General features: G+C 38.2%; 47 protein-coding genes, 1 tRNA gene and 1 other RNA gene (1 of these 49 only partly in view). 35 read left to right on the top strand and 14 right to left on the bottom strand.

The features are described 5' to 3' along the window. Together ACFIK8_RS05095 and ACFIK8_RS05090 are read right to left on the bottom strand one after the other, a co-directional pair. Positions 1-258, bottom strand: partial view of a Na/Pi cotransporter family protein gene (locus ACFIK8_RS05095; protein ID WP_375636142.1) — the 5' portion only. The gene continues 1,434 nt to the left of window position 1, outside the view; the window shows 258 of its 1,692 coding nt (coding positions 1-258); it begins with the start codon at positions 256-258; the stop codon falls past the left edge of the window. A 70-nt stretch (positions 259-328) separates the two neighbouring features. After that, positions 329-1,546, bottom strand: a complete 1,218-nt coding sequence (locus tag ACFIK8_RS05090) for a mechanosensitive ion channel family protein (RefSeq protein WP_375636143.1) — start codon at positions 1,544-1,546, stop codon at positions 329-331. A 135-nt stretch (positions 1,547-1,681) separates the two neighbouring features. Here ACFIK8_RS05090 and dnaG point away from each other — a divergent pair, with 135 nt between their 5' ends. From dnaG to ACFIK8_RS05075, 3 genes are all read left to right on the top strand, one after another. Continuing rightward, the gene (gene dnaG, locus ACFIK8_RS05085) at positions 1,682-3,619 is read left to right on the top strand and encodes a DNA primase (RefSeq protein ID WP_375636144.1); all 1,938 of its coding nucleotides are present in this window, start codon (positions 1,682-1,684) and stop codon (positions 3,617-3,619) included. A gap of 390 nt (positions 3,620-4,009) precedes the next feature. Next, positions 4,010-6,025, top strand: a complete 2,016-nt coding sequence (gene rpoD / locus ACFIK8_RS05080; protein WP_375636232.1) for an RNA polymerase sigma factor RpoD — start codon at positions 4,010-4,012, stop codon at positions 6,023-6,025. A gap of 590 nt (positions 6,026-6,615) precedes the next feature. Continuing rightward, positions 6,616-7,077: a YcgN family cysteine cluster protein gene (locus ACFIK8_RS05075; protein WP_015856661.1), complete on the top strand. Its 462-nt coding sequence runs from the start codon at positions 6,616-6,618 to the stop codon at positions 7,075-7,077. A 28-nt stretch (positions 7,078-7,105) separates the two neighbouring features. On the opposite strand, the gene ACFIK8_RS05070 is transcribed toward ACFIK8_RS05075, so the two are convergent. Next, positions 7,106-7,849: an SIMPL domain-containing protein gene (locus ACFIK8_RS05070; RefSeq protein ID WP_015856660.1), complete on the bottom strand. Its 744-nt coding sequence runs from the start codon at positions 7,847-7,849 to the stop codon at positions 7,106-7,108. Between the two features lie 172 nt (positions 7,850-8,021). On the opposite strand from ACFIK8_RS05070, the gene ACFIK8_RS05065 reads away from it, so the two are divergent. Further along, positions 8,022-8,098, top strand: a tRNA-Ile gene (locus tag ACFIK8_RS05065). A gap of 1,705 nt (positions 8,099-9,803) precedes the next feature. After that, on the top strand, positions 9,804-9,986 hold the full coding sequence (locus ACFIK8_RS05060; protein ID WP_015856659.1) for a hypothetical protein: 183 nt from the start codon (positions 9,804-9,806) through the stop codon (positions 9,984-9,986). Here ACFIK8_RS05060 and ACFIK8_RS05055 read toward each other — a convergent pair. Further along, positions 9,910-10,224 carry a helix-turn-helix domain-containing protein gene (locus tag ACFIK8_RS05055; protein ID WP_007347852.1) on the bottom strand — a complete coding sequence of 105 codons (315 nt, stop codon included), beginning with the start codon at positions 10,222-10,224 and terminating at the stop codon, positions 9,910-9,912. The two genes, ACFIK8_RS05060 and ACFIK8_RS05055, sit on opposite strands and share 77 nt — an antisense overlap. Positions 10,225-10,981: 757 nt before the next feature. On the opposite strand from ACFIK8_RS05055, the gene ACFIK8_RS05050 reads away from it, so the two are divergent. The 3 genes from ACFIK8_RS05050 to ACFIK8_RS05040 all read left to right on the top strand — a co-directional run bounded on the left by ACFIK8_RS05050 (position 10,982) and on the right by ACFIK8_RS05040 (position 12,085). Continuing rightward, positions 10,982-11,230 (top strand): hypothetical protein, encoded by a 249-nt coding sequence (locus ACFIK8_RS05050; protein ID WP_375636145.1) that lies wholly within the window; start codon positions 10,982-10,984, stop codon positions 11,228-11,230. A gap of 307 nt (positions 11,231-11,537) precedes the next feature. Continuing rightward, positions 11,538-11,849, top strand: coding sequence for a hypothetical protein (locus tag ACFIK8_RS05045; RefSeq protein ID WP_375636146.1), 312 nt, complete (start codon positions 11,538-11,540; stop codon positions 11,847-11,849). 53 nt (positions 11,850-11,902) lie between these two features. Next, the gene (locus ACFIK8_RS05040) at positions 11,903-12,085 is read left to right on the top strand and encodes a hypothetical protein (RefSeq protein ID WP_375636147.1); all 183 of its coding nucleotides are present in this window, start codon (positions 11,903-11,905) and stop codon (positions 12,083-12,085) included. A gap of 507 nt (positions 12,086-12,592) precedes the next feature. On the opposite strand, the gene ACFIK8_RS05035 is transcribed toward ACFIK8_RS05040, so the two are convergent. After that, positions 12,593-12,772: a DUF1508 domain-containing protein gene (locus ACFIK8_RS05035; RefSeq protein ID WP_015856658.1), complete on the bottom strand. Its 180-nt coding sequence runs from the start codon at positions 12,770-12,772 to the stop codon at positions 12,593-12,595. 392 nt (positions 12,773-13,164) lie between these two features. Beyond that, on the bottom strand, positions 13,165-13,704 hold the full coding sequence (locus ACFIK8_RS05030; protein ID WP_026500335.1) for a helix-turn-helix domain-containing protein: 540 nt from the start codon (positions 13,702-13,704) through the stop codon (positions 13,165-13,167). 360 nt (positions 13,705-14,064) lie between these two features. Here ACFIK8_RS05030 and ACFIK8_RS05025 point away from each other — a divergent pair, with 360 nt between their 5' ends. Next, entirely contained in the window at positions 14,065-15,117 is a 1,053-nt protein-coding gene (locus ACFIK8_RS05025; RefSeq protein WP_375636148.1) for a DUF475 domain-containing protein, read from the top strand. A 460-nt stretch (positions 15,118-15,577) separates the two neighbouring features. Here the strand turns inward: ACFIK8_RS05025 and pncA are convergent, their stop codons facing one another. Together pncA and ACFIK8_RS05015 are read right to left on the bottom strand one after the other, a co-directional pair. After that, positions 15,578-16,186, bottom strand: a complete 609-nt coding sequence (gene pncA / locus ACFIK8_RS05020; protein ID WP_375636149.1) for a bifunctional nicotinamidase/pyrazinamidase — start codon at positions 16,184-16,186, stop codon at positions 15,578-15,580. 46 nt (positions 16,187-16,232) lie between these two features. Then, the gene (locus tag ACFIK8_RS05015; RefSeq protein WP_375636150.1) at positions 16,233-16,769 is read right to left on the bottom strand and encodes a hypothetical protein; all 537 of its coding nucleotides are present in this window, start codon (positions 16,767-16,769) and stop codon (positions 16,233-16,235) included. A gap of 162 nt (positions 16,770-16,931) precedes the next feature. Between ACFIK8_RS05015 and ettA the strand changes: the two genes are divergently transcribed. From ettA to ACFIK8_RS04995, 4 genes are all read left to right on the top strand, one after another. Further along, on the top strand, positions 16,932-18,581 hold the full coding sequence (ettA, locus tag ACFIK8_RS05010) for an energy-dependent translational throttle protein EttA (RefSeq protein WP_375636151.1): 1,650 nt from the start codon (positions 16,932-16,934) through the stop codon (positions 18,579-18,581). A 676-nt stretch (positions 18,582-19,257) separates the two neighbouring features. Continuing rightward, positions 19,258-20,196 (top strand): ArsR/SmtB family transcription factor, encoded by a 939-nt coding sequence (locus ACFIK8_RS05005; RefSeq protein WP_375636152.1) that lies wholly within the window; start codon positions 19,258-19,260, stop codon positions 20,194-20,196. A gap of 651 nt (positions 20,197-20,847) precedes the next feature. After that, positions 20,848-21,108: a hypothetical protein gene (locus ACFIK8_RS05000; protein WP_375640432.1), complete on the top strand. Its 261-nt coding sequence runs from the start codon at positions 20,848-20,850 to the stop codon at positions 21,106-21,108. A gap of 1,578 nt (positions 21,109-22,686) precedes the next feature. Beyond that, entirely contained in the window at positions 22,687-23,064 is a 378-nt protein-coding gene (locus ACFIK8_RS04995; protein WP_375656173.1) for a hypothetical protein, read from the top strand. Between the two features lie 112 nt (positions 23,065-23,176). On the opposite strand, the gene ACFIK8_RS04990 is transcribed toward ACFIK8_RS04995, so the two are convergent. Beyond that, a complete protein-coding gene (locus ACFIK8_RS04990; RefSeq protein WP_375644791.1) occupies positions 23,177-23,332 on the bottom strand; it encodes a hypothetical protein in 156 nt (51 codons plus the stop codon). A 1,020-nt stretch (positions 23,333-24,352) separates the two neighbouring features. On the opposite strand from ACFIK8_RS04990, the gene ACFIK8_RS04985 reads away from it, so the two are divergent. From ACFIK8_RS04985 to ligA, 21 genes are all read left to right on the top strand, one after another. Further along, the gene (locus tag ACFIK8_RS04985; protein ID WP_375636154.1) at positions 24,353-24,862 is read left to right on the top strand and encodes a lytic transglycosylase domain-containing protein; all 510 of its coding nucleotides are present in this window, start codon (positions 24,353-24,355) and stop codon (positions 24,860-24,862) included. 83 nt (positions 24,863-24,945) lie between these two features. Then, positions 24,946-25,336: RNase P RNA component class A (gene rnpB, locus ACFIK8_RS04980), an RNA gene on the top strand. Positions 25,337-25,598: 262 nt separating this feature from the next. Then, positions 25,599-26,597, top strand: a complete 999-nt coding sequence (gene rsmH / locus ACFIK8_RS04975) for a 16S rRNA (cytosine(1402)-N(4))-methyltransferase RsmH (protein ID WP_375656172.1) — start codon at positions 25,599-25,601, stop codon at positions 26,595-26,597. Beyond that, on the top strand, positions 26,594-26,998 hold the full coding sequence (locus tag ACFIK8_RS04970) for a hypothetical protein (RefSeq protein WP_015856648.1): 405 nt from the start codon (positions 26,594-26,596) through the stop codon (positions 26,996-26,998). Before rsmH ends, ACFIK8_RS04970 begins: the two co-directional genes overlap by 4 nt. Next, positions 26,998-28,740, top strand: coding sequence for a peptidoglycan D,D-transpeptidase FtsI family protein (locus tag ACFIK8_RS04965; protein ID WP_375656171.1), 1,743 nt, complete (start codon positions 26,998-27,000; stop codon positions 28,738-28,740). The genes ACFIK8_RS04970 and ACFIK8_RS04965 overlap by 1 nt, the downstream gene beginning before the upstream one ends. A gap of 22 nt (positions 28,741-28,762) precedes the next feature. Continuing rightward, a complete protein-coding gene (locus ACFIK8_RS04960) occupies positions 28,763-30,214 on the top strand; it encodes a UDP-N-acetylmuramoyl-L-alanyl-D-glutamate--2,6-diaminopimelate ligase (protein ID WP_375656170.1) in 1,452 nt (483 codons plus the stop codon). Continuing rightward, positions 30,211-31,632: a UDP-N-acetylmuramoyl-tripeptide--D-alanyl-D-alanine ligase gene (murF, locus tag ACFIK8_RS04955; protein ID WP_375644787.1), complete on the top strand. Its 1,422-nt coding sequence runs from the start codon at positions 30,211-30,213 to the stop codon at positions 31,630-31,632. Before ACFIK8_RS04960 ends, murF begins: the two co-directional genes overlap by 4 nt. 21 nt (positions 31,633-31,653) lie before the next feature. After that, on the top strand, positions 31,654-32,724 hold the full coding sequence (gene mraY, locus ACFIK8_RS04950; protein WP_375656168.1) for a phospho-N-acetylmuramoyl-pentapeptide-transferase: 1,071 nt from the start codon (positions 31,654-31,656) through the stop codon (positions 32,722-32,724). A gap of 4 nt (positions 32,725-32,728) precedes the next feature. Further along, positions 32,729-34,123 (top strand): UDP-N-acetylmuramoyl-L-alanine--D-glutamate ligase, encoded by a 1,395-nt coding sequence (murD, locus tag ACFIK8_RS04945; protein ID WP_375636159.1) that lies wholly within the window; start codon positions 32,729-32,731, stop codon positions 34,121-34,123. 143 nt (positions 34,124-34,266) lie between these two features. Beyond that, positions 34,267-35,421 carry an FtsW/RodA/SpoVE family cell cycle protein gene (locus tag ACFIK8_RS04940; protein ID WP_375669009.1) on the top strand — a complete coding sequence of 385 codons (1,155 nt, stop codon included), beginning with the start codon at positions 34,267-34,269 and terminating at the stop codon, positions 35,419-35,421. Next, the gene (locus ACFIK8_RS04935; protein ID WP_375636161.1) at positions 35,414-36,550 is read left to right on the top strand and encodes a UDP-N-acetylglucosamine--N-acetylmuramyl-(pentapeptide) pyrophosphoryl-undecaprenol N-acetylglucosamine transferase; all 1,137 of its coding nucleotides are present in this window, start codon (positions 35,414-35,416) and stop codon (positions 36,548-36,550) included. Before ACFIK8_RS04940 ends, ACFIK8_RS04935 begins: the two co-directional genes overlap by 8 nt. Beyond that, positions 36,534-37,961 (top strand): UDP-N-acetylmuramate--L-alanine ligase, encoded by a 1,428-nt coding sequence (gene murC / locus ACFIK8_RS04930; protein WP_375636162.1) that lies wholly within the window; start codon positions 36,534-36,536, stop codon positions 37,959-37,961. The genes ACFIK8_RS04935 and murC overlap by 17 nt, the downstream gene beginning before the upstream one ends. Further along, entirely contained in the window at positions 37,939-38,916 is a 978-nt protein-coding gene (murB, locus tag ACFIK8_RS04925; RefSeq protein WP_375636163.1) for a UDP-N-acetylmuramate dehydrogenase, read from the top strand. The genes murC and murB overlap by 23 nt, the downstream gene beginning before the upstream one ends. Before the next feature lie 238 nt (positions 38,917-39,154). Further along, the gene (locus ACFIK8_RS04920; RefSeq protein WP_375636164.1) at positions 39,155-40,075 is read left to right on the top strand and encodes a D-alanine--D-alanine ligase; all 921 of its coding nucleotides are present in this window, start codon (positions 39,155-39,157) and stop codon (positions 40,073-40,075) included. Beyond that, a complete protein-coding gene (locus ACFIK8_RS04915; RefSeq protein ID WP_375636165.1) occupies positions 40,063-40,974 on the top strand; it encodes a cell division protein FtsQ/DivIB in 912 nt (303 codons plus the stop codon). The genes ACFIK8_RS04920 and ACFIK8_RS04915 overlap by 13 nt, the downstream gene beginning before the upstream one ends. Further along, on the top strand, positions 40,971-42,272 hold the full coding sequence (gene ftsA, locus ACFIK8_RS04910) for a cell division protein FtsA (protein WP_375636166.1): 1,302 nt from the start codon (positions 40,971-40,973) through the stop codon (positions 42,270-42,272). Before ACFIK8_RS04915 ends, ftsA begins: the two co-directional genes overlap by 4 nt. 63 nt (positions 42,273-42,335) lie before the next feature. Next, positions 42,336-44,108: a cell division protein FtsZ gene (gene ftsZ, locus ACFIK8_RS04905; protein ID WP_375636167.1), complete on the top strand. Its 1,773-nt coding sequence runs from the start codon at positions 42,336-42,338 to the stop codon at positions 44,106-44,108. Between the two features lie 211 nt (positions 44,109-44,319). Continuing rightward, positions 44,320-45,204: a UDP-3-O-acyl-N-acetylglucosamine deacetylase gene (lpxC, locus tag ACFIK8_RS04900; protein ID WP_375636168.1), complete on the top strand. Its 885-nt coding sequence runs from the start codon at positions 44,320-44,322 to the stop codon at positions 45,202-45,204. A gap of 158 nt (positions 45,205-45,362) precedes the next feature. Next, positions 45,363-46,256, top strand: coding sequence for an outer membrane protein assembly factor BamD (locus ACFIK8_RS04895; RefSeq protein WP_015856633.1), 894 nt, complete (start codon positions 45,363-45,365; stop codon positions 46,254-46,256). 6 nt (positions 46,257-46,262) lie between these two features. Next, on the top strand, positions 46,263-47,924 hold the full coding sequence (recN, locus tag ACFIK8_RS04890; RefSeq protein WP_375636169.1) for a DNA repair protein RecN: 1,662 nt from the start codon (positions 46,263-46,265) through the stop codon (positions 47,922-47,924). Between the two features lie 113 nt (positions 47,925-48,037). Then, a complete protein-coding gene (gene ligA, locus ACFIK8_RS04885) occupies positions 48,038-50,197 on the top strand; it encodes an NAD-dependent DNA ligase LigA (RefSeq protein ID WP_375636170.1) in 2,160 nt (719 codons plus the stop codon). A 605-nt stretch (positions 50,198-50,802) separates the two neighbouring features. Here the strand turns inward: ligA and ACFIK8_RS04880 are convergent. The 3 genes from ACFIK8_RS04880 to ACFIK8_RS04870 are packed head-to-tail and all read right to left on the bottom strand — an operon-like array spanning position 50,803 to position 54,130. Beyond that, the gene (locus tag ACFIK8_RS04880; protein WP_375669008.1) at positions 50,803-52,629 is read right to left on the bottom strand and encodes an aminopeptidase P family protein; all 1,827 of its coding nucleotides are present in this window, start codon (positions 52,627-52,629) and stop codon (positions 50,803-50,805) included. A gap of 22 nt (positions 52,630-52,651) precedes the next feature. Further along, a complete protein-coding gene (locus tag ACFIK8_RS04875; protein WP_375644776.1) occupies positions 52,652-53,521 on the bottom strand; it encodes a 50S ribosomal protein L11 methyltransferase in 870 nt (289 codons plus the stop codon). Between the two features lie 27 nt (positions 53,522-53,548). Continuing rightward, positions 53,549-54,130, bottom strand: coding sequence for an SCO family protein (locus ACFIK8_RS04870; protein WP_015856628.1), 582 nt, complete (start codon positions 54,128-54,130; stop codon positions 53,549-53,551). A gap of 136 nt (positions 54,131-54,266) precedes the next feature. On the opposite strand from ACFIK8_RS04870, the gene ACFIK8_RS04865 reads away from it, so the two are divergent. Continuing rightward, positions 54,267-54,896, top strand: a complete 630-nt coding sequence (locus ACFIK8_RS04865; RefSeq protein WP_375636173.1) for a DapH/DapD/GlmU-related protein — start codon at positions 54,267-54,269, stop codon at positions 54,894-54,896. 55 nt (positions 54,897-54,951) lie between these two features. Here the strand turns inward: ACFIK8_RS04865 and ACFIK8_RS04860 are convergent, their stop codons facing one another. Together ACFIK8_RS04860 and ACFIK8_RS04855 are read right to left on the bottom strand one after the other, a co-directional pair. Next, positions 54,952-57,291 carry an ATP-dependent helicase gene (locus ACFIK8_RS04860; protein ID WP_375636174.1) on the bottom strand — a complete coding sequence of 780 codons (2,340 nt, stop codon included), beginning with the start codon at positions 57,289-57,291 and terminating at the stop codon, positions 54,952-54,954. Between the two features lie 120 nt (positions 57,292-57,411). Continuing rightward, complete coding sequence (locus tag ACFIK8_RS04855; protein ID WP_273788067.1) at positions 57,412-57,663, bottom strand: ribbon-helix-helix domain-containing protein; 252 nt, start codon at positions 57,661-57,663, stop codon at positions 57,412-57,414. Between the last annotated feature and the right edge of the window lie 8 nt (positions 57,664-57,671).

Raw genomic sequence — 57,671 nt, 5'->3', positions numbered from 1 at the left:
AAGTCCCGCTACTCCAGAGACAAAACCAGATTCAACGAAAGAACCAACAAGGAGCGTTATTGCTGTAGAGCTTTGTAAAATCATTGCTGTAAAAAGCCCAAAACTTACCGCAAACAATGGTTTTGAAATGACGTGGCACATTTTATATTTAAGTCTGTCACCATAGGCGCGTTCAATTCCTGTGCGCACCATGCGTGTGGCCCAGAGAAGTAAAGAAATAGCGCCGGCAAGATGAAGGAGTACCAATGAACCATTCATGATACTTTATTCTTTCTCTGTTGTTATGAGTATGTTTGCCTCAAAATTGATAAATTAAAGTTTATCGTTTTTATTTCGTTTTTGCTTTTAATACTTGATTAAAATCATAACCGCTTGGATTTTGAAAAACCTTTAGACCAAAACAGGGAAGAATGGAATAAAGGTGATCAAAAATATCACCTTGAATTTGTTCGTAGTCTATCCAAACGGTGGTGTTCGTAAAGCAATAAATTTCCAATGGTAAACCATTTTCTGTAGGAGGTAATTGCCGTGCCATAAAGGTCATATTAGGGTTGATGTTTATATGTTGTTGTAGATAAGCAAAAACATAAGCACGAAAAGTTCCAATGTTGGTTAAACGGCGCGTATTGGCTAAGACATCATGATTTTTATCTAATTGAGCATTCCATTGGTCAATTTCTGCTAATTTTTGCGTGAAATAATTTTCTAATAAATTAAATCGGGAAAGATATTTTTGTTCTTCTTCTGTGAGAAAATGGATACTTGATTGATCAATAAAAAGGGAGCGTTTGATGCGTCTTCCACCCGATTCTTGCATTCCACGCCAATTTTTAAAAGGGTCGGTCACAAGTTTACGGATAGGAACTGAGGTGATGGTGTTGTCGAAATTTTGAACTTTAACAGTATGCAGGGCAATTTCAATAACATCACCATCGGCACCGAGATTAGGGATTTCAATCCAATCACCAACGCGAACCATATCAGTGGATGAAATTTGAATACCGGCAACGAGAGAAAGAAGCGTATCTTGAAAAATTAACATGAGAACCGCGGCCATTGCACCAAGACCGGAGAAAAGAATAAGAGGGGAGCGGTCAATCAATGTAGCGACCATTAAAACTGTCGCAACAGCAAAAAGTGCAATTTTAGCAATTTGAATATAACCTTTTATTGGTTTTAACCGTGCTGTTGGTCGTTGTTCGTAGAGGATGTTAATGACATTCAGACAGGCAGAAATTGTCAGAACAACAAAAAAGATAATGAAGGCGTTAGCAACATTACCGATGATAGTACTGAATGCATTGGGCAATGTTGGTATAAAATTAACACCAACCGAAATAATAAAGGCTGAAATGATATCCGCTATGTATTGAATAGCATTATTAATATCGATCGTTGTATTTTTGGGGAGAAAAGAAGAGAGTTTTTTGGCTCCGTGAATAAGTAATTTTCGTCCTAGAAAGTTGACTAAAAGGGCAAATATAGTAAGAATAATAAGCCAAGAAATAGCCTCTAACCACGGATATTGAACAATAAATTCGATCACTTTTCCACTCTCCATTTCTAAAGTTATATGCAGTTAAGAGTTTAAAATTTTACAACTACTTAAGAGGAAGTATTGGAATTATGCTCTAAAGTCGTTAAATATGCAAAAAAGAATTTTCAAACTCTGTGAGAGATAATGCGTTTCCCGCCCGATTTCCTTAATGAACTGCGTACTAGACTCCCAATTTCAACAGTGATTGGTCAACGGGTGGATTTTGATCCTCGAAAAAGTAAGCCTTCACGGGGAGACTTTTGGTGTTGTTGTCCATTTCATGGTGAAAAAACGCCAAGTTTTCATTGTGATGATCATAAAGGGCGCTATTATTGTTTTGGTTGTGGTGTAAGTGGAGATATTTTTACCTTTTTGTGTGAGCTTGATGGATTGCACTTTTCAGAAAGTGTAGAGCGTTTGGCTGATTTTGCGGGAATGAAACTCCCTATTTTGGATTCACAAAGTCATAAACGTCAACTGGAAAAAGCTGAGCTTTATGATGTAATGAAAATTGCTACAGATTTTTTTCAATATAATTTACGCGATAAAGGAGGTGTGCAAGCACGTCGTTATTTGGATGCACGTGGTGTGACACCAGAGCTCGTAGAGCGTTTCCGCATTGGTTTTGCACCGGTAAGGCGTACAGCTTTGAAAGAAGCTTTGAGTGCACGGGGCATTTCAATAAAGCAAATGGAAGAATGTGGACTTCTCACAGTGCGTGAGGGGAGTGCGGATTCTTATGACCGATTTAGAAATCGCATTATGTTTCCTATCGAAGATTTGCGCGGACGTGTGGTGGCTTTCGGAGGGCGTGCATTAGAGAAAGAGACACGAGCAAAATATCTCAATAGCCCTGAAACAGTGCTGTTTCATAAAGGAAATATACTTTATAACGCGGTAGCAGCTCGCAAAAACAGTCGCTTTGTTGGCGATGAAAAAAATCATTCACTCCTTGTTGTTGAGGGGTATATGGATGTCATTGCATTGACTAAAGCTGGTTTTGAAGGAGTTGTAGCGCCCTTGGGGACAGCATTAACGGAAGCGCAAATTGAGCTTTTATGGCAGATGGGGAAGGAGCCCATTTTGTGTTTTGATGGTGATGATGCTGGTTTAAACGCTGCTTTTCGTGTTGCTGATCGTGTGTTGCCTCTTTTAAAGGCTGGGGTTTGTGTACGCTTTGTTTTGTTGCCACAAGGAAAAGATCCTGATGAAATTGTTTGTGCTGGTGGAGCACAACTTTTTTCTTCTTTTTTGCAAAAAGCAATTCCTTTGAGTGAGCTTTTATGGTGGCGAGCTACCTATGGAAAGCATTTTGAAACTCCAGAGACACGAGCAGCGCTAGAAAAACAACTAAAACAACAAATTTTTACGATTAAGGATGAAGATGTCCGTCGTTATTATTTGCAAGATGTAAAAAAACGCCTTTTTGATTTTTTTCGTCCCTCTTTTTCGAAAAAAAAGGGAGAAGGGCGATATGATCAATCTTCATCAAATAGGATCTTTAAAGATCAATCCTTTTCTCTGTTAGCAAATTCTGAAATAGTACGAAATTCTTCGCAATCTATTCCTTTGCGAGAAGCAGTGATTTTACTCACTTTAGCTTACTATCCTGAGTTGTGGTATGAAAATTTTGAAATTCTTTCTGAGTTAGAATTAAAAAATACTCAATTGATGTGCTTTCATCAAGCTATGTTGGAAATTCTTGGGAATCAACAGCTTCATGATGAGGAGACGATGGTTGCGCTCTTAGAAAAAAGAGGGCAAAAGGCTCTGTTAGAGCGTATGAAACATCTTGTGCAAAATATTGGTATGCGTATTATCTTTGGTAGAGCTTCTATAGAGGATGCACGTGCGATATTAAAACAAGCTGTCTACTTGCATCTTCAAGAACACCACCTACATAAGAGATTACAGGATATTAAAGAGCAACTTGTAGAAAATCCTAGGAGTGAGGTTTTTGATCTGCTTCGTGAGGTAAAAAATGAGCTGGAGCAGATGCAGGCAACAGAAGCGTTAATTGAAGGGTTTGGAAGTTGGTTGGATGAAAAAATAGACGGGAATACACAAGATACGATAAAATGATTCGCTTTTTTAATGCGAATCAGTCACTTAAATTTTAGACGAGGAAGTTTATGGGAGTGACATTTTCATAAAGATGGCAATTAAATTTTAGGAAAAGCGGGTAAATTTTAGGAAAAGCGGGAAATTGGTTCTTACGATAGGGTACAGAGATTATCTCAGAAGGGCTGAGAGGTGTCGGGGAAACTTCTGGAGTTTTCCCGCGTTTTTGTCTGGATGTCAAGTTTGTCTGGATGTTAAGGCGTATACAAAATGTATTCTTTCCAATAGTAATCTCTTAAAAGGAAGTATATATGAGAAATTATTGGTAGATTTTAGTGAGAGCAAAAAAAACTGGTCACATGGAAACTATGGTTACATGGAAACTGTGAAGTGGTCGAGTGGAGTTATGGTATGGCAACAAAGGTTAAACAGAAAGATAATGCAGAAGTAACAAGCCAAGCGAGTTTGGATGGTCCTCTTCTTGATTTTTCTGATGATGCCATCAAGAAAATGATTAAACTTGCCAAAAAAAATGGTTATGTAACAATGGATGAACTCAATGCTGTTCTTCCTTCTGACGAGGTTACATCCGAACAAATTGAAGATATCTTGGCGATGTTCTCTGAGATGGGGGTTAATGTTGTGGATGATGAGGATGAAGTTGAGTCTGAAAATTATGAAGAAGAAGTTACAGTAGAGGGTGGTGATTTAGTAGAAGCCTCTAGCCACGCAATTGCAACGACAACGAATAAACGCGAAGTAACAGATCGTACGGATGATCCGGTGCGTATGTATTTGCGTGAAATGGGAGCTGTTGAGCTTCTTTCACGGGAAGGTGAAATTGCCATTGCTAAGCGTATTGAAGCAGGGCGTGAGACAATGATTGCGGGACTTTGTGAGAGTCCTTTAACTTTTCAGGCTCTTATTATATGGCGTGACGAGTTAAAAGAACAGCGTATTCTTCTTCGTGAAATTATTGATCTTGAAACGACTTATGCTGGTCCAGAAGCAAAGCAGGCTCCTGTTATTGAGCGAAGTGAAGTGAATAAGACAGAAGAAGAAAAAATGTCTTCTGGTATACGTAATATGGAGGAGAGCGCAGGAGAGAGAAACATTGAAGACGACGATGAAGAAGACGATGACGATGTTAACTTATCGCTTGCTGCAATGGAAAATGAACTTTGTCCTCAAGTTATGGAAACATTGGATTTTATTGCTCAAACCTATGTGAAATTACGAAAATTACAAGATCAGCATGTTGAAAGCAGTTTGGCAGAGCGTAAAGAGGGGGCCCTTACATCTTCTCAGAAGAAAAAATATATTCAATTAAAGGGTGAGTTGATTCAAGCAGTAAAATCTCTTTCTTTAAACCAAAATCGTATCGAAGCTTTGGTTGAACAGCTTTATGACATCAATAAGAGATTGATTCATAATGAAGGTAAGCTGAAACGGATTGCCAACAGCTATGGCATTGGCCACGAGGATTTTTTAAAAGAATACCAAGGGCGTGAATTGGACGCAGATTGGATGAATTATATTGCTGCTTTGCCTACACCTGGTTGGAAAGAATTTTCGATGCGTGAAGCAAAAGAAATCCAAAAACTGCGAAGTGAGATACAAAATCTTGCGCAAGAAACGGCTATTTCGATTGGTGAATTTCGTCGGATTGTTATGCAGGTGCAGAAAGGTGAACGCGAATCAACAATTGCGAAAAAAGAGATGGTAGAATCTAATTTGCGTCTTGTCATTTCAATTGCAAAAAAATACACTAATCGTGGTTTGCAGTTTCTTGATCTTATTCAAGAGGGTAATATCGGTTTGATGAAGGCTGTGGATAAGTTTGAATATCGGCGCGGCTACAAGTTTTCAACTTATGCAACATGGTGGATTCGTCAGGCTATTACACGTTCAATTGCTGATCAGGCGCGTACTATTCGTATCCCTGTTCATATGATTGAAACAATTAATAAAATCGTTCGTACATCGCGTCAGATTCTCCATGAAATTGGACGAGAACCAACACCAGAAGAATTGTCTAGCAAGCTTTCTATGCCGTTGGAAAAAGTACGAAAAGTTCTTAAAATTGCAAAAGAACCCATTTCACTCGAAACGCCTGTTGGTGATGAAGATGATTCCCATTTAGGTGATTTTATTGAGGATAGGAATGCGTTATTACCAATTGATGCAGCTATCCAAGCTAATCTGCGAGATACGACAACACGCGTTCTTGCTTCATTAACACCGCGGGAAGAACGTGTTTTGCGGATGCGTTTTGGAATAGGGATGAATACAGATCACACGTTGGAAGAAGTAGGACAACAATTTTCAGTTACAAGAGAGCGTATTCGTCAGATTGAAGCAAAGGCACTTCGTAAATTAAAACATCCTAGCCGTTCACGAAAATTGCGTAGTTTTCTCGATTCTTAAATAAAGAAATTCGTGTGTATTTTAATAAATCCCTCTTTCTTCTTAATGAAGGGGAGGTGTGTCACATTGTACTTTGATGCTTTTTTGAGAAAATATGGGAAGAATTTGAATAATCCAGAAAGTTTACGATGTTTAATGTTTTTCTTAGCTTTTGAATTTTGTATTTCTCTTTCTGAAAATAACAGATGTAGGGTAAATACTGGTGTGGTAGTCATTTGAAAAAATGAACGAAAAACATTATCTTGCGTGTAGCGGCTCGTTTCTTAAGAAATAGGATCTATTAAGAATAAACTTATATTGCAACATACGGACTTTTTGATGAGAAATGTGTATTCGTTGCGGAATTTTTATCATTTTAGGTGACGCATTTTATTCTTCGTCAGTTTATAAAGGAATGTTTCAATAGATTATGTTCATTTATATGCGCTATTTTTTGAATATTCTCTTTTTATTCAGATAGATTTTAAGAAAACGGTTTAAAGCATACATTGAGTTGAATCTTTTTAAGAGACAGAAATAGATGAAATTATAGAAATTAAACGTTTCATTTTTTATAGATCGTCTTAATTAAAAAAGGTGTGTCTGAGTTTATGAGTGGAGAGCTTCCCTTTTGGAAAGTAAAAAAATTAGAAGAGATTTCCATTTCTGAGTGGGAGAGCCTTTGTGATGGCTGTGGTCGTTGTTGTCTCCATAAAGTTGAGGACGATGATACGGGTGACCTTTATGCAACCAGTATTGCTTGTCGTCTTTTAGATGGGGAAACTTGTAGGTGTCGAGATTATGCTCATCGCAAATCAATTGTACCAGATTGTATATCGCTAGACATTACGACAGTTAAAACAGCGCGTTGGCTTCCAGAAAGTTGTGCTTATAGATTAATTTATGAGGGAAAAGATCTTCATTGGTGGCATCCATTGGTATCAGGAGATTGCCAGACGGTACATACAGCGCATATTTCTGCACGCGGACAGATAGAGGTTTACGAAGACGAATTATTATCTGAGGAAGATTATCTTCATCACATTACTGGTCTTCTATGTAAAGGCCAGTAATATGATTTTTTATACAACAGTTGGCGACTTAATCGATCGCAAAGACGACAGTGACGCTCACATTATAAGTTAATTCACCACCTGCAAAATTTGTATTTTCGTAGCTTGCATCTGCTGCTCTACTCATGAGACGTGGTGTTGGGTGGTAGTAATCATCCCTTTCATTGATTTCAATAATTTTTCCTAATTTTAAATCGGCTGCTTGCGCTATCGTTTGCGCTTTTTCAATGGCTTCAGTAATGGCTTTTTTACGTGCTTCTTGATAAAACGGCTTTGTATCTGCGTTGGTAAAAGTAATGCCGTTGACTGAATTAACACCTAGAGTCATCGCTTGATCAAAGATTTTACCAGCATTATTAAGATCACGAATGCGCACGGTTAAAGAATTTGAAACATGATAGAGTTTTTCATTATTCTTTTTTTCGTGGTGTTTATCAGAAGTCGACTGATAAATGGATAAACCTGATGTTTGCAAATCATTTGCTTGGATGCCATCGTTTTTAAAAGCTTTTATAATATCATTGATGGATTGATTATTGGAAGCTAATGCCTTTTGGGCAGTTTTGTCATAGGTAACAACGGCTAGATTAATAATTGCCATATCCGGTGCAGCTTGACTTTCTCCGATTGCAGTCACTGTAATAGTTGCATTTTTCATTTTATTTTCTTCAGCATAAGCACGTACAGTCAACGATGTGGCTAAGAGTGTAAATGCTAATATAACTGCTTTAACCAGAGAACCCTTCAGTGGTTGAATTTTCTTTTCTATCATATCTATACCTTTATATTTGTCAGTTAACTATTCTCTCATTTTTAAGAGTTCTTGTAAAGAAATTAGGGCACTGAAAAAAAAACCAATAGAAAAGAGAAAAAGATGGGTTATAATCTTCGTCAGCTCTTGTATCATAGGGCATTTTAGTTTAGAGAGAAACAACCTATATATGGGGCCTGTAGCTCAATTGGTTAGAGCCAGCGGCTCATAACCGCTTGGTTGGGGGTTCGAGTCCCTCCGGGCCCACCAATAGGGAAATGGCCAATAGAAAAATGGGTAGCTTATATAAAAATTTTGGGATTCTACCTTTTTCGTTTTTTATTTATTTTTCTGTTTGTTCTAAAATCCTTTGTCATTGTTTGTTGCTGTTTTTTTCTATCAGTCGCTTTAATATAAAGTGATAGTATGTTTTTTAGTCTCATTAAAGAAGTGCTCTCATTTGAAACATTGTAGCATTTGGATTAACTGATATGTGGCGCTATTTACTTTCTTAATTCATATACTGTTTTGTACTTTTTCTGTATGATGTTCTTCATAAAATAGAAGACTAAAAGCTTCATTGGATAAGTTTATTTATGCTTGTTCTATAAATAAACAGATCCCAATAAAACCAATTTTAAAGATTGTATCTGTTTAGAACAAATGGCTCAAAAAACATTTAGTGTAAATTTGCTTTTTTCTGAGTGATGTTAATGTCTTTTAGACGTTCGAATAGCATTATCGTGATGAAAGGTTGTATATAAGAGGATGTAATCCATAGGTGCTCATATGTATCATGGGGTCAACGATAATAACATTTGTTGATATTTTCTTTTTCCCAAGAGAGGAGTTCTATTTGATTTTTGAGAAATATTGTTCATAGTGACGTTGGCGTGTTCTCTGAAAAGAATCTCATCAATTGTTCTTTGAAAAGTCAATTGAGTGGTTTTTTCTATCGCTTTGCATCATCCAGATTTTATTGTAATAAGCATTTTATTTATTCTGTAAAAAATATTTTCTATGATATTGGAAAATTCGTTAAAATGCCATTTTCTGTTTTTGTGTATTTTTCGCTTAATGCTCAAATTATAGAGTTTTCATGTAAGCCAAATTATTATTGAAGAGCAGAAGTCTTTTTTGATTTTACTCTCATAGGGGATTGGCAATATTTAGGTCAACCTAGCACTTTTGGGTATTGCTAACATTTTTCTCGTATTGATTGTGTAGAGAGTTTTATCTTTGTTGTGAGTTTTCTCTCTTATGAAAAATTATTGGCAGAGAGGGTAATTTTTTTTGGAAAAGTATACTTTTCTTCAAAATCATACTTTGAAAATATAATTCTTCATTTACATAAGGGAATTTCTCTCTTGTTGTAAATCTGCAATACAATTTACGTACAAGGATTATGCGTGGTGATTCGTTTTATTTTTTAATAGTATCATTTTTGCTTATGATAGAGACTTAATATTAGTATTTACAAGGTGCGTTTAGAGGGGAGGTTACCTATAAACGTGTTACAGAGTTTTAGGTAGTGTGGCTCTGTTTATAAGAATTTATTCCTATAACATTGTTATATTCTTGCTTTGCAATATTGTTTAAAAAACATAGACGGTGCTATGTAGAATAAAATTGTGATATATTTTTTTTCAAAAAAGCTTTTTCGTGTTCTCTTATATAGAGTTCAGGAGTGTCTTCAGGGATATTTTCACATTAGTTTGTTACTGGTCCGAATCACAAGATATGCGTAACATTATTCGCATTTTTGATAGATTATACCAATTTTCATAAGAAGATCTGGATCGTGTGATGCTTTCTGTTTCACCATGGTACATGACTAATAGAACTTCATCTGATTTTGTAAAATAAGTTTGTACACAATTGCTTCCATACTGCCTATTGCAAATATTTTTTTCTAAGGTATGAGATATATTTAAACGCTTTAGCGTTATATAGTTTGACTACATGGAGTATGACTATGAAGAATGATAAAAAATTTGAAACAACTTTATCTGATATTATTGTAAAATGGGAGTCTTTATCGACGTCTCAAAAGCAAGCGATATTGGATAGAGTAGAAAATTCTACAGATTCTGCTCATTCAACAGAACATTTAAGGCTTCAATCTTCTTTTTATCTCCAGACGAAATCAAAGTTATGAGTTTTAAGTCTTCATCGGAGATGTTGAAACCAGTTATTACATATATGGCACTAGCATTTCCCAGTGTGTTCAAAATAGCCATGAGTTTATCTACTGAAGGCCTCTTTCCTCCATTTATCATTTGTTGGACGTAATTTTGTCCACAGCCTGCAGCTCTGCTTATTTCAATCATTGTTCGTCCGTCACTTTTAATCAATTCAACTAAGCGTTGGAACCAATCTTTTTCAGTCTTTGTCATTTTTAGACCTTTACATATTTACGCTATAGCGTTAATATTGCGTTGCGAATCCAGAATATATGATACAAGGAGCGTGAAAATATCCATGTGTAGCTCTTCGCTAATGAAGCATATAGAGTTGTTTTTAACTAATAACAAAATGTCCCCATACACTTTCAGATTCGAATCAATAAAAAATGGTTGCTTAGTTCCACGGTTGTGAAAAAATAAACGTGTATACCAGAAATGGCGATACACACTCGTATGTTTATGAGATTTCACTGTGATAGTATACGTAGCAGCATTATAAATCAAGATATACCCCAACATCAGAATTTGTAAAAAATTCTGTGTTGAGGCGGTGTGTGAGTATAACGAAGCTTTAGAGCCTTAAGAGATAGGATAATGGCTGTAGAAAAAATGTAAATTCATAGGCAAAGAATACTGATTTCTCCTTTATTGTAATAAATTAGATCACTATCAGATGGTATATCGTATATATGCGTTAAAAAATTTGGAAAATATCAAAAAAGTGATCTTGGATATTTTATTAAACAGGAAGGTAATCTGAGTCACATAGGTGGTTGTTTGGTAGGGTGTATACATTTGATCAATGCCCTTACGGGGATGAGTGTGTTTTAAGGCAGCTGCAGTTTATAATGAAGTCTGTATTTACAATGATATTGTTATTTATAACAATGCATTAACATATGGTTGTGTAGTCGTTCGTAAGAGTTTGCATGTTTATGAAAGATAAGAACTTTATAGTTATTCGAATATGAGTGGAGATGCATATGTTTACGCTAATGCGGTCTTTTTTGATCAAGTTTTGAATGCTCAATGTATTGAATTTTATGGTGATACTCGTGATTATAGAAAGGCTCGAGTTTATAGTGATGCTTTAATTTATGGTGATGTAAAGATTTTTGGGAAGGCAAAATTTTACAGAAATGCTGTGCTTTGTGACACCGATGATTTTTGTAATAATGAAAAACTTTCATATATAGCCGTATTCCCCATGGCGTAAAAAGGAAGATAGGAACGATTTGGGCAAGGCTTGTACGATTGCGTTGCGTCGTTAGTTTTATTTGACGTTCCTTATTTTTGTTTTTTGTGTCAATAAATGTGTCGCAAATAATTGGTGTAAGCGTGTAGATTTAGCCGCTTTCAGAGATTTTTTTGCGTCATTTATCAATGGCTTTAATGGAGAAAATAAGAATGCCGAGAGTGATTGTTCACACTTGGAACATGCGGTTTATTGCATTCTTTTTTTGATTGAGGATGAAACAAATTGGTCAAGATGATCACTTGAGCGACAATTAAGGGAGATCCAAATGAGTGTAAACGAAATTTTATTGGGAGCAATGGTTGTTGTTTTGTTGTGCAGCGGGGTTATATTTCGGTTTTCTTTATATTATCGCAGTCAAGTGAAAGTTTTAAAAGATGAATCTAGAAGAATAAAGCATGAGTTTTTAAGAGATTCTATGAAGATGACTGAAGAACGAGATAGAGCTATTAGAGAGCAAAGTATGGTGATTAAAAGACGTGACCAAGCAATTGAAAAACTGAAAAAACAAATTAAACAATATGAAAAAAATGAAAAGAAATATCAAAAAATGCTTAAATCTGAAGATGATAAAGAGTGATATGTATTCATATTTTGCATTAAAGGGCTTGGAAATGTGTTAGGAAGATTGGAATGACGAGAGAGATAAACTTTAATGAAGCCAATTATGGTGCTGATGGAGAGATTGTATTGAAAGAGAATATTCAAGTTTACTCTGATTTTATGAAAACATTTAAGTTTATAAGACAGAGCGTCTTTGATTATAAAATAAGAGGTTATGGTGATAAACCAGTTTATAGGTATGCTGGTTATTAAAAAGCGCGTCTATACAATCCAGTATGCTGGAAACAATTTTGCACGTTCCTTTTAGATATAAGGTATAAATGCTACGATAGTTTCAGCTAATATGTCTAAAAAATTGCATGATAATAGAAAGAAAGAGATATTTGCTTTTTATGAAGATGAAATGGGTAAGTCAGTTATGATTATCAAATGCAGAAGAGGAATATGAGCATAAAAGATATTAATATCTTGTAAAGTAATTATATTCTCATTGATAAATTATCTTTTCTTCATGTGTGTTTATTTTTTATGAAAAATACAAGACTTAAGAGACTTTCTTTTTGATAAATGCTATAGAGACTTAAGTATGATTGAAAACAAACATAATAAACTGCAAGAATGTGATTGTTATTTGTGAGTATCAGAAATAATACAAAAACCTCCTCCCGCTGAGGGAAAAACGATCACTTTTTATTTGTCACAAAAGCAACTCACCATACCATTACACAAAATAAACGTTTGTTTTAATGGTAAAGAACGTCAGGACTGTAGTTCTCTAATAAGAGCCTTATGTGTAATTTCTTTGATTTGTTCAATATTGACTAGGATATCTTGTTTTGTTGGATAACCTTTACTAGAAAAAGCAATTTTTTGTGCATCTCCTGAGATTAAACGCCAGTACCATTGATTGTGAACTCCTTGAAACACCTCAAAATACATGCTTCCCACCTCATAAAATAGCTGATAATTTTCAGGATAAATATTTAACTAATCCGTCTGTGAACACTAATGTATGTCTCTATAGGAAGTCGTCAATATATTCCCCTTAAATTTTCTGACCTTAAAAAATAATTTCTATGAGAGCTATTATTCTTTTAACAAGAAAAAAATTCTTGTCAATAAGATATGAATGAGAATTTTATACTATAAAATTATTTTTTTTAATTTAAAGACACTATACTTTCATTTAAAATGCGAATATTTTTATTGTCAGTACAGAAATAAATTTTATAAATTATACAAAATTTCACCAGCATGGATAAAGTAAAAAATACTCTTCTCCATACTGGTAGAGTTTTATCATTTCTTGCTTTTTCTTTTGAAACAGACGTTTATTGATTGGCTATAACCTCTTTTTGGGATACGCTTCGAATGAGTAAATCAATGAATAAGCTAAGAGTATAAGAATTGGCCATTTTAGCTTTCATATCGATCAGAGAGGTTGTAGTCTTGGGGTTAAGTCCATTTGATAAACCTTGTCTTGACAAATATTGCTGCAATTTTTCATAAGAACTGTCGATTTTTTCTTGATTTGGTTTTTCATTACGATCACTATTGGCAAGTGTTTCTTCCAGTCCTTCGATTTTTTTAATAAAATAATTCCAGTCAAAATCACCTTTTGTATATTCGGTGTCAAACATTTTTCCTTGCCCAGTTAAAAGCCAATTAATATTGACACCATATAACGTGCGGTATGTTTGTAAGACACTAAGATTGGGTTCTCTCTCTCCACGCTCATAAAAAGCAATGGAATTTTTTGTCATGCTAAAATTTTTAGCTAAGGTTTCACGTGATGGATCGCCTAAAGCAAGACGTACATAACGTAAACGTTTTCCAAATATGGTTTTTGATTCAGTTTCAGGACGTGCCACGAATTATCTCCCTCAGTAAATCATCATGGTATAAATCATTAAATAATAAAAGCACACTATGTATTAATATTCTATGATATAATGTCAATATTTATAGCTTTAATTTCTTTTTATTTTTTATTTTCGTGGATAGAAAGAAATCTTTCGCTTATTGTATTGACAATTGATATTCATTTCAAAACAAAATTCTCTGTTTGCTACATTTGTCTCTTGCTTTTTTTGAGAGAATTTTCATGTAACTTTACCATATATATTCTATACACTTTTGCATCAATAGATGCAACTTTAAAGAGATGCAAACTTTGGATTTGGACTGGGTGTGTTTTAGATGAATGAGAAAATAAACTTTGAGGAATGATCATGGCCCTATTACGCTATTTTGGGTTTGCTTTTTTTTTCACGATTATTGGTGTCTTTTTAGGAGGGGTTATTGGTTGGTTTGAAACGGAAAGTATTATTGGTTTTCTTAAATATTTTTTTATTTGCTTTGTTTTAGGAGTTTTGGAAATTTCTTTATCTTTTGATAATTCTATTATCAATGCGCGTGTTCTTAGTAGAATGGATCCGTTGTGGCGTCGTCGTTTTCTTATATGGGGCATTTTGATAGCTGTATTTGGGATGCGAATTGTTTTTCCATTATTGGTGGTTGTCGTTGCTGTTGGGATTAATCCAATTGCGGCAGTCAAATTAGCTATATGGGAACCACACCGATATGCGGAAGTTTTAACCGATGCACATATGGGGATTGCTGCTTTTGGAGGCACTTTCCTTATGATGGTTGGCTTAAAATATTTTTTTGATTCTGAAAAAGAGGTACATTGGCTTAATGTTATAGAGAGACCTGCTCAAAAGTTTGGGGCGCTTGTTGGGATTGATATTGCAATTGTTTTGATTTTGATCTTATTTGTTTCAGGTCAGATTGACACAGAAGATAAAATAACTTTTTTATTGGCAGCCCTTTATGGACTTTTGACCTTTATCGGTGTTGAAGTTGTCGGTCATCTCTTGGATACCCCTCAAAAGACTTTAACAACAGTAACTCACGGGGGAGTAGGGGCGTTTCTTTATTTAGAAGTTCTTGATGCTAGTTTTTCTTTCGATGGCGTGGTTGGTGCTTTTGCCTTTTCACACAACCTTTTTATTATTGCGATAGGTCTTGGTATCGGTGCATTTTACGTTCGTTCTATGACAATTATGTTGGTTGAATCAGGAACATTATTGCATTATCGTTATTTGGAACATGGTGCTTTTTATGCAATTTTAGTTCTTGCAGTGATTATGTATCTGCAGACGATTATATCGGTTCCTGAAGTCTTAACAGGACTTGTGGGAGTCTGTATTATTGGAATGGCATTATATTCTTCGATTCGTTTTAAGCATCGTCAGGTGGATAAACATGTTGTGTCTAAGTAATGGAGATTTCTTATTTTCTTACGCTTTTGTTTATCGCATATCTTTGAATAGAAAGAGGTCTTTTATGCAAAATAAAATACTATTCTATTTTATTGCTTATTTGCGTTTTTGTTTTAAAGTTGAGTCCATTGCATGATACTACTCATGAAGGGAATAGTGTACAATCTCTAAGGTGCTTTTTGACCTAAATTTAAGACAGAAAGCTGATGCTATACTTTTTACTAGCTTTCAATATTATGACAAGCTCTTGCATCTAATGGTTCATAAGAAGTGTTTTTACTGTTTTTTTGAATGATTTTTATTCATACATTGATTCTCTTTGTAACGTGTAGGAGAATGGTTTTGAAACAGGTTTGAAATGAGAGAATTTACGATATTCTAGACTCTCACTTAAATATGTGAAAAATAATTTATCCTTTATAAATCAGTATATTATAGTAGTAGATTAGAGAAGAATATTTTAAGAGACCATTAAAAGCTCTATACCAGCTTCGTTCATAGTTTTAAGCATAGTGTTTAGTGATCCATTTACATCAATACCAGCACAGGCATTTAATGAAACACTGACTTTAAAACCGCATTGTATAGCGTGAAGAGCAGAAAATCCGACACAAAAATCAGTTGCTAAGCCACACATAATGAGCTTGGTAAAACCATGTTCTTTGAGATAAACTTGTAAACCTGTTGGTGTTTTTTGATCATTTTCAAGAAAAGCAGAATAGCTATCCATTTTTTGATTATAGCCTTTTCTAAGGATAAGTTGTGCCTTTTCCACTCTAAGAGATGGATGAAATTCTGCTCCTTGTGTTCCTCGTATGCAATGATCAGGCCAGAGTATTTGAGGACCATAGTCAAGAATGATGGTATCATAGGGCTTTTTTTCAGGATAGCAGGAAGCAAAGCTGCAATGGTTTTTTGGGTGCCAGTCTTGGGTTAAGATAACGTGGTCAAAATGATTTATGAGATTATTGATGGCGGGTAAAATAGCATCACCTTGTGGTACGGCAAGTGCTCCACCTAGTAAGAAGTCATTTTGAACATCAATGACGATTAAGGCTTTTTTTTCCATAAATATATTCCTATATGAGATGATCTTTTATCGTATTTTTAAAAAGCTATATTTCGTCTTGAAGTTTTGAAATGATTTGCTGAATATTGATATTATTTTTATAATTATCAAGCCAAAAGAGGGGGATGGATAAGTTTTTACAATTGGTTTTATAGTTTTTTACGAATTGTAACCACGTACCAATGGGAAGTGCACTGTAGTCATTTGTTGCTACGTGTTGATGCAAAGCTTTCATGATCATTGGGCTTGGGACGTCAGATCCCATAAGGCGGCGATCATTTTGTAAACGTAATTTAAGCCATATCAAGGCAAGGGGGGAAGACCATTGTTTCCCGTAGCAAAAAATCGATGAAAAAAGGGAAGGATTTTTTACTGCGTAATATAAAGCCCATAAAGCAAAAAAAGAAGGCGCATAGAGAATTGCTTTTCTTTTTGGTACCATATTACATTGATAAGTTGGTTTAATACGATAAAAATACAACGTTATATCTGGTATGGAAAAGAGAGGCAATGTTTGATAACAGGTTTCAGGTACAGCTAAAAAGATTTGCTTTTTGCTTTTTTGGGGGATGTTTTTTTGCATTCAGGACCATACTGGGGCTTGTGAGATTAGAAAAAATGTACCAATATAAAGTGAAAAGCTTTTGATACGATGTAAGTGCTATTTACTGTACAGTTTCAAAAAGCAAAAGCAGTTTTTTTCAAAATCCTAATCTTTAATATCGCACAATATAAAGAGAAATTTATGGCACGTCAATTTATCTATCATATGGCTGGGCTTAACAAGTCTTACGGCAATAAAAAAGTTCTAGAAAATATTCATTTGTCTTTTTATCCAGATGCGAAGATCGGTATTTTAGGGCCGAATGGTGCAGGGAAGTCAACTATTTTACGTATTATGGCTGGGCTAGATAAGGAATATACGGGAGAAGCATGGATTTCTGAAGGAGCACGCTGTGGCTATCTACCACAAGAACCTTTGCTTGATGCGAGCAAAGATGTGCGTGGCAATGTGATGGAAGGTGTTGCAGATAAACAAGAAATTCTTGAGCGTTATAACGAATTGATGATGAATTATAGCGAGGAAACGGCTGATGAAAGTGCACGGCTTCAGGACATTATTGATAGTCAGAATCTTTGGGATTTAGAAAGTCAAGTGGAAATGGCTATGGCTGCTCTTGGTTGTCCGCCAGCCGATGGGGATGTAACAAAACTTTCGGGTGGTGAGAAGCGGCGTGTTGCACTTTGTAAATTGCTTTTGTCAAAACCTGATTTGTTACTTTTGGATGAACCGACAAACCATTTAGATGCTGAAACGACGGCTTGGCTTGAAAGGCATCTACGTGAATATCCTGGGGCTGTGCTTTTGATAACCCATGATCGTTATTTTCTCGACAATGTAACGGGTTGGATTTTAGAGTTAGATCGCGGGAGAGGTATTCCTTATGAGGGAAACTATTCTGCTTATTTGGGGGCTAAAGCCAAGCGTTTGGCTCAAGAAGGACGTGAAGAGGCAGCGCGTCAACGTGCTTTATCACGTGAGCAAGAATGGATCGCTTCTAGTCCAAAAGGGCGACAAGCAAAGTCAAAAGCTCGGATTAAGGCTTATGATGAGTTGGTTCAAGCAGCACGTGAGCGTCGTCCTGGAGAGGCACAAATTATTATCCCTATTGGAGAAAGATTAGGACAGGTTGTTATTGAAGTTGATAATCTCTCTAAAGCTTATGGTGAGCGTGTATTGATTGATTCTCTTTCTTTTAAACTTCCTGCTGGTGGTATTGTCGGCGTTATTGGGGCCAATGGTATGGGAAAGTCGACCTTGTTTAAAATGTTGACGGGACAGGAACAGCCCGATTCAGGTCAAATACGTATCGGTGAAACAGTTCACATGAGTTATGTGGATCAGAGTCGCGATTCCTTGGTGGGGAATAAAACTGTTTGGGAGGAAATTTCTGGTGGAAATGACATTATTAAATTAGGCAAATATGAGATGAATAGTCGCGCTTATTGCGGGGCTTTTAATTTCAAGGGGGCAGATCAACAGCAGAAGGTGGCAAATTTATCAGGAGGGCAGCGCAATCGCGTACATTTGGCAAAACTTCTAAAAGAGGGGGGGAATGTGCTTCTTCTTGATGAACCGACAAATGATCTTGATACTGAAACATTGGGTGCATTGGAAGATGCATTGGAAAATTTCGCTGGTTGTGCAGTTATCATATCGCATGACCGTATGTTTCTTGATCGATTGGCAACACATATTTTAGCCTTTGAAGGTGATGGCCATGTAGAATGGTTTGAAGGTAATTTTGCTGAATATGAGGCTGATAAAGTTCGTCGTCTTGGGGCGGAATCTCTTAATCCTAAGCATGCAAATTATAAACCTCTTACACGCTAGAATTTTTTATCTTATCTCAACGTTTTTGAAAAAATGGTGTATTTTATTGCATTTGTTATTTCATAAATAAAGTGTGAGTGTACTCTGTGGAAGTTTTTATTCATTGAAAATAGTAAGAGATACTTTATGAAATTACGACCTAGATAGGGTTATTCTACTCATGATATATAACCGACTATTGCTTGTAAAATTGTATTGTAATGAAAAGGAGGGGATGAAGAGTATAGCGCTATTTCTACAAATGCTCTAGTCATTGAGCATTATCATTTTTACTTAATAAAAATGCAAGCTGGCACCATCATGTTATTTATTTTCTCTCAATAGTGTGCAGTTCTTGTTTTGAGATGACCATAAAAGGTATTTTTATCCATATGTCTCCTCTGTTTATGAGCTGTAAGAGAATAATTTGGATTGATTTATCATGAATAGGTTTGAAATGAGAAAAATTTACGGTACTCCGATGTTTTATTCAAGTTGAAAATGATGAATTGTTATTATAAATCAATGCATTATCATTATAACGAGAAGCAGGGGGATAATCTGTTCGTTTTTTACAGTAGCCTATTTTTTTCATAGTATAATAAAATAGAGAGAACAAAATAGATGAGAATATGCGTTTTATGCTTGACTTTTTTTTCTGTAAACAAATGTTTATAGGAATGTTTAAGGGATAATTATGAAAAAAAGTGCAAGTTTAGATGCAATGATTGTGCTGCTAAAAGCGGTCGCAGAAATAAACCATTTACGTGTTCTTACGCTCTTGCGTCATGAAGATTTAACAATTTCTGATTTTATTTTTATTCTTGATCAGTCGCAAGCGTGTATATCACGATATTTACGTTTGTTGTACGAAGCACGATTGATTGAGCGTTATCAGAAGGGAGATAGCCTTTATTTTAAGCTTTGTCATGATTTTTTGGGTAAAGACATTGTGATGGGTGTTCTTTCGGCTTTGCCAAAGCATGATATGTTGTTAGCGCATGATTTAGAACGTTTGAAGGATGTTAAAAAGCAGCGTCAAAAAACGAGGAAGAAGCATTTTTTACAAAATACGTTGCAATGGGATGTATTACGGTCATCCTATATGGCAGATCATGGTGTGGAAAACGCTTTACTTGAAATCATTGGCGATAAGCCATTTCAAACGATGCTGAATATTGGAATAGGTGGAGACTCTGTCTTAAAATTGTTTTCTAATCTTTATACGCATGCGGTTGAAGTTGTGCTTGATAGCAATGTTTTTCACTTGTCTGTTGGAGATACAACTTTTGATTTAGTTATTCTTCATTGGGTTTTACATTTTCTTGAAAATCCTGAAATGTTTCTTCATGAGATATCAAGTGTTTTGCGTCCTCATGGACGTTTATTGATTGTGGATTTTGGTTATCATGAAATTGAGTCTTCATATTCTGATCAAGCACATATACGTTTTGGATTTTCGGCTTTACAAATAGAACAATGGCTTAAAAATACGGGACTTGTTCTAGAACAAACGGTTTGTCTTACTCCTATACAAAATGAAAACAGTGAGAAGGGTATGGTTACGCTTTGGCTTGCTCGTGATCCGCGTTTATTAGTTGACGATATCAAAGATAAACAAGTCGATTTTGCATAAATCGCATTTGTTGACCTGCTTTATTCTCTGATTTTTCTTAAGGAATAGCGTAGAGATAAACCTTTATTCAATCATTGATAATCTATTGTTTTTTACATGTGTATTATGTTTTTATATGAGAGTATTGGTGTTTTACAGGGGCTTGGTGGCTGTGTACTGTGTAATGAAAGCACCTTCTATAGAGATAAGCCTATGAGGATCGTTATTTAAGGTGTCTTGATATCATATTTGTTTTATTAGCCAATATATTGATTTTTTAGACTTCAATGAGAGGCTCGAATATAGGAATATTTTTTCATTTCAAATTTCCTGTTTCAGAATCCAAAAGAGTCTGTTTGTTTGTTACAAGAGAAGATATTTATCTAAATAATACCGTTTGTAAAAGGAAATACATATTTCTAAATATGAGAGCGGCGGCGATATGATGTAACAGCGCACAATACAATATAGTGATGGCTCATACCTTCATAAATGTCAAAAATGGTGGTACCCAATAGATCTTACGATGTCTCTTTAAAACAGGTGCTTAGATAAGAAGTACCTTGGAATTTTTAGTGAGGGGTGCAAAAAGATGCTCTAAAAAGACGAAGGGGTAAAAGGGTAAGACAATGCATGATTTTCATTATTTAAAACACAGCGTTATGAGCGTGTTTGAAAGTCGTAAAGGCAAATGAAAGGGATGGTAAAGATGGCAATAGGTTTTTATCTTTGGGCTTTTATGTTTCGTTCAAAATAAATGATGGCTTTTTTAAGATTACTCAAACAGACGTAAATATTTTTACTCTAATTGGGCATATAAAAGCTGGGACTGTTTACATGGTTCTCATTTGCTCTAGTCTTTATCTCAAGCATATTGCCATGTTAGGAGCAGGTGTTGATTTACAAGTAATAGCAAACGTAAAAGCTTGGTAGATGACGCCATAAAATTACTCATAAATTAGTAATGGATTGGAGTGATATTCTGAATTTTAAAAACATTTTGTACAACAATGGTTATAATAGCGTATCTGACTTTACGTTTATTTCTTCTTACAAGCTTCATATATGGCGTTCGTCTATGTGTTTTTTATTATATTCATAAAAATAAGATTGACGATAATCTATGGATAGTCCGTGGCTGAAAGTAGAAAAGAAAAGCGTGATATTACACTAAAGTTTCGTATCTCTTTATCATGAGAAGTATGAAGGTTATTAAAAAGGTTATTAAATAAGTCCATTTTTCTTGCCAAAAGTGATTTTTTCTTTTTATGCTTACTGCTCATTTTATGACGCAGCCCGTTAGTATAGCGTAAAATTGATAGGGCATCATCGTTTTATGTTTTTTATCCATATGCTTTTTCTTGTTTGTGATGTGCCATAGTATGGCTATTCATTGATTCAATAGACGAAGATTTAAAATAAGGGAATCTTACGTTCTTGAGATCTCTCATGTAAGTTGTAAAATGATGAGTTATGATTGTAAATCAATGCATTATTTACGGTAGAAGAACAGACTATAACAATTTTTGAGCATAGAAACTACTGTGTGTATTATTTTACGGGATCATTTAAATGATAGAGATTAAGAGAAACTGTCTGCATTGATCTCGGTTTGTTATGTTAAAATGCGTTAGAGCCTGTTGGTTATTGTAAAATAGTTTATCGTTATTTGGAATGATTATAGGACGTGATTCGAAACAAATACCTTCAGAGTTCTCATTTTTTCATAAAATTAAGCTGTTTAAATTCTTCATTGATTGTTACATGAGAGATGCGACGATATTTTAATGATCATTTACAGAATTTTTTATGAAGATGGATAAGATTTTAAAAATCTACATTTTTATTTTTGTGGTGATTGCTGTTGGAAAAGTGATTCTACTTTTACATGGTTTGATTTTTATAGGGTGGATACGTAGAAATTACGGTTTTTTTAATTATGATCATCAGAGTTATGAAAGAAAATATTTAAAAGTTATAATGATCGTAGATTCTAATTGATGCTTCTTGAAATAAAATTGCTTCAAATTGGGTCATTTTAAACTTTTTTTGCCTAAATTTAAACATTTTTAAACAATTTATAACTCTTTTATGTTTTTTTGCGTAGAAGATGATAAGAATTTCTTGTTGTTTAAAGAATTTTATTCCATAGCAAGAATATTGCATCGGCTATCTTAGTGGTTGATGTGAGAGGACGATCGGGGAACCTCCTCCCCCCCCCCCCCGCGTGGATCCCCTAGATTGTCTGGCCTGACTGAGGATTTCCTCAGTCAGGCTTTTTGTAATTGTTTTTGGGGGTGTTGTAGCGTGTTATTAGGGGGAAGTGTAAGATCTGTTGTTGTTTCGCCTATACTACCTAAAACATAGAGGGGCGGTTCTTATTGGGCGGATAGTGTTAGCGTATTCATTTTCAATAATTTGATTTTTCTTTATTGAGACATTGTTGAATGTTATAAGGGGAATCATAAAAGGAATCTATGTTTGTGTTCTGTGATCTTTAGGTAAGAGATAATGGAATCTTTTTCGCGTCGTATTGTTTTTATTTTATTTATGTTTTTTATTTTTGGCGCTGTCTTTTTTGCTTCTCGAAGCGGTGCTGTTTATCAGTTTTTTTCCGGCCGCTCTTCTTTTTCTTCTCAGAAGCTTGATGTAACAGAGGAGGAGTTGTTAGAGAGATTGTCTGTATCTTTTCCAGATATTATCAAGCATCTTTCTAAGATGAGTCCTCAACAGCAAGAGTTGTTTATTGCGCAGCTGCGTCGTGATGTAATTGCGCTTGCTTTTAAAAGTGGTCAGAGTCGTGAGCAGGCTCACAAATCTGGTGAAACTGTTGCTATGGCTCTTTCAAAAGCGATTTCTCGTCCTTCCATTGCTAATGCTTATTTTTAGCTGTTTTTTTAATCGCGCTTTTGGGTTTTATTTTGAGGAGAAAGAGCTTTTTGTGAATTTTTGAAAAGTGCGAGGAGATAATCAATTTGTAAGATAGTTAGCAAAATTTATCTTACTCAAAAGGTAAGCAATCGAAGTATAGGGATAATGGTGCAATCATTACAGGAGTGATAGAAAGTCTATCAAGGGTGTTGGTCAAGTTAATTGCATTATCAATCGCTACAATGACAAAAGCAGTATTGACTATAATAAAACACGTTAATCGCATTTTATATGCCAGTTGTTTTTTATTTGATATGGGCAAATAAAAAAAATTTAAAGGATTTAGGCTTCCTTTGTTCTACGGATTTTAGGATATTTATTCACTTGTATGATTTCTGAAAATGGGGTGCAAGGCTGATAAGATGATAGTCTGTGGCAAAGAAAAAAATATTTGAATGAAGATGAGAAGTCTATTTTTATTTAAAAAGGCTTTGGGGGTATTGAGTTTTCTAACATTTTCAAAAAACAGACAAAAGTAATTGTTAAGCTTTGTTGTAGGGACAAAGACGGATATAACTTTTTTAGCATATTGTTTTATAATGAGAATTTGTCATTTTCATATTGAGTGAGAATCTTAGGAATTGTAAAATTCTCTCGTTTTAAATTTATTCATGGTGAAAAAATCAAAATCAGCTTCTTGTGCACTACAAGTGAGAGGCTTGTGTGAATAGAGGCTCTTAAAAAAAAGAAGTAAAAAGCTTATTTGAGGAATCTTGAGAGCTAAAAGCCTGTTGCAATATTTTGAATTGGTAAAGAGTATGATGGTTTTAGTATATTTATGAATTTTTTATTGCGCAATGATGGGGGTAGGGATTTGTTTTGTGATTTGTTGAGGTTTTATCGGACATAAAGAGTGCTGTGGGTGTTTATTAACCAGAGAGAAGCGTTGATAACGGTTTATATTTTTTGTGAAACTTTTTTGATATTGAGGATCTTCGGTAAAAAGATGCTATTTTTTTAATATAAAAATTGAGTGATACAATAGTGATAGCAGAAATTTGTAGGTTATATCATTTTATTTAATACGCTATAAGATTAATTATATTCTCTTTATTTTTTTTATTTTATGATATAGAGAAATCTATAATTTGTGCATAAAGAGATTTTCTTTTGTTGCAGAATTTTATCTTGAAATTGTCTTACTCTTTCCTTTTTCAAGCCGTTCTTTTGCTTTCTTTTTTTGTACAATACATTTGCAAATTATTTGCAGCTAGAATTTGAGAATGTTTGAGTGAAGAGAAAGAAAATGCAATTTTTGAAAATCTTGTTAAGTACAGCGTGTGCTGTATTTTTTGTAATTGATATAAGTTGGACTCATAGTGTCTTAAATGTTGCGGAATCAGGAGAAGCTTCAGTAATTGTTGCTTCTAAGATTTCTGATCGTCCTTATGAGTTTCTTATTCAGAAACTTGCGAATAAATATAATGTTCCCGTTAATTTAGCACATGCTGTTGTAAAAGTTGAAAGTAATTATAAGGCAGGTATAAAGGGGGCTGCTGGCGAAATAGGTTTGATGCAAATTAAACCCTCTACGGCACGAGGGTTGGGCTTTAGTGGTTCTGTACAGGATTTGTACGATCCTGCGACCAACCTTGAATATGGTATGCGTTATTTGGCACGGGCGTATAAACTCAGTGGTGGAAGTACGTGTGGTACAATCCTTAAATATAACGCAGGTCATGCTGCAAAAAAAATGAATTCCATTTCGGCGAAATATTGCGCAAAAGTGAAAACTTATCTGGCTTCATTAAAATAAAAACATCTTTTTAGACAGGTTTGTTGTAAAATATTTTAAGATCCTATTTTCACGGAGCTGAAAATGTTTTATAAATTAATGCGTCAGTCGGCTGGGCAGCCGCGCTTGTCTAATGCTAAAATGCGGCAGGTGAGGAAAGTCCGGGCTCCATGGAAAGACGGTGCCGGGTAACACCCGGCGGGGGTGACCCTAGGGAAAGTGCCACAGAAAGTAAACCGCCTATTTTTATAGGTAAGGGTGAAAGGGTGGAGTAAGAGCCCACCGCGCATTCAGTAATGAATGTGGCAAGGTAAACCCCACCGGGAGCAAGACCAAATAGAAATGACGTGCAAAATTTAATTTGCAGCCGATTTCCGGGCGAGTCATTCGGGTAGGTTGCACGAGGCGGATGGTAACATCCGTCCCAGATGAATGGTTGCCATGTAAAGTGTAAGCTTTACTCTACAGAACCCGGCTTATAGGCCGACTGATATTTCATGATGATACGCGATATTTTATAAGATCGATTATATGATCTTTTATGGAGTCTATGTGTTTGAAATGGACACTTGAGAAAAGAGTATTTTAAAAAATTATAACATTTCTTTAAGTATAATGCGTTAGGATCTGTCTTGGGATAACTTTAGTTTTTTCGTTCATTGTGATTAATATGAAAGTTGAAGGCTAGGTTACTCTAAAATCAGTTGCTATGAGAGAGCTGTTGATTTGAGACAGCATAACTTCAAGACGGATTATTTTGATAAAGCAGGATCAAAGAGCTGAACGCCATATTCCAGTGTTGTTGCAGCCAGTTTTGGCTGGGCTTATGCCATTGGTTGGAGCAAAAGTGATTGATGGCACCTTTGGTGCTGGTGGTTACACGTGCGCTTTGTTAAAGGCAGGGGCGGAGGTGATCGCTCTTGATCGTGATCCTCATGCTATTAGTGCGGGACAATCGCTTGTTGAAGAATTTTTTCCACGACTTCGTTTGGTGCAAATGGAATTTTCACAGTTGGATCGCGTTGTTGAAGAGAAGGTAGACGCTGTTATTTTGGATATTGGTGTCTCTTCAATGCAGCTTGATGAAGCTGAAAGGGGATTTTCTTTTCAAAAAGATGGTCCATTAGATATGCGAATGGCTCAGACTGGTTTTACTGCTGGCGATGTTGTAAATCACTTAAAAGCAAGGGATTTGGCACGTATCTTTAAGATATTAGGAGAAGAGCGTTATGCGGGGCGAATTGCACGGATGATTGAAAAGCGTCGTGTTGTTCAGCCTTTTTTGCGTACAGGTGATTTGGCGTATGCTATCGAAGCGTTGATAGGACGTAAGTCGGGAGATCGCATTCATCCTGCAACACGTGTATTTCAGGCTCTTCGCATTTATGTTAATGATGAAATTGGTGAACTTGCACGTGGCTTATTTGCTGCTGAACGCATTTTGAAACCGGGTGGTCGTTTGGGTGTTGTCAGTTTTCATTCTCTTGAAGATCGTATGGTCAAAAGATTTTTTTCTTTTCGTTCAGGAGAGTGTATGAGATCACGCTATCTTCCTGAAATAAAAACGGCTCCAGCAACATTTTTCCCTTTGTTTAAGGGGGGGATAACTGCAAGTGAAGAGGAGTTACAGCAAAATCCTCGTTCACGTTCTGCGCGGTTGCGTATTGGTGTACGAACTGAAGCAGAGGCTCTTGCAGCAGATATGAAATTATTTGGTTTAGCAGAGATTGCCAGTTTTGAAGGCGGCAAGAAATGACAGTTTTTCGTACATTTGATATGATCTTAGTGATGATTATGATTTGTATGGCAGGTCTTACTTATAAAGTAAAATATGATGTTCAAAAACGAATGAACGAAGTTCGTCATCTTGAGCATGAAATTGCTGCAGCAAAAAATACGGTAAGTTTGCTTCGTGCTGAGTGGGCTGTGATGATAAGGCCTTCACGCATGCAAAAACTTGCAAAACGTTATCAAAAAGAACTTGAGTTAGAGGTTATACAGCCGCGTCAAATCGTGGCGTTTAAAGATATTCCGGTACGGATACATGATCAAATTGAAGAAGTGATTAAACAAAATATCTTGGAAGATAATCAGGATATTTTGACAAATAATCGGGCTTCTCAGATAAATGGTGTTGTCCAAAAAGGCGCGCAGTAATGAAATCGACTTTTTTATTCTCACAGAAGAAAAAGCGCTTAAAGAATTCGTTGAATAATCATAATGTTTCTGTTCGTCGTCCCTATTCTAGTCGTCCACGTTTGCTTTTTTCGTTGTTCTGCTTTTTAATTTTATATGGCATCATGGGGGCTTGCCTTATTTCTTATGGGTTGGAAGGTGGACAGATTGAAGAAGCAAAGGGGCCAGGAGTTCTTCAATTGATGGCACGGCCTGATATTGTTGATCGTAATGGTCGTTTATTGGCAACAGATATTAAAACGTATTCACTTTTTGCTGAGCCACGACGTATTATTGATGTGGATGAAACAATTGAATTGCTCTCAACAGTTTTGCCTGATCTTAATTGGCAGGAAACCTATAAGCGTTTAAAAAGAAAATCTGGTTTTTCTTGGATACAGCGTGGGTTAACACCAATGCAGAAGACGCAAATTATGGCTCTTGGTATACCAGGAATTGGTTTTCGGACTGAAATTCGTCGTTTTTATCCTGATGGACCTGTAACTTCCCATATTCTCGGTATGGTGAATGTTGATAATCAGGGCATTGCAGGTATGGAAAAATATATTGATGATGCGGGGTTGAGTGCTTTGCGTGCCGCTGGTCTTGCCATGGAAGAATCATTAAAACAAGTTCAGCTTTCGATTGATGTGCGTGTTCAGGCAATTGTTCATGATGAACTTATTCAGGCTATGAAACGTTATAGGGCAATTGCTGCAGGAGCTGTTATTTTAAATATACATACAGGGGAAGTTTTGGCTTTGGCATCACTACCAGATTTTGATCCTGGAAATCCTATTGAAGCTTTAAAAAGTGATCGTCTCAATAGGATAACGGCAGGAGCTTTTGAAATGGGATCAATCATTAAAAGTTTTACGACCGCCATGGCTCTTGATTCCGATATTTTTCATTTAAACAGTATTATTGATGCTTCAAAGCCAATAAAAGCAAGTAGTGGGTATACTATTCATGATTTTCACGGAAAAAATCGTCCCTTAACGTTATGGGAGGTTTTTATTTATTCTTCCAATATTGGTTCTGCTAAAGAGGCATTGGCGATAGGGATTGATAAACATCGTGGTTTTTTGCAAAAACTTGGGTTACTGGATCGTCTCACAACAGAGTTGCCTGAAGTTGCCCATCCTATTGTGCCACATCATTGGAAGGATATCCATTCTATGACGATTTCTTTTGGGCATGGTATGGCAACAACACCCTTGCAAACAGCTGTCGGGGCTGCTGCTTTAATGAATGGTGGTCGGTTAATTGCTCCGACATTTTTAAAACGTACAAAAGAACAAACTTTGCACCATGCAAAACGGGTTTTGCAGGCTAAAACAAGTCAAAATATGCGTTACCTTTATAAATTAAATAGTGATATTGGTTCTGGACGTAATGCAAAAGTGGAAGGTTATCGGGTTGGTGGTAAGACAGGAACAGCTGAAAAAGTTGAAAATGGAAAATATTCTAAAACAAAAAATTTCAATAGTTTTCTTGCTGCTTTTCCTATTGATGATCCTGTTTACGTTGTTTTAACAATTATTGATGAACCAAAGCCTGAAGAAGGACAGCGTTCAGCAACAGCGGGGATGAATGCTGGACCAATGCTTGCTAATATTGTTCGTCGCACAGCTAGTTTTCTTGGTGTAAAACCCGATTTTAAAAAAGAATATGAGCCTCTTTTAACTAAAAAGAGCAATTCAAGTTTCGTTAAACAACGGTAAAATGAATAAAAGGTGTATCGTTATGTTGTTTGGAACAGTTTTTACAGAATGTCTTGAAGATCAGAATCTTTCTTCAATGGAAATAACAGGAATCAGTGCAGATTCTCGACAAGTCTTGCCAGGCTATGTTTTTGTCGTTGTTCAAGGAAAAAAAAGTGATGGAAGACACTATATAGATGATGCGATAAAGCGTGGCGCACGAGCAATTGTTACAGATTGTTATGCTGTTCTTGAGGATTTACCTGTTCCCATTTTACGTGTTTCTAATGTTCGTCATAGTTTAGCGTTGGCAGCTGCACGTTTTTACGGTTCTCAGCCTGAAACGGTCGTTGCTGTGACTGGTACAAGTGGTAAAACATCTGTTGTCTCTTTTATTCGGCAAATTTGGACTCATGTTGGATTTTGTGCTGCGAGTATAGGAACGGTTGGTGTTGTTTCTCCTAAACGGAATGTTTATGGTTCTCTCACAACACCTGATCCGGTTGCCTTGCACCGTCTTCTTTGTGAAATTTCTCATGAAGGTGTGACTCATGCAGCTCTTGAAGCTTCTTCGCATGGGCTTGATCAAGGACGACTTGATGGAGTTCGTTTAACGGCTGGTGCCTTTACCAATTTAGGGCGAGATCACATGGATTATCACACGGGGGTAGAGGATTATTTGCGAGCTAAAATGAAGTTGTTTGATACACTTTTGCCTGTATCTGCTCCTGCTTTGATTTTTGCTGATGATGTCTATTCACAAAAGGTTATTGATGTTGTTACACAAGCGCGCCGCCGTGTCTTGACAATTGGCCGTAAGGGGAAATTTATCACGATTAATCGTGTTGAACATCAACGCTCAAAACAGTGTATTGAGTGTCGTGTGGAAAATAATATTTATACATTTGATTTGCCTTTGGCTGGAGATTTTCAGGTAGCCAATGCGCTTATGGCAGCGGGGTTAGCGATTGCAACGGGTGTTTCACCTCGTAAGGTTTTTTCTGCGCTTGAAACTTTGCAGGGGGCACCTGGGCGGTTAGAATTTGTCGGAAAGACAGAAAATAATGCGCCTGTTTATATTGATTATGCCCATAAACCAGAAGCTTTGGAGCAGGTTTTGCTTTCTGTTCGTCCCTTTACGCAAGGGCGTTTGATCGTTGTTTTTGGTTGTGGAGGAGATCGTGATCAAGGAAAAAGACCTTTGATGGGAAAAATTGCGGCGGATAAAGCGGATATTGTTATTGTAACGGATGATAATCCTCGCACAGAAATGCCAGAAAAAATACGCAAGGATATTTTACAGGCAGTGCCAACAGCAATAGAGATAGCAGATCGTGGTGAGGCTATTTCTTACGCGGTGGAGCTTTTGAAAGTTGGTGATACATTAATCATTGCTGGAAAAGGTCATGAGGATGGCCAAATTATAGGGCAGACAACTTATCCTTTTTCAGATCGTCTGAAAGCGATAGAAGCTCTAGAGAACCGAAAGAAATGACAGCTTTATGGGATAAGAAAGCACTTGTTGCTGCAATTAATGGTGTTGTAATAGGAAGCATGCCAGAAACTTTTTCTGGGGTTTCCATTGATAGCCGTACTCTTGCGGAAGGTGATATTTTTTTCTGCATTAAGGGGCATCATCTTGATGGTCATGATTTTGCTGCGCAAGCTTATGAACGAGGTGCAGGGGTTCTTATCGTTGCGGAACACCGTTTAAGGGATATGAAAAAGATATCGGCTCCACTTATTGTTGTTCCTGATGTTTTGCAAGCCTTGGAAAAACTTGCACAAGCTGCACGCAAACGTTCAAGAGCTAAGATTATTGCGATAACAGGATCGGTGGGAAAAACAACGACAAAAGAAGCTTTGAAACAAGCACTTGCAACGACTGGGAACGTTCATGCGAATCTCGCTTCTTTAAATAATTGCTGGGGGGTTCCACTCACTTTAGCGCGGATGCCTATGGAGAGTGATTATGGTATCTTTGAAATTGGCATGAATCATAGAGATGAAATTCGCCCTCTGGTCAAACTGGTTTGTCCGCATGTTGCTCTCATTACACATATTTGTGCAGGACATATGGGTTTTTTCAAAAATCTTGAAGAAATAGCAAAGGCAAAAGCTGAAATTTTTGAAGGATTAGATGAGAAAGGCATTGCCGTTTTAAATGCGGATAGTGATTTTTTTTCTTATCTCATCCAAAAAGCAAAGAAATGCGGTGTAAAGAATATCTTAAGCTTTGGTGAGAGCAAAAATGCTGATTATCAAGCGCGAGATATACGTCTTCTAACTGATCGTTCTTCTATGATTGTACGTATTAGGGAGCGGGATAGGGAGGTTCAAATTGGTGCTCCCGGACGCCATATTGTGCAAAATAGTTTAGGGGTTATTGCTGCTTGTGATGCTATGGGAGTTGAGTTAGAGCCTGTTCTTCTTTCTTTTCGCCATTTTTCTTCTCAAAAGGGGCGAGGTGTTCGTTATCGACTGTCTTTATCAAATGGGGGTGAATTTTATCTCATTGATGAAAGCTATAATGCAAATCCTGCTTCTATGCGTGCTGCGCTTGAGCTTCTTGCTACAGGACCAGTCGGGGAAGAGGGGCGGCGAATTGCTATTTTAGGAGATATGCTAGAGTTAGGGGAGTATAGTGAAAAGCTTCATCGTGATTTAATAAAGCCAATACGTCTTTCCGGTGCTAATCCGGTTTTTCTATTTGGTGAGGCGATGAAATCTTTAGTTAGTGATTTGTCTGCTGGTGTTAAGGTTCATTATGCTGAAAATATTGAGAAAATTTTATCTCTCCTTTTAGCAGAAATTTCTTCTGGGGATCTGCTTATGGTTAAATCATCCAATAGCCTTTGTTCATCAAATATTGTGACTGCATTGCTTGACCGCTATAAAGCGGTTTCTTCATAATTTTAAGAGGTTTTTTGTACCATGATGCTGTTTTTTTCTTCGTTTAGTGATTGGCTTCCAGGTGTGAATGTATTTCGTTATATTACTTTTCGCACGATAGCGGCTATGCTTACTTCGGGGCTCATCGTCTTTTTGTTTGGACCTAGCATCATTGCTTCTCTTAAATTGCGGCAGGGTAAGGGGCAACCGATTCGTGCGGATGGTCCTCAAACACATTTTAAAAAGGCTGGAACACCTACAATGGGTGGATTGATGATTTTAACCGGCATTGTGGTATCGGCATTTTTGTGGTGTAATTTATCGAATATTTATTTTTGGGTATCGCTATTGGTTATGCTTTCTTTTGGGGTAATTGGATTTTATGACGATTATCTTAAGGTCACAAAACAAACAGACAAAGGATTTTCTGGGAAAGCACGGTTAAGTTTGGAGTTTTGTGTTGCCGCAATTGCTGCTTTTGTCATCCTACAAATTGGCTCATCTGGATTCGCTTTGCCTTTTTTGAAAGATTATCTTATCAATTTGGGCTGGTTTTTTATTCCTTTTTCTGCTTTTGTTATTGTCGCGACGGGTAATGCGGTTAATTTGACGGATGGACTTGATGGCCTTGCTATTGTTCCTGTGATGGTTGCAGCCTTATCTTTTGCTCTGATTGCTTATCTTTCTGGTAATATGAATTTTGCTGATTATCTCCAAATCCATTATGTATCGGGAGCAGGTGAATTGGCTGTTTTACTGGGAGCTGTTGTTGGGGCAGGGCTTGGTTTTTTATGGTTTAATGCACCACCTGCAGCTATTTTTATGGGAGATACTGGTTCGTTGGCTCTTGGAGGATTATTGGGGACTGTTGCAGTCGCTACGAAGCACGAAATTGTTTTGGCTCTTATTGGTGGGCTTTTTGTTGTGGAAGCTTTTTCGGTCGTTATTCAGGTTGGTTATTTCAAATTAACAAGAAAACGAGTGTTTCTTATGGCACCGATACATCATCATTTTGAGAAAAAAGGCTGGACTGAAAGCCAAGTCGTGATACGCTTTTGGATTATTTCAATTGTTCTTGCTCTTATTGGTCTTTCAACACTTAAATTGCGGTGAGATTTTGATTTCTGTTGCGTGTTATAAAGGACAAAAAGTTGCTTTATTTGGATTAGGAAAGTCTGGACTAGCAACGGCACAAGCATTGATGCGTGGCGGTGCAGAAGTGGTGGCGTGGGATGATAGTCCTTCAAGCGTGCAGATGGCTTTCCGGCACAATATTCCAACGCGAGATCTCCGTTATGAAGATTGGTCAGAATTTGTTGCATTGATTGTAGCTCCTGGAGTTCCTTTAAATTATCCTCAACCCCATTGGGTTGTTGAAAAAGCACGAAAAAAAAATATAGAAATTATCGGTGATATTGAATTATTTGTTCGTGCGCGCCAGCATTTTTTACAGCATTATGGTTTTTGTGACCAAGATGTTCCTTTCATTGCGATTACGGGGACGAATGGAAAGTCAACCACAACGGCTTTACTTGCGCATTTGTTGGAAAAAATGGGTTATGATGTGCAGGTGGGGGGGAATATCGGAAAGGCAATATTGACGCTTAAGCCATTTGTTAAAAAACGTATCTATGTGATTGAATGTTCATCATTTCAAATTGATCTTACACCCTCTCTTCAGCCGACCATTGGACTTTTATTGAATTTAACACCTGATCATATTGATCGACATGGGAGTTTTGCCTGTTATGTGCAAACCAAAAGGCATCTGATTGCTCAGGCTTCACAGGCTTTTATTTCAGTTGATGATGCAGCTTGTAGGGTTTTATATCAACAGTTGCTTCATGAAGGGAAGAAAATTGGGGCAATTTCCAAGGATCATTTTGTTGAAAATGGTTTTTATGCAGATGGGACTAAGCTCTTTTCTGTTTATCAAGGACAGCGTCATATGCTTGCAGATCTGACGTCTATGACTGCTTTGCGCGGACGTCATAATGCGCAAAATGCCCTTATGGCATTAGCAACGTTGCAGGCTTTAAAAATAACCGATCCTTCTATGAACAAGCATTTAGCAAGTTATAAAGGGCTGGATCATCGTATGCAGCAGGTGCGTAAAATGGGGGCGGTTTTGTTTATCAATGACAGCAAGGCGACTAATGCAGATGCAACAGCTCCTGCGCTTTCCACCTTTAATGATATTTTTTGGATTGTTGGGGGACAGGCAAAAAAGGGAGGAATAGAGTCTCTTAGAAAATTTTTTCCTAAAATTCGTAAAGCCTATTTGATTGGGAGCGCGGCGGAAGAATTTGCTCGCACTATTGGATCTGCTTTTCCCTTTTCTATGAGCTTAACTTTGAAAAATGCGGTGCGTGAAGCAGCTGTTGATGCAATGGGTTGTAAGGAAAAAGAGGTGACGGTTCTTTTGTCACCTGCTTGTGCAAGTTATGACCAATTTAAAAATTATGAAATGCGAGGCGAAGAATTTGTCTCTTTTGTGATGCAGTTACAATAAAAAAATCATCAGTTATAAAAAAATATTTTGCGTTAAGACTCCAGAATCTTTTTTTGTGTAATTTAGTTTTTAAAGTGTTTGTTAAATAGGCTGGGGAACCATATCACTTTAAGATAATTTATAAAATGGATAAGGTGGATACCATGGTTACGCGTGCAGATAGAGATCCAATTGCTAATTGGTGGTGGACGATTGATCGCTCTATCTTTGCAGCTTGTTTAATTTTAATGGGAATTGGCATTATGCTGTCTTTTGCTGCCAGCCCTATTATTGCAAAAAAAATCGGAATTGCTGATAGTTTTTATTTTGTTCGGTGGCATATCATTTTTAGCATTTCAGCATTTTTTACGATGGTTACCATTTCCTTTTTTTCGCTTTCTAATATTCGTCGTTTATGTGCTCTTTTGCTCATTGTAACGCTTGCTCTTATGGTTGCAACCTTATTTTGGGGTCCAGAATTAAAGGGAGCACGGAGGTGGATTCTACTATTTGGTTTTTCTGTACAGGCTTCAGAGTTTATGAAGCCAGCTTTTGTGGTTATGTCTGCTTGGCTTTTTTCAGAACAGATACGCAGGAGGGGAATTCTGGGTTATACGTTAGCGATTCTACTTTATGCCATTTGTTGTGTGCTTCTGGTTTTGCAGCCTGATATTGGACAAACAGTTTTAATAAGTGCAACATGGGGGGGGCTGTTTTTTATTGCTGGTGTACCTCTTACCATTATTTTTCTCTTTCTCATTTTAGGCATTGTAGGAATTATTTTAGCTTATCTTTTTCTGCATCATGTACGCGAGCGTATCAATGGTTTTTTGACAGGTGAAGGGGATACGTTTCAAGTGGATGTAGGACGTGAGGCTATTTTGAATGGTGGTTGGTTTGGGCAAGGTCCTGGGGAGGGAACAGTAAAACGTATCATTCCTGATAGCCATACAGATTTTGTATTTTCCGTTGCTGCTGAAGAGTATGGTATTATTCTTTGTTTATTAATTATGATGCTTTTTGGCTTTATCGTTATGCGTTCATTGTATATAGCCATGAATACACGTGATTCCTTTATACGTCTTGGTATTACTGGCATAGCAATGATGATTGGCTTTCAATCAGCTATTAATATGGCCGTTAATCTTCACTTAATTCCTCCAAAAGGCATGACATTGCCTTTTATTTCTTATGGTGGTTCTTCGATGGTGGCGATTGCGTTTTCAATGGGCATTTTGCTCAGTTTAACACGTCGTTGGCCAGAAGCACGCCTTTCAGCTTTTTCTTCCTCTTCTATCTTGGATACCCCTTATGAATGATAAAAAAGTTATTGTTTTGGTGGCTGGTGGTACAGGTGGACATCTTTTTCCTGCTGAAGCCCTTTCTGTTGAATTAAGGCAGCGTGGATATGATGTTCATTTAATAACAGATGAAAGAGCACGACCTTTTGTTCGCTGCTTTGATGAAGAGCATATTCATATCGTTTCATCGGCAACATTTACACGACGCCATCCTTTTGCTCTGATAAAGACGTTTTGGTCTTTGCTAAGGGGGATGGGGCAATCGTTGGCGTTGTTTTATAAATTACGTCCTGTTCTTGTTGGAGGATTTGGAGGGTATCCGAGCTTTCCTCCTCTTTTTATTGCGGCCTTAACGAGGCGTGTAACATTTATTCATGAACAAAATGCTGTTATGGGGCGTGCCAATCGGGTGTTGGCAATTTTTGTGCGTGCAATCGCTGGTGGTTTGTTGTCGCCAAATGGCGCTTATGCTCATAAAATACTTTTGACGGGGAATCCTGTTCGTGAGGCTGTGTTGAAGGCGGCCAAAATTCCTTATCATCCCTCAACTGGTGAAGAGCCATTTCATTTTTTGATTTTTGGAGGTAGCCAAGGGGCTTCTGCTTTTTCACATATTGTTCCAGAAGCTATTGCTTTATTCGATGATAAGAACCGTAAACGTTTACGAATTGTGCAGCAAGTTCGAGGTGAAGCAGAAGGGTTGATCAAAATCTATCGTGATATGGGCGTACAAGCAGAGGTAGCTCCTTTTTTTGATGATATGGCTGAACGTATGGCACATGCCCATTTTATTTTGTCGCGCGCTGGGGCTTCATCTGTTTGTGAGATAGCGGTGATTGGTAGACCTGCTTTGCTTGTTCCCTATCCCCATGCTTTAGATCATGATCAGGCTGCCAATGCAGCTCTGCTTGCTCGTGTAGGTGGTGCGCAAATTGTATCAGAAAAAGATTTAAATGCACAAAAGCTTTTTTCTCTTTTAATGCACGCTTGTTGTGCGCCCCATTTATTAGAAAAACAAGCGCTTTCTGCAAAAAAAGTTGGGCAACCTCATGCAACCCGTTGTCTTGCTGATATGGCTGAATCCTTAATTTCAGGGCGATTGTTGTCAGATATAAAAGAGGAGCTTTTTAATGAAAATGCCACTTGATATAGGCGTTATCCATTTTATCGGAATCGGGGGGATCGGTATGAGTGGAATTGCGGAGGTTTTTTATAATCTTGGCTATAAAGTTCAAGGGTCAGATCAAGTTGAGAGTGCGAATGTTGAACGTTTGCGGAGAAAAGGAATTAACGTTCATATAGGTCATTGTGCTGAAAATTTAGGGAATGCAGAGGTTGTTGTTTTTTCTACTGCCGTTAAAAAAACAAATCCTGAGTATATTGCTGCAAAGGAAAGACATTTACCGCTTGTCAGACGTGCAGAAATGCTAGCGGAGCTGATGCGGTTTCGGCGTGCAATTGCGGTGGGTGGTACACATGGTAAAACAACGACCACATCAATGGTCGCAGCTCTCCTTGATGCTGGTCATTTTGATCCAGTGGTGATTAATGGCGGTATTATTAATGCTTATGGTACGAATTCTCGTACAGGAGATGGCGATTGGATGATTGTTGAAGCTGATGAAAGTGATGGTACATTTTTAAAGCTGCCTGCTGATATTGCTGTTATTACTAATATTGACGCTGAGCATTTAGATCATTATGGAAGTTTTGATGCTGTGCGTGAGGCTTTTCGGCAATTCGTAGAAAATGTTCCTTTTTATGGTTTTGCTGTTTTGTACCTTGATCATCCAGAGGTTCAGTCATTGGCGGGCCGTATTGATGATCGTTGGGTGATCACTTATGGTGCAAATCCACAAGCGGATGTTCGTTTTCTTAATCTTTCGATGGATGGTCAAAAAACGCATTTTGATGTTCTTGTTCGCTCACGCAAAACAGGAAGAAAAATTGAGTTGAAAAATTTGCTTTTGCCCATGGCAGGACAGCATAATGTTGCTAATGCAACGGCGGCGATTGCTATTGCGCATGAACTAGGCATTTCAAATGAAGCTATAAAAAGGGGCTTAGCAGAATTTGGCGGAGTAAAACGGCGTTTTACGCGAACAGGAAGTTGGCGGGGTATTGAAATATTTGATGATTATGGACATCATCCTGTTGAAATAAAGGCTGTTTTGCGTGCAGCACGTGAGAGTGCAAAAGGGCGTGTTATTGCGATTGCACAACCCCATCGGTATTCACGTTTGTATCATTTATTTGATGATTTTTCTGCTTGTTTTAATGATGCAGATACAGTGTTGATTACGCCCGTTTATGCGGCTGGTGAAGAGCCTATTGTAGGATTTGGTTCTCAAGAATTGGTAGAGCATATTAAAATGGCGGGTCATCGTGATGTGCGCTTGATACATAGTCTGGAAGATGTTGTGTCTTTTGTCTCAAAATTTGCTCAGGCAGAGGATTATGTTGTTTTTCTTGGTGCTGGCAATATCACACAATGGGCTTGTGCGTTGCCTCATCAATTAGCGGTATTGGATGGTCATGGTAAATTTTCAGCACATTGATGGTGAGGCGCTATTGGCGCAATTGCAACCGCTGTTGGGTGGCGTGAGAGGCAAACTTACACCTAATGTTGAAATGCGTAAGGTAACGTGGTTTCGCACGGGTGGGTTGGCAGAGCTTTTTTATCAGCCTGTTGATGAACAAGATTTGGCTCTCTTTCTTCAAAATTTGCCTGAATTTGTTCCTGTAACAATTGTCGGTATCGGTTCTAATCTTCTGGTGCGTGATGGGGGCGTTCCTGGTGTTGTGATTCGTCTTTCGCCAAAAAACTTTGGGCAAGTGCAGCAAGTTTCTCCAAAAGGCTTTTTAGTTGGTGCTGGTACGGCGGATAAACATTTAGCTGTTGCCGCTTTAAAGGCAGGAATTGCAGGTTTTCATTTTTATCATGGTATTCCTGGTGCTCTTGGAGGAGCTCTCAAAATGAACGCGGGTGCGAATGGTATTGAAACCGCAGCGCGTGTTGTTGAGGTCTATGCGCTGGATCGTAAAGGGCAACGTCATATCTTGAGTTTGAAAGATATGCATTATTCCTATCGCCATTGTGATATTCCTAAAGATTTTATTTTTACAGCTGCTTTATTGGAAGGAGAACTCGGTAATAAAGATGATATTCGTGCTGCTATGGATGAAGTTTCCCTCCACAGAGAAACAGTACAACCCATTCGTGAAAAGACAGGAGGATCAACGTTCAAAAATCCTGAGAATGGATCTGCGTGGCGCGTGATTGATGAAGCAGGGTGTCGTGGTTTACGGATTGGTGGCGCTCAAATGAGTGAAATGCACTGTAACTTTATGATTAATACAGGGCAAGCAACAGGATATGATCTTGAAGCATTGGGAGAAACAGTGCGTGCGCGTGTTTTTGCAAATTCAGCCCACCTTTTACAGTGGGAAATAGAGCGTATCGGTCAATTTGAGCGTGGTCGAAGTGTTTCTCCTTTTGATCCATTTCATTGATTTATTGTTCACTAAAAAAGTGAAAATAAAAAATTGAGTCATTTCAAAGAGATAATAAAAAATTTCTATTAAGAATCAATAAATTAACAAAGAATCTCTTGCATCAGGCTTTTGAGTCTGATTCATTATGCAAAATGCTAGGTTATTGATTCGCAAGGATAAACCTTGTTTTTTCTGTATGTGGTGCTGATGTATTTTATATAGACTACATATAGTATGCGAAAGAGGGTGATTTATTATGAGAGATAAACATATAGCTGTGTTAATGGGAGGTTTTTCTTCTGAACGGTCTGTAAGTTTATCTTCAGGGGCGGCTTGTGCTGATGTTCTAGAGCTGCAGGGGTATCGCGTGAGCCGCGTGGATGTTGACGCTCATATTGCTTCTGTTCTTGAACAGTTGCAGCCCGATATTGCCTTCAATGCATTGCATGGTCCATTTGGTGAAGATGGCCGGATCCAGGGGATTCTTGAATATTTAAAAATTCCTTATACCCATTCTGGTGTGATGGCATCTGCTTTGGCAATGGATAAGGGACGTGCAAAAATTATCGTTGCAAATGTTGGGGTTTGTGTTGCTCCTTCTCGGATCATGAGTCGTTTTGCTTTGGGACAAACGCATCCCATGGAGCCTCCTTATGTAATTAAACCTGTGTGTGAAGGATCAAGTTTTGGTGTTGTCATTGTCCATGGAAATGAAGCAGCACCGCCGCATAATATTGGGGGAGCTGAGTGGGGGTATGCCGATGAGGTGATGATTGAAAAATATATTCCTGGTCGTGAATTGACTTGTGCTGTTTTGGGGAATGAAGTGCTGGATGTGTGTGAAATTCTTCCCAATAAACACTTTCCATTCTACGATTATGACTCGAAATATAAAACGGGTGGTTCTCTTCACATTTGTCCTGCACAACTTTCACTAAATATTTACCAAAGTGTGCAAAGAATGTCTTTAGCAGCCCATCAGGCGATAGGGTGTCGAGGTGTTAGCCGTTCTGATTTTCGTTTTGATGAGAAAACGGGAGAATTGGTTTGGCTTGAAATTAATACGCAACCCGGTATGACATCGACGTCTCTTCTTCCTGATATTGCAAAAGCGAGCGGCCGTACTTACGGCGATATTGTTCAATGGATGGTGGAGGACGCATCATGTATGCGTTGAATGTTAATAAAACAAATGTTCCGATGGAGGTGCTTTCAGTGCCGGCTTTGCCACGTCTTTATCGTCGTTTCCTCCGGTTTATGTTTGAGTTTGTTTTTGTCAATATTCATATTCCACGCCATTTCGGTTCTTTTGCGGTGGTATGGTTTTTCTTTGTTACGGCTTTTTATGGACTTTCATCAAGTGGTCAGATGGCTGTGATCGTAAACACGATCATATTAGATAGTAGTTTTGTGGTCACTCATGTCGATATAAGCGGCAATAAGCGCTTGACAAAGCAGGATATTTTTAAAATTTTAAAACTTGATGTTGCGCCTTCTATATTCACTTTTGATGTTGAAAGAGCACGTTCTCTTTTGGAAAAACAGGCTTGGGTGCAATCGGCTAATGTTCAGAAAATTTATCCTAATAGAATGCGCATTTCCATCGTGGAGCGTGAACCCTATGCTATTTGGCAACATGATAGCATAGTGGATATTGTTGATAATACAGGTCGTGTCATTGTGCCCTTTAAAGGGGAAATTGTTCGGGATTTACCTCTTGTGGTTGGGCAGGGTGCGCAAAATGCTGCTAAAGTGTTTATTCAAGCGCTGTCGGTCTATCCGGAAGTATATGATCGTGTTCGTGCTTTCGTGCGGGTAGGTGATCGACGTTGGGATCTTGTTTTGGATAATGGAATGCGCGTTATGTTGCCTGAAAATGGTGCCCTTGAAAAGCTTTCTTCTCTTGTTTCGTCCGGTATAATGCAAGATCTTTTATCTCGCGATATTCGCAGTGTTGATTTACGTCTTGCTGATAGAATTACTGTTTCTTTATCAGATGAAACGTTGGAGCGTTATCATGCTACTGTGGAAGAAGAAGAACGTATTTTAAAGACACGAAAGGCAGGAAACCCATGATGTTGCTTAGATCACATCATCTGGGAGGGCGTAAAACACGTTTTTTAACGGTTCTTGATGTCGGTTCAAGTAAGATTGTTTGTCTTATTGCTTGTTTGCGTCCTTTAAAGCATGCGCACTATTTACATGGTCGTACACATTCTACGGAAATTCTAGGCTTTGGAGTGCAGCGTTCACGCGGTATTAAATCCGGTGTTGTCATGGATATGTTTGCAGCAGAACAATCAATAAGATTGGCTGTTGATGCGGCAGAAAAAATGGCTGGTTTGGTGGTGGATTCAGTGATTGTGAATTTTTCCTCAAGTCGATTACAAAGTGCTTTGATTAATGGAAAAGTTCATTTGAATGGTCGTGAAGTCACCAAGCGTGATATGCGTATGGCCTTTTCAGATGTTTCGCGTAAAGCTTTTGATGCTGAACGTCATGTTATGCACTCAGTTCCAGTTTCTTATGTATTGGATGGAGATAAAGGAATTTCTGATCCTGTCGGAATGGCAGGGGAAACATTTGGTGTTGACGTGCATGTGGTAACAGCTGAAACAGCTTCTTTGCGTAATTTAGAAACTTGTGTTAATCGTGCACATTTGAGTGTTGAAGCAATGGTTGCTACTCCCTTTGCAAGTGGTCTTTCTGTCTTGATGAATGATGAGGCGCATTTAGGGGCTGCATGTATTGATTTTGGTGGTGGAACAACAACATTTTCAGTGTTTTTTGAGGGAAAATTTATTCATGCGGATGCTCTTGCTGTTGGGGGTCATCATGTCACTCTTGATGTTGCGCGCGGATTTTCTATGTCTCTAACAGAGGCGGAACGTTTAAAAGTTGTTTATGGTTCAGCACTTTTAACAAGTACCGATGAGCGGCAAATGATTAATGTAGCAGAAATTGGGAGTGAACAGCGTGAAACTCAATATCCTCGCGCGGTTCTTGGACGTATCATTCGTGCGCGTGTTGAAGAAATTTTAGAAATGGTCCGTGATTGTTTAAATCGTTCTGGTTTTGGTCACATCATTGGTAAACGTGTTATTTTGACTGGGGGAGCAAGCCAGTTAACAGGATTGCCAGAAATGGCACGTACTATATTAGGAAGAAATGTTCGTATCGGGCGGCCTTTAGGTATTTCGAGGCTTCCTTCTCTTGCAAAAGGGGCGGCGTTTACATCTGCTGTTGGGTTGTTAATTTATCCGCAATTGGTGGGTTTTGAAGAAAAAACAATGCAGGCGGCAGGAAATCATTTGTCGATGGGCACGCGTGGGTATTTTCAGCGTGTTGGTCAGTGGTTGCGTGAGAGTTTTTAGTTAAGTCTAGTTGGATAAATTTCATCGCTTTGGCTTGCGGTGTCTTATGAGAAGGAAAAGAAAATGACGATTAATCTGCATCGGCCAGATATCGCGGAATTGAAGCCACGCATTACCGTTTTTGGTGTTGGAGGTGGTGGCGGGAATGCCGTGAATAATATGATAAATGCTGGTCTTCAGGGAGTTGACTTTGTTGTTGCAAATACGGATGCACAGGCTTTGGCTATGTCAAAGGCTGAACGTGTTATCCAACTTGGGGCAGCTGTGACAGAAGGTTTGGGTGCTGGTGCTTTACCGGAAGTTGGACAAGCGGCGGCAGAGGAATGTATTGATGAAATTATCGATCATCTTGCAGACTCTCATATGGTTTTCATTACTGCTGGTATGGGGGGAGGAACTGGAACAGGGGCTGCTCCCGTTGTTGCTCGCGCAGCGCGTGAAAAAGGTATTTTGACTGTTGGTGTTGTGACAAAGCCGTTTCAGTTTGAAGGCGCACGTCGTATGAAAACGGCAGAGGCTGGTATTGAAGAATTACAAAAGTCTGTCGATACATTGATTGTTATTCCCAATCAAAATCTTTTCCGTATTGCAAATGATAAGACAACGTTTGCTGATGCTTTTGCTATGGCTGACCAAGTGCTTTATTCTGGTGTTGCTTCCATTACGGATTTGATGATTAAAGAGGGTTTGATTAATCTTGATTTTGCTGATGTTCGCTCTGTTATGCACGAAATGGGTCGAGCTATGATGGGAACGGGTGAGGCATCTGGTGATGGGCGTGCTTTGGCTGCGGCTGAAGCTGCTATTGCAAACCCATTGTTGGATGATACCTCTATGCGTGGGGCGCGTGGTTTATTGATTTCTATTACGGGTGGTCGTGATATGACTCTTTTTGAGGTTGATGAAGCTGCTAATCGTATTCGTGAAGAAGTGGATGCTGATGCGAATGTGATCTTTGGCGCTATTGATGATGAGTCATTGGAAGGCGTTATTCGTGTTTCTGTGGTTGCCACCGGTATTGATCGTGAAGTTAGTGATGTGGTTCAGTCCTCTCATCCTCAGCTTCAAAGGCCTGTTTCTTCAATGCGCAAGAGCGATCCTGGAACGCCACACAGTTCTTTTCATGTTCAGTCATCGCCATTGCGTTCTGAGTCAATGGTAGAAGTGATCGAATCACTTGAAATAGAGAAGGGTAAATCAACCGGAGAACAGTTCCGTCCCAAAAGTCAAATTTTTGCACATCCTACAGAAGCAATGACGACACGAAGTGCGACGAATGCTGTTACGTATGGTTCAAATGCTGTTCAGGAACAGAGATCAAATGTGCCCCGTATGCAAGTAAGTCGTGGTTCTCAACAGGCTATGACTGCTCCCGTGAGTATGGAGGCAACAGCGCATGTTCTTGATGAGATGACAGGGGTTGTGAAGCAAAAAGAAAAGCCAGTGCAACCAAAACAAATGCAACAAATGCAAGCGCGCGCTCCAATGCGTATGCCTGAGTTAAAGGATTTTCCTCCTGTTGCTCATGGACAAAGTCAAAGGACATCTGTGACTGATCAAGGTCCTCGTAATCTTTGGCAGCGTTTGAAACAGAGCTTGACGCATCGTGAAGAAGCAGAGCCAGAAGCGAGGCTGGAGCCTGCTGTTAGATCGTCTCAGCAGCAAGAGTCTCATGTTTACAATAAAAATTCTCAGGCGCTTTCTCAAGATGCTTCTGTTTATGTTCCACGTCGTTCTGGTGAGCTGCACCCTCAGGTACCACAAGATCAGCGTACTTTTATAAGTGAAGAAGATCAGTTGGAAATACCAGCATTTTTACGTCGTCAAGCAAATTAATTGATGAAAAATGAGGCAAAGTAAGCAATTTTATTACCTCTTTTATGATCAGTCAAAAATTATACAGTAAAATATATTGCTGTTTTTTGGATAAAATACTTTTTTTAAAAAAACCGCTTATACTAAGCGGTTTTTTTATTATTTACTATGAATATTTTTTATGATTTTATAAATTTTGTTAAAAGATGTAAAAGCAATTCAATAAAATAATATGATGAACTTGGTGCCAAAATATCAGTCTACTCTTAAAAAAGCAGTAACATTTAAGGGGATTGGCGTTCACAGTGGCTGTTTGTCAGTGGTGAAGGTTTGTCCAGCGGATGTTGGGTGTGGTATTATTTTTAAGCGTTGTGGATTAGACGGAACAGAGAAAATATTTCAAGCCCATGCATCGCAAACAGGAGCAACTGAATTATCAACGGTACTTGGAGATGGAGATGTAAGGGTTGAAACAATTGAACATTTGATGGCAGCAATTGTTGCTTATAATTTGGATAATCTTGTTATTGAAATGTCACATAATGAGATTCCTATTTTGGATGGTTCAGCGTGGCTATATTGCCAAGCTTTTGAAGATGTTGGCATTGTACAGCAAAATGCGTTACGTTCTTATTTCATTATAAAAAAGCCGTTGCGGGTTGAAGAGGCTCATGGTGTTGCAGAGCTTTTGCCATTCGATGGACGTCGTTTTGATATAACGATCTCTTTTCCTTCTTCTGCTATTGGTAAGCAACATTTCAGTTTTGATCTTACCACACGAGGGTTTAGAGATGATTTGTCACGTGCGCGCACTTTTGGTTTTCTCAAAGACGTGGAAAAATTAAGGCTTTCTGGAAAGGCGAGAGGCGCTTCTTTGGAAAATTCTCTTGTTATCGACCTTAATGATAAAATTTTAAATCCCGATGGTCCTTATTGGGAGAATGAATGTGTTCGGCACAAGATGCTTGATGCGATTGGTGATACTGCTTTGCTTGGGGCGCCTTTTATTGGATTATTTCGTTCTTATTGTAGTGGACATAGAATTAATGCGCAATTGGTGAAGGCTGTTTTGGCAGACGAATCACATTACGAAAAAAGCTTTTTAGAGAAAGAGTAAAAAAATTGACAAGATTTTTTTATCGTTTATTTGATTTTTAAGGGGATGATTGACCTAAACTGCTAAATTGGTTATGTGGATTTTAAAGTGATATGGTATAAGACCTTTGATAACTTGTTTTTGCTACAAGGTGATATTCTGTGGAGGCCGGAAAAACTATGAAAAAATCTCATGTGTGCATTGGAAATATGACATATAGAAAATTTAACATTGTACGCAAGATATTGGGGGTGGTGCTTTTGGGAAGCACCTGTATGTTGGCGGGATGCCTCTTTAAAGAGAAAAATACCCTTGATCCATCTGCTTATGTTTTGAAAATAGAGCCACCAGATGTTTTATATAATCAGGCGCTTGCTAGCCTTGAGAGTGGGAAGCTTGGGGATGCATCGAAGAAGTTTTTGAAGATTGAAAAGCAGTATGCTTATACAGACTGGGGGCGTAAATCTTTGGTCATGGGTGCTTTTACTAATTACCGACTCGGAAAGTATGATGATTCAATTAGTATGGCTCAACGCTATATTACTCTTTATCCAGGGTCGACTGACTCGGCTTATGCGTACTATATTATTGGTCTTTCTTCTTTCCGTCGGATTCCTGATGTTACGCGTGATCAACGTGATACGAAACGTGCTATTGCTGCTATGCAGCTCCTTATAGAGCGTTATCCTAATTCTGAATATGTCAAGGATGCTAAGGATAAAATACGTTTTGGGCGCGAACAGCTGGCTGGCAAAGAAATGCAGATTGGTCGTTATTATGAAGAGGGGCGGCGCTATCTTGCGGCAAGTAGACGGTTTCGTACCGTGGTTGAAGAGTATTCCGATACAAATCAAATTGAAGAAGCGCTTTTCCGCTTGACGGAAGTTAATCTTGCTCTTGGCTTAACGGCGGAAGCGCAGACGGCAGCAGCTATTTTAGGACGTAACTATCCCAAAAGTGAGTGGTATAAATTTTCTTATAATCTCTTGCAGAAGAATAAAATATCGCCACGCGAGCATAAATCTTCTTGGATCTCAAATGCTTTAGGTGGTGATAAGAAGAGGGTACGTTGATTCTCTATGCTGGTACAGCTTTCGATTCATAATATTGTTTTGATCGAAACGCTCGATATTCATTTTACGGCGGGGTTGACGGTTTTAACTGGAGAAACAGGTGCGGGGAAGTCTATTCTCCTTGATGCTTTATCACTTGCTCTAGGGGGGCGGGGTGATGCTTCGCTTGTGCGTCATGGTGCTGAGCGCGGGCAGGTCACAGCTGTTTTTGATGTGTCTGTTTCACATCCTGCACGTCAACTTATTCGTGAGAATGGTCTTGATGATGAGGGTGATATTATTTTACGACGTGTGCAATCAAGTGATGGACGCAGCCGTGTTTTTATCAATGATCAGGTGTCTAGTGTTGCATTGATGCGGAGTGTTGGCCGTTTGCTGGTTGAAATCCATGGACAACATGATGATCGTGCGCTTGTTGATGTTGCTACACATCGCCAATTATTAGATGCCTTTGGTGGTCTTGAGGATGAAGTGGAAAATTTGCGTCAGTGTTATTACACATGGCGTGAATTTGAGGAGCGTTTGCAACGGCAGCGTCTTAAAGTAGAGAGTGCTGTACGTGAGGTTGATTATCTTCGTGCGTGTGTAGAAGAGCTTGAAAAGCTTGATTTTAAAGTTGGTGAAGAGGATACTCTTTCTCTTCGTCGTGCCGATATGCTTAAATTAGAAAAAATAGCGACGGATATTAAAGAAGCGGATGATCTTTTAACGGGTCAAAAATCACCAATCCCAGTGCTTTCCAATTTGGTGAGGCGTTTGGAGCGGAAAATTCCTGAAGCACAAGAGCTTATTGCACCAGTGGTGAAATCTATTGATGAGGCATTGCATGCACTTGCAACAGCGCAAGAAGGTATTGAGACGGCAATACGAGCATTAGATTTTGAACCTGATGAATTGGAACGGATAGAAGAGCGTCTTTTTTCTCTTCGGGGTTTTGCTCGTAAATATCAAGTTTCTGCGGATGAATTGGTTCAGTTACACGATAAGATGGATGCTGAATTAGCTGATTTTGAAGAGGCTCAGACTATATTGACACGTTTTGAAGATGAAGCAAAACAAGCACAAAAAAATTACGATACGTTAGCACAAGCGTTGTCAATAAAACGTCAAGAGATTGCAAAGCACTTGTCTGAAAGCGTGATGACTGAGTTACCGGCATTGAAATTAGAGAGGGCTGAATTTATTGTTGAAATGCAAAGTGATATCGAAAAGCGGAGTGCAGAGGGATGTGATCGTATTGAATATTGGGTGCGAACAAATCCTGGAACACGTGCTGGACCAATGCTTAGTGTGGCTTCTGGCGGTGAATTGTCTCGTTTTTTGTTGGCATTAAAAGTTGTTTTATCTGATCGAGGATCAGCACCGACGCTGATCTTTGATGAAATTGATACAGGCGTTGGGGGTGCTGTTGCAGCTGCTATTGGGCAACGGTTGCAACGCTTATCAGAACATGTTCAGGTTTTCGCTATTACGCATGCTCCACAGGTTGCATCGAAAGCGCATGGTCATTTTCTTATTTCAAAAATTGAGAGTCATGATAAAGGACGCTTTGTTACTGCTATTCATAAAATGGAAGAGCATGAGCGTGCAGAAGAAATTGCTCGTATGTTGGCAGGAGAACAGATTACTGAAGAAGCGCGTGCAGCGGCTCAAAAGCTTCTAGCATGAAGGTAATTAGTCAGCGATAAAAATACTGGAAAGCTTGTATTTATTGAGATTCACTTTATGAGGAGGCGCGGAGATCATCCTTGTGGCAGTGCTCGTAATTTGGAATAGATTTTATGAACAAAGATGCAGATAAAAATCTCACAGCTGTTGAAGCAGAAAGTGAATTAGAGTGGTTGGCAAAAGAGATTGCACGTCATGATGTGCTTTATAATCGTGATGATCAGCCTGAAATTTCCGATGCAGAATATGATGCTTTGCGCCGCCGTAATGCAGAAATTGAAGCTCTTTTTCCAGAGCTTATTCGTGTTGATTCTCCTTCACATAAAATTGGGGCACCAATTTCTGAAAAGTTTGAAAAATCTGTTCATGCACAGCCAATGCTTTCACTGGATAATGCGTTTAGCTCTGAAGATGTTACTGAATTTGTTGAGCGTATTCGTCGTTTTTTACGGCTTCCAGAAACACAGGTGTTGGAAATAACAGCGGAGCCAAAAATTGATGGTTTATCTTTGTCTTTACGCTATGAAAAGGGGCGGCTTGTGGGGGCGGCAACGCGTGGGGATGGAACTGTCGGTGAAAATGTGACGGCAAATGCCCGAACCATTGCTGATATTCCACAAGTTTTGCAAGGTGATTTTCCTGATATAATTGAGGTGCGTGGTGAAGTTTATATGGGGCGGGAGGATTTCCAAGCACTTAATATCAGCCAACAAGAGAAGGGCAAGTTAACCTTTGCCAATCCTCGAAATGCGGCAGCTGGTTCACTCCGTCAGCTTGATTCACGGATAACCGCTAGCAGAAAGCTTCAATTTTTTGCTTATGCTTGTGGTGAGGTGAGTGAAATATTGGCAGAAAGTCAAATGGAGATGATGAAAAAGCTAAAAGAATATGGCTTTGTTATCAATCCATTAACAAAAGCCTTTAAGACGTTAGAAGAAATTATTTCTTATTATCACGATATCGAAGAATGCCGTCATTCTTTAAGCTATGATATTGATGGGATTGTTTATAAGGTTAATGATTTGATGCTCCAAAAGCGCTTGGGGTTTGTTTCTCGTTCGCCGCGTTGGGCAATCGCGCATAAATTTCCAGCAGAAAAAGCGATAGCGCTTTTGAAAGATATTGACATTCAAGTTGGTCGCACGGGAGCTTTGACACCTGTTGCACGTCTTACACCTATTACTGTTGGTGGAGTCGTGGTGACCAATGCTAGTTTGCATAATGAGGATTATATTAAGGGAATTGGTCATAAAGGAGAGCCTATTCGTGAAGGACGTGACATCCGTGTAGGCGATAGCGTGATTGTACAACGTGCTGGTGATGTGATCCCTCAAGTTATTGATGTTATTATTGAAAAACGCCCGAAAGATGCTTCTGTCTTTATTTTTCCTCATTTGTGTCCAGCTTGTGGGAGTCATGCTGTTCGTGAAGTGGGAGAAGCCGTGCGTCGCTGTACAGGGGGGCTTATTTGTCCTGCACAGGCGATTGAGCGTATTCGTCATTTTGTTGCGCGTAATGCTTTTGATATTGAGGGCTTGGGTAAAAAACAGGTAGAGTTTTTTTTCTATGCTCAAGATGAAGCGCTTTGTATTCATACACCAGCCGATATTTTTACTTTAGAACGTCGCCAAGAAAAATCTTTGATACGTTTAGAAAATATAGAAGGTTTTGGTACTGTTTCAGTTCGCAAATTGTATGATGCCATTAATGCACGTCGCGAAATTCCTTTAAGCCGTTTTTTGTTTGCATTGGGGATTCGTCATGTTGGAGAGGTGAATGCACGCCGCCTTGCGCGTACTTATAAAAATTATACAGCTTTTGAAACTGCGGCTATGGGAGCACTTATGCCATGTGATAAGGCAAATGAAAAAGGCAATGAAGCTTGGATGGAGCTTACCAATATCGAAGGAATTGGACCACAGGTAGGGAGCGCAATTGTTGATTTTTATCAAGAAGCGCATAATCGTGAGGTTTTGTCTGTTTTACTTGAAGAAGTAACTCCTCTTGATGAAGAGCCTATCACGACAGCTTCTTCCCCAATAGCGGAGAAGACAATTGTTTTTACAGGAACTTTGGCGCATATGTCACGCGATGAAGCAAAAGCATTGGCAGAGCGATTAGGGGCCAAAACATCTGGTTCACTTTCTAAAAAAACAGATCTTCTTGTTGCAGGACCTGGAGCGGGCTCCAAATTGGCTAAAGCTGAAGAATTAGGTGTTGAGGTTATCGATGAAGAGACTTGGCTACAGTTGATTGAGGAACATGATGTTTAGAGGGCGTTTTCTAGAAGATGCGTATGCTGTTTGTATGGTTATCTCTCTTACATTTTGGGGGGCTGGAATCAAAAAGGGGATAATAGGGGTTGTTTTTTTTTGCAAAAATAGAGCGCCATATATTTTGATATTTATTAAGTGATTAAAAAACGTTGAATTTAAATATTAAACTTAAACTCTTATGATTAAGAATATACAAGGTTATTATTAGTAAAAGATATACGGTATCACTGTGAATCAAGGTAAAAATTGTAACTAAATATGCAGAATTTTTGAATTTAAACAGTGTAATGAGCTGGTTATAATAGGCGTTTTAGAAATGAGACGCGGAGGATTACAAAATATAATGAAAATTTCTATACAGCAGAATAAGGCTATAACTCATGTGAAGATGGTAGAGGATAGTTGATAAGCATTATCTGTTATAAGTATATCCCGTTCTGTTTCAGTTTGGGAAGAGCTTTTATCCTATCGGTAAAAAAACTTGAAGTATTTTATAGAAGCATTTTTTGTGATTGCTGATGGTAAATATGCATTTCCCTCTTTAAAAGAGAAGGGTGTGGTGTTTTTATAAGAAGCGTTAGAAGATATTTGTGTTGCCTCATTTAAAGGGGTAGTGTTGCCTCTTTTGCCCATTTTTTATCTTCTTCATTTAAGTAAGGTGCATTCATCTGATAAACGCGCGCATGGTAATCATTGAGCCATTGCCGTTCTTCTTGTGTCAAAAGCTCTGGGAGAATGAGTTTTCGATCAATAGGGCAAAGTGTAAGCGTCTCAAACGAAAGCATTTCTATATCCCCGCCATCAATTTTTTGTGCTGGCTTTACAATTATCAAATTTTCAAGACGGATACCAAAAGCACCTTCGCGATAATATCCTGGTTCGTTTGAAAGAATCATACCGGAGATGAGTTCTTGGCATCCTTTGCGGGAAATATTTTGTGGTCCTTCATGAACAGAAAGATAAGACCCGACACCATGACCGGTGCCATGAGCATAATCAAAACCAGCCTTCCACAATGCAATGCGCGCTAGAATATCAATGTCTTGTCCGCGGGTTCCTTTTGGAAAGTAAGCAGTTGAAAGAGCAATCATACCTTTGAGGACAAGCGTGAAACAGCGTTTTTCTTCTTCTCCAATATTCCCAATTGCTACTGTACGTGTGATATCTGTCGTTCCATCACGATATTGTCCGCCTGAATCAACAAGATAAAGTTCACCCGCATTGAGTTGTTTATTTGTTTGTGTTGTTACACGATAATGAATAATGGCGCCATTTTCTCCTGCTGCTGAAATTGTATCAAAAGAAAGATCTTTAAGTTCTTCTCCCATTTCTTTTGCTGTATTTATGCGAAATTCTTCTAATTTTTGCGCAGCAGAAATTTCACTTATTGACCCTGGTATTTGTTTATCTAACCAGGAAAAAAAACGGGTTAGGGCAACACCATCGCGTAGATGCGCTTTGCGTGCGCCATTGAGTTCTGTGTCATTTTTAATGGCACGTGGTAGAGCGGCAGGATCGGTAAGTGTGATGAAAGAGCTATTTTTTTCTTCAATAACAGTTCGTAATTTTTCGCATGTTAGCTGTGGATCTAAGGCAAACACTGTCCCTTTTTGAACATACTCTTTGATCTTTGGAATAAGCTGTTCTGGTTCATATAATTTTGCATAACGTTCCAGATATTGTTTCTGTTCTACACCAAGTTTTTTGCTGTTAATGAATAAGGCTGGTGTTTCTTGGATGGGAATGAAAGCAAAACAAAGGGAAAAAGGTGCGTTGGAAACATCGTTGCCACGTATATTGAATGTCCATGCAATGGAGGAAGGGTCTGTAAAAATAAAAGCATTTGCATGAGTTTTCTGTATATCTTTGTAAATCAAAGCGAGTTTTTCATCCGTATTGCACCCAGCATATTTGAGAGGGTGAATTGATAGGGCAGCTTGTGGCAATGATGGCTGATCATGCCAAAGCAGATCAATGGGATTGGAGTGAATTGCTACAAGTTTTCCACCTGCTTTCATTTCTAATGCGTTTCTCAATGCATCGGTGGCAGTGATGGTGTGGAGCCATGGATCAAAGCCAATAGAAAGTTTTTGAGCATTTTTTTCAAGCCATTGTGAGGGAGGGCAAGTTATGAGATCTTCATAATCAAAAATATTAGGATCAGTTTGTTGGCGAACTTGGAGCTTATATCGTCCGTCTGTAAATATGATGGCTTTGTTTTTTAAAATCAGTGCAATCCCAGCTGATCCAGTAAAGCCGGTTAGCCAGCTAAGGCGTTGAGCATGGGGAGGGACATACTCTCCTTGATGTTCATCGCACCGCGGAACAAGAAAACCATCGAGACCAAGGCGGTCAAACTCTTTACGCAGAGAGGCAATGCGTTCTAGAGCATGGGCTGGATTTGTTGTCGCCTCAAAAGATTGATACATAATGACGTCCTTTTCTTTTACTTTATTTCAGATGTATCGTAACCCATCCTTGACGGTGGTATGTTTCAATGTGTTTCAGCCCTTGTTTTACATAAGCCTTTAAAACATCTGCATGTTGTTCTTCAAGAACTCCAGAGAGTATCAGTGATCCACCTTTTTGGAGTGCCTTTACCATTTCTTGTGCAAGTGCGATAAGAGGATTGGCAAGGATATTGGCAACAATAAGATCAAAGGGAGCACGTGAAGCAATTTCATCATGGGCAAAATCTGTTGCTGTGACAGCTGTGATATATTTTTTTACGCCATTGAGCTGGATATTGTGTTGTGTAACTTGAATAGCGATTGGATCAATATCAGATGCAAGTATAGCAATAGGTTTGAGCATTGCGATGCCGATGGCGAGTACCCCACTGCCGGTACCAAGATCAAGTGCATTTTGGGGATTTTCATGTTCCATCACTTTGGCAATCATTTCTAAACAACCAGCTGTTGTTCCATGATGTCCGGTGCCAAAAGCTTGATTTGCTTCAATTTCAATAGGAAGAACATTGGCTGGAATGGCGTTTCGGTTGTGACTTCCATGAAGAAAAAAAGGACCGGCTTGCACAGGTTTTAGTCCTTCTAGGCTTTTTTGTACCCAATCAATGTTGGGTAAAATTTCACTGTTAATTTTATTAGGATCTATAGAAAGGATTTGGGCAAAACGTTTCGAAATATGCTCGTAGTTTTCTTGGTCTACATAGAGTGAAAGTTCATATACAGCATTTTGTTCATCTATCTCTGTAAGAGCAAGAGGATAACCTTCTTCGTCAAAGGCTGTGTCTATAAGGGTATAGAACCGTTCTGCTTCATTTTTAGAAGCAGTATAATAGAGGCGAATTTGTTGCGACATGCTGTTCTTTCTTTTGATCGGCTTTTTTTAGTTTAAGATGAGTTTTTTTAACCGTTCAATGGCGATTTCATCTTTTAATTCGCTATCGCTTTCTTTCGTGTCATAACGGATAACGCCAGCTAATTTTCCACCTTTTTTGAGTAAAAAAATTGCTGCTGTATGGTTATATGTATAGTTTCCATCTGTTCCAGGGACTTTTTCAGCAACGATGTTAAAGGAATTGACCATTTTATGAACTTTATCAGGATCTCCACTGATACCCATGATTTTATTGTTAAAATTACTGAGATATTCATGGAGCACTTCTGGTGTATCACGTTCAGGGTCAACAGTAACAAACCATATGCCTAATTTATCGGCATTGGGTCCAAGGGCTGTAAGCCATCGATCAAGATTCATCAATGTCGTAGGGCAGATTTCAGGACACATAGTGAAACCGAAAAAAACTATTGAAGGCTTGCTTCGAATATCAGCCTCAGTGATATTTTTTCCATTAGAATCAGTGAGTGTAAAATTATCACCTAAAGGCTTATTTGTCAGCGCATCATAAATAAAAATACCTGCAAGAAATATGATTGTCAGCCCCAAGATGCGTATTACATTTTTCATAGTTTGACTCTCTTAGATAGATCAAGAAATTGTAACATCGGCAGGTTTGTTTTGCAATCTCTGTTTCATGGTTGATTTTATTGGCTTGATTGGTATGTCTTTCCATATCTATTGATGAAACATTGGTGAGGGATGCATGAATATTGAGAACGATCTTCGATTTCATGAAAGTGAGCCTCGTATCCATACGACAGCACGGCTGCATGGTTGTAAATTAGGGCGCTATGTGGAAATTAATGAGCGGGTGATTTTACGGGATGTAACCGTTGGAGATTTTTCTTATTTAGAACGTAATAGTGAGGCTATTTATAGCGATATTGGGCGTTTTTGTTCTATTGCATCTCATGTACGGATGAATGCGTTGGAGCATCCTATGGAGCGCGTTTCAACGCATAAAATAACCTATCGTCCAAACGAATATTTTCGTTATATGGCTCTTGATCGTTCTTTTCGCGAAAGGCGTTGTGCAAAACGTGTTATTATTGGGCATGATGTGTGGATTGGATATGGCGCGGTTATTATGCCTGGGGTGACAGTTGGACATGGAGCAATTATTGGTGCTAACGCTGTTATAACGAAAGATGTTATGCCTTATGCGGTTGTCGCTGGTGTTCCTGCTAAACGGTTGCGGATGCGTTTTCCCAATCATGTCATAGAATGCCTTTTGGAGATGGCTTGGTGGGATTGGTCGCTTGATAAAATTTACGATGCATTGCCTGATATGCAAAATTTACCCATTGAAGTTTTTGTTCGCAAATGGAAATGATAATCAGAATAAACAAAATGGTCTCTTGCAAAAACTGATCGTGGTTTGCTTTTAGTTAAGCTTTGTTGACAAAATTATCCAGTACACGCTTTTCTCCGGCTTTTTCAAACATTATTGTCAATTTATGATCGTCTATTGCTGTAATATGACCATAACCAAATTTTATGTGGAAAATCCGATCATTGATGGAAAAATCTGATGATGCATGAGAGATTGATTGAGCGATAATTTTCCCTTCAATCGTCTTGTTTTTTTGTGCATGCTTTTGTCTTGCTGTTGCATAGCCAGTATAACAGGAATCGTGATTTTGAAAGGAAGATTTTCCATAACCACCATAAGATGTTTCCATTGCTATGGCTTCTATATGTTCTGCTGGTAATTCATCTAGAAAGCGGGAGGGAAGAGTAGATTGCCAAAGTCCATGAATTCTACGATTAGATACAAACCATATATGCAGGTGTTTTTTTGCTCTTGTGAGTCCAACATAAGCAAGACGCCGTTCTTCTTCTAATCCTGAACGTCCACCTTCATCTAATGAGCGCTGATGGGGAAAAAGTCCTTCTTCCCAGCCAGGAAGAAAAACTGTTTCAAATTCAAGTCCTTTGGCTGAATGAAGTGTCATGATGTTGACTGCATCGGTATTTTCATTGTTTTCAGCATCCATAACGAGTGCAACATGTTCCAAAAAACTTTGAAGATTTTCAAATTGTTCCATGGAACGGATCATTTCTTTAAGATTTTCTAGTCGTGTAGGAGCCTCTGGTGAGCGATCTTCTAACCACATGGTTGTATAACCAGAATCATCAAGGATAATCTCGGCAAGTTCTTTATGAGGAGTATCTTGAAGCATATTTTGCCAGCGGCGGAAGTTTTCAATAAGGCTTCGTAACGCACTGCGTGCCTTAGGCTTTAACTCATCTGTTTCAATGATGTCAGCGGCTGCAGAAAAGAGAGGAACAGCACGTGCTCGCGCACTCTCATAAAGAATGCGCAGGGTTGCATCGCCTATGCCGCGTTTCGGTGTATTAATAACACGCTCAAAAGCTAAATCATCAGCAGGTTGGACAACAACGCGTAAATAAGCCATAGCATCACGTATTTCCATTCGTTCATAAAAACGAGGACCACCAATGACGCGGTAGTTAAGACCAAGCGTTACAAAGCGATCTTCAAATTCACGCATTTGGAATGATGCACGCACCAATATAGCCATATGATTTAATGCATGACCTGTTTGGTGTGCTTGTTCAATTTCTTCTCCGATGGCACGGGCCTCTTCTTGCGAATCCCATGCTGAATGAATTTTTACTTTTTCTTCCTCACTCTTTATTTGTGCAGAAAAAAGGACTTTGCCCAGTCTTTCTTCATTATGAGCAATGAGATGGGAGGCGGTTTTAAGAATATGGGATGTTGAGCGATAATTACGTTCTAGACGAATAATTTTGGCAGAAGGAAAATCTTTTTCAAAACGTAATATATTCTCGACTTTTGCACCACGCCATCCATAAATGGATTGATCATCATCGCCAACACAACAAAGATTAATATGTTGACCTTGGGGATGTTGTGCCAAAAGGCGAAGCCAAAGATATTGTGCTGTATTTGTATCTTGGTATTCATCGACAAGAATATAGCGAAATTGAGAATGGTATTCGCGAAGAATATCTGGATTATGTTGGAAGATAGAGATAGAATGAAGCAGAAGATCACCAAAATCACAAGCATTAAGATCTTTTAATCGATTTTGATAACTGTGATAAAGTTTGCGTCCCATGCCGTTGCCAAAGGAATGAGCATCACTTTTTGAGATATGTTCTGGTGAAAGTCCTTGATTTTTCCAAGAATCAATCATCATGGCAAGGTTTCGTGCGGGCCAACGCTTATCGTCTAGTCCCTCAGCTTGAATAAGCTGTTTTAAAAGTCGAAGAACATCATCGCTATCGAGAATTGTAAAGTTTCTTTTTAAACCAACAAGCTCTGCGTGACGGCGTAAAATTTTAGCACCAGTGGAGTGAAAAGTTCCAAGCCAAGGCATACCTTCAACAACTCCTCCAATAAGTTCACCAATACGTATTTTCATTTCACGTGCTGCTTTGTTGGTGAAAGTAACAGCAAGTATTTGCTGAGGAGAGGCAAGCCCAGAGCGTAAAATATGAGAAATACGGGTTGTTAAAACGCGCGTTTTTCCTGTACCAGCACCTGCAAGAACTAAAAGAGGTCCCTCAGTATTCATAACAGCTTGTTGCTGTTCTGGATTGAGTTGTTTTAAATAGTCTGTGTTATATGATTTTTGTTCTTTTAGAGTATGGGAGGAAAAACCAGAGCTCTTTTTATCATGGTCTGGAGGGGAATCTTCTTCAAAGAAAGGTATGTTGTGATCAGAAAAATTACTCATTATATCTCTTTTGTAGTCTTTTTTTCATTGAAGTTCTAGATTAAAAAAACTTCTCTAAAAAAAGTCACAACAGCTTCAGTTGAATAAACAAAAAGAGAACGTAAAAAATAAGCATAAACATTAAAGGCGTTGGGTGAGAACGCTTTGAAGGGCATAAACGCGTAAAGAAGCCGAAAGATTGACTTGTTGTGGTCTTTTGCTATCAATATCAGTGATAATAAAGGCTAAAGATTGTCCTTTTTTGCGGGCTATATCTTTTAGAATATCTAAAAATGGCGGTTCTAAAGAGACGCTTGTTGCGTGCCCATCAACGCGAACAGATATTTTTCGTGGAATGACTTTTGACCAATCGATAGAATTATTTTCGTGCATTTTTCCAC

Source organism: Bartonella sp. MR168JLCBS (assembly GCF_042194175.1).
This window is presented reverse-complemented; position numbering and strand designations above follow the sequence as displayed.

What these genes read in the sequence shown, in the direction of transcription:
- dnaG (WP_375636144.1), top strand. Translation starts at nt 1,682, where the DNA reads ATGCGTTTCCCGCCCGATTTCCTTAATGAACTGCGTACTAGACTCCCA.
- rpoD (WP_375636232.1), top strand. Translation starts at nt 4,010, where the DNA reads ATGGCAACAAAGGTTAAACAGAAAGATAATGCAGAAGTAACAAGCCAA.
- ACFIK8_RS05075 (WP_015856661.1), top strand. Translation starts at nt 6,616, where the DNA reads ATGAGTGGAGAGCTTCCCTTTTGGAAAGTAAAAAAATTAGAAGAGATT.
- ACFIK8_RS05070 (WP_015856660.1), bottom strand. Translation starts at nt 7,849, where the DNA reads ATGATAGAAAAGAAAATTCAACCACTGAAGGGTTCTCTGGTTAAAGCA.
- ACFIK8_RS05060 (WP_015856659.1), top strand. Translation starts at nt 9,804, where the DNA reads ATGAAGAATGATAAAAAATTTGAAACAACTTTATCTGATATTATTGTA.
- ACFIK8_RS05055 (WP_007347852.1), bottom strand. Translation starts at nt 10,224, where the DNA reads ATGACAAAGACTGAAAAAGATTGGTTCCAACGCTTAGTTGAATTGATT.
- ACFIK8_RS05050 (WP_375636145.1), top strand. Translation starts at nt 10,982, where the DNA reads ATGAGTGGAGATGCATATGTTTACGCTAATGCGGTCTTTTTTGATCAA.
- ACFIK8_RS05045 (WP_375636146.1), top strand. Translation starts at nt 11,538, where the DNA reads ATGAGTGTAAACGAAATTTTATTGGGAGCAATGGTTGTTGTTTTGTTG.
- ACFIK8_RS05040 (WP_375636147.1), top strand. Translation starts at nt 11,903, where the DNA reads ATGACGAGAGAGATAAACTTTAATGAAGCCAATTATGGTGCTGATGGA.
- ACFIK8_RS05035 (WP_015856658.1), bottom strand. Translation starts at nt 12,772, where the DNA reads ATGTATTTTGAGGTGTTTCAAGGAGTTCACAATCAATGGTACTGGCGT.
- ACFIK8_RS05025 (WP_375636148.1), top strand. Translation starts at nt 14,065, where the DNA reads ATGGCCCTATTACGCTATTTTGGGTTTGCTTTTTTTTTCACGATTATT.
- pncA (WP_375636149.1), bottom strand. Translation starts at nt 16,186, where the DNA reads ATGGAAAAAAAAGCCTTAATCGTCATTGATGTTCAAAATGACTTCTTA.
- ACFIK8_RS05015 (WP_375636150.1), bottom strand. Translation starts at nt 16,769, where the DNA reads ATGCAAAAAAACATCCCCCAAAAAAGCAAAAAGCAAATCTTTTTAGCT.
- ettA (WP_375636151.1), top strand. Translation starts at nt 16,932, where the DNA reads ATGGCACGTCAATTTATCTATCATATGGCTGGGCTTAACAAGTCTTAC.
- ACFIK8_RS05005 (WP_375636152.1), top strand. Translation starts at nt 19,258, where the DNA reads ATGAAAAAAAGTGCAAGTTTAGATGCAATGATTGTGCTGCTAAAAGCG.
- ACFIK8_RS04995 (WP_375656173.1), top strand. Translation starts at nt 22,687, where the DNA reads ATGGAATCTTTTTCGCGTCGTATTGTTTTTATTTTATTTATGTTTTTT.
- ACFIK8_RS04990 (WP_375644791.1), bottom strand. Translation starts at nt 23,332, where the DNA reads ATGCGATTAACGTGTTTTATTATAGTCAATACTGCTTTTGTCATTGTA.
- ACFIK8_RS04985 (WP_375636154.1), top strand. Translation starts at nt 24,353, where the DNA reads ATGCAATTTTTGAAAATCTTGTTAAGTACAGCGTGTGCTGTATTTTTT.
- ACFIK8_RS04970 (WP_015856648.1), top strand. Translation starts at nt 26,594, where the DNA reads ATGACAGTTTTTCGTACATTTGATATGATCTTAGTGATGATTATGATT.
- ACFIK8_RS04965 (WP_375656171.1), top strand. Translation starts at nt 26,998, where the DNA reads ATGAAATCGACTTTTTTATTCTCACAGAAGAAAAAGCGCTTAAAGAAT.
- ACFIK8_RS04960 (WP_375656170.1), top strand. Translation starts at nt 28,763, where the DNA reads ATGTTGTTTGGAACAGTTTTTACAGAATGTCTTGAAGATCAGAATCTT.
- murF (WP_375644787.1), top strand. Translation starts at nt 30,211, where the DNA reads ATGACAGCTTTATGGGATAAGAAAGCACTTGTTGCTGCAATTAATGGT.
- mraY (WP_375656168.1), top strand. Translation starts at nt 31,654, where the DNA reads ATGATGCTGTTTTTTTCTTCGTTTAGTGATTGGCTTCCAGGTGTGAAT.
- ACFIK8_RS04940 (WP_375669009.1), top strand. Translation starts at nt 34,267, where the DNA reads ATGGTTACGCGTGCAGATAGAGATCCAATTGCTAATTGGTGGTGGACG.
- ACFIK8_RS04935 (WP_375636161.1), top strand. Translation starts at nt 35,414, where the DNA reads ATGAATGATAAAAAAGTTATTGTTTTGGTGGCTGGTGGTACAGGTGGA.
- murC (WP_375636162.1), top strand. Translation starts at nt 36,534, where the DNA reads ATGAAAATGCCACTTGATATAGGCGTTATCCATTTTATCGGAATCGGG.
- murB (WP_375636163.1), top strand. Translation starts at nt 37,939, where the DNA reads ATGGTAAATTTTCAGCACATTGATGGTGAGGCGCTATTGGCGCAATTG.
- ACFIK8_RS04920 (WP_375636164.1), top strand. Translation starts at nt 39,155, where the DNA reads ATGAGAGATAAACATATAGCTGTGTTAATGGGAGGTTTTTCTTCTGAA.
- ACFIK8_RS04915 (WP_375636165.1), top strand. Translation starts at nt 40,063, where the DNA reads ATGTATGCGTTGAATGTTAATAAAACAAATGTTCCGATGGAGGTGCTT.
- ftsA (WP_375636166.1), top strand. Translation starts at nt 40,971, where the DNA reads ATGATGTTGCTTAGATCACATCATCTGGGAGGGCGTAAAACACGTTTT.
- ftsZ (WP_375636167.1), top strand. Translation starts at nt 42,336, where the DNA reads ATGACGATTAATCTGCATCGGCCAGATATCGCGGAATTGAAGCCACGC.
- lpxC (WP_375636168.1), top strand. Translation starts at nt 44,320, where the DNA reads ATGATGAACTTGGTGCCAAAATATCAGTCTACTCTTAAAAAAGCAGTA.
- ACFIK8_RS04895 (WP_015856633.1), top strand. Translation starts at nt 45,363, where the DNA reads ATGAAAAAATCTCATGTGTGCATTGGAAATATGACATATAGAAAATTT.
- recN (WP_375636169.1), top strand. Translation starts at nt 46,263, where the DNA reads ATGCTGGTACAGCTTTCGATTCATAATATTGTTTTGATCGAAACGCTC.
- ligA (WP_375636170.1), top strand. Translation starts at nt 48,038, where the DNA reads ATGAACAAAGATGCAGATAAAAATCTCACAGCTGTTGAAGCAGAAAGT.
- ACFIK8_RS04880 (WP_375669008.1), bottom strand. Translation starts at nt 52,629, where the DNA reads ATGTATCAATCTTTTGAGGCGACAACAAATCCAGCCCATGCTCTAGAA.
- ACFIK8_RS04875 (WP_375644776.1), bottom strand. Translation starts at nt 53,521, where the DNA reads ATGTCGCAACAAATTCGCCTCTATTATACTGCTTCTAAAAATGAAGCA.
- ACFIK8_RS04870 (WP_015856628.1), bottom strand. Translation starts at nt 54,130, where the DNA reads ATGAAAAATGTAATACGCATCTTGGGGCTGACAATCATATTTCTTGCA.
- ACFIK8_RS04865 (WP_375636173.1), top strand. Translation starts at nt 54,267, where the DNA reads ATGAATATTGAGAACGATCTTCGATTTCATGAAAGTGAGCCTCGTATC.
- ACFIK8_RS04860 (WP_375636174.1), bottom strand. Translation starts at nt 57,291, where the DNA reads ATGAGTAATTTTTCTGATCACAACATACCTTTCTTTGAAGAAGATTCC.
- ACFIK8_RS04855 (WP_273788067.1), bottom strand. Translation starts at nt 57,663, where the DNA reads ATGCACGAAAATAATTCTATCGATTGGTCAAAAGTCATTCCACGAAAA.